The sequence below is a fragment of the Nocardiopsis kunsanensis DSM 44524 genome (assembly GCF_000340965.1).
GTDB classification, from domain to species: domain Bacteria; phylum Actinomycetota; class Actinomycetes; order Streptosporangiales; family Streptosporangiaceae; genus Nocardiopsis; species Nocardiopsis kunsanensis.
On the sequence record NZ_ANAY01000034.1, the window covers coordinates 1 to 57,512 of the forward strand.

Sequence of the window (57,512 nt, forward strand, 5' to 3'; positions counted from 1 at the left end):
GGGGAACTCCTCGTGCTGGTCAACAACAAGTGGCGTCTGCGGGTCATCGAGCGCGACCACCCGGAACTGTTCATGGAGGCGTTGCTCGCCGGCGGCGCCGACGAAGAACACTGACCCCTTCGCCGCCTCTCGTTCTCGGAGGTCGTCAGCTCTGTCCCGGCGAACCCCGTCACGGTCACGCGTGCGCATCGCTCCGCCCCTGCCGCTCCCCGAGGAGTCCGTGCTGTCCACCACCGCACCGCCCGATACCGGCACGTCCCCGACGCCTCGCTCCGTCACCAGGATCGTCACCGCCTCCGCACTGGTTCTGGTGTTGAGCGGTCCGGGCCGGACCGCGGGCATCGCCGTCTTCGCCGATCACGTCATCGCCGACCTGGGGTGAGCCGCTCAGCCGGCTCCCTCGCCTGCATGGTGGGAACCCTGTCCGGCGCGCTCGCGCTCCCTTGGATCGGCCGCGCGGTGGACCGGTTCGGGGTCCGACGAGTCCTGGCGCTGGTGGCGCTCGGCTTCGGTGCCTCCTCCTGTTGGCCTGTGCTCAGGAACTCGTCGGACTGACGGCCGGGTTCGTCGGAGTACGCGCCTCGGGCCAGGGCGGTACGACCATGGTCTCTCCGGGCCTGGGCGCTCTGCTCTACGGAGCCGTGCTGGGTGTGGCAGCCTCCGGCGCCCGAGCCGTGGAGAGCGCCGCTCTGCCCTTCTACTTCGGCACGGCCGGCCTGGGCACCCTGCGGGGACTGACCCAATCGGTCGCGGTCGCCTCCACCGCCGTCGGGCCCATCCTGCTGTCCTTGGCCCGTGGGTGGTCGGGTTCCTATCTGCCCGGGGTCATGGGACTGTCGATGCTGTGCGCCCTCGTGGCGGTCGCGGTGTGCTTCGCCCGCAGACCCGAGCACCGCACCGTCTGATCCCGTGCGCGCCTCTTTCCGAACACATGCGGGACACGCCTGTCCTGTGACAGTCATCTCAGCCGCCGAGAGTGACTCGAACCTTCACGTAAGGGTAGCTTTGCCTCAGGTTGCCTCCCGCAGGAAAGCGCGGGATCACCGCATTCTTCCCGACCTGCTCCCAACGACATGGTCGGGTCCGTAGCGACGGAGCCGCGCCCAGGGCACCACGAGTACCGCACCGGATCCACTGCGTTTGATCGCGTTGCGGCCGCCTGGCCCGGTGCGTGTCCACCCGCGCCGTCGCCGAACTCCTGACCCCGAACACCGCGGTCCTTGCTGTGGACCGCCCGAACCAGATGGGTTCCATGAATCTGCCTGTGAAGACCCCTCGGTCTTTGATGCCCAAGATCCCCGCCGCAGCGCAGCTGCGCGCCGACGTCCTGGCCGGGCTCGTGGTGGCCCTGGCGCTGATTCCCGAGGCCATCGCGTTCTCGCTCATCGCCGGCGTCGACCCCCGGGTGGGCCTGTACGCCTCCTTCGTCATGGCCGTGTCCATCGCTTTCCTGGGCGGACGCCCGGCGATGATCTCCGCCGCCACCGGCGCCATGGCCCTGGTCGCGGCGCCCTTGTCCACCGAATACGGCGTCGATTACCTCATCGCCGCCACCGTCCTGGCCGGACTCGTACAGATCGCCTTGGGCCTGCTCGGGGTGGCCAAACTGATGCGGTTCGTGCCGCCCAGCGTCATGACCGGGTTCATCAACGCCCTGGCCATCCTCATCTTCTTGTCGCAGGTTCCGTACCTGACCGACGGAGACGTACCGGTCTACGTCATGGTCGCCATCGGCCTGGGCATCATCTTCGGCCTGCCGTACCTGACCAAGCTGGTCCCCGCCCCGCTGGTGGCCATCGTCGTACTCACCGTCGCCGCGGTGGCCATGGGCATCTCCACCCGTACCGTGGGCGACGAGGGCGAACTGCCCGAAACAGTTCCCGTGCCGCTGATCCCGGACGTGCCCTTCACCTGGGACACGCTGACCCTCATCGCGCCCTACGCCCTGACCCTGGCCCTGGTCGGGCTGATGGAGTCGCTGATGACCGCCAAGGTCGTCGACGACCGCACCGAGACCACCTCGAACCACGGCCGCGAGGCCCGTGGACAGGGCATCGCCAACGTCCTCGTCGGCTTCTTCGGCGGCATGGCCGGGTGCGCGATGATCGGCCAGACCATGATCAACGTCTCCTCCGGTGCCCGCACCCGGGTCTCGACCTTCCTGGCCGGTGCGTTCCTGCTCGTCCTGTGCGTGGGCCTGGGTGACATCGTCGGCATGATCCCCATGGCCGCTCTGGTCGCGGTGATGATCTTCGTCTCGATCGTGACCTTCGACTGGCACAGCATCGCACCAGCCACCCTGAGGCGCATGCCCTGGAGCGAGACCCTGGTCATGGTCGTCACCGTCGCCGTGGTCGTGGCCACCCACAACCTCGCCATCGGCGTGGTCGTGGGCGTGCTGGTGTCGATGGTCTCCTTCGCCCGTCGGGCCGCCACGCAGGCCGACGTGACCAGCGTCCTGGACCCTGATGGCGGCACCCGGGTGTACTCGGTCAACGGCGAGCTCTTCTTCGCCTCCACCGGTGAACTGGTCAACCGGTTCGACTACACCGAGCAGGGCCTGGACCGGGTCGTGATCGACATGTCCGACGCACATGTGTGGGATTCCTCCGCGGTCGCGGCCCTGGACCAGATCAGCGAACACTTCCGCAGGCACGGCGTGAAGATGGAGATCACCGGACTGAACGAACCCAGCCAGAAGCTGCACGAGGAACTGTCCGGAACCCTGACCGGCGGCCACTGACCGCAGCAGGGCCCAAGGCGGGGCCGCCAGGACCACTCCAGGCGGCCCCGCCTCTGTATGGGTCCACCGACCACGGGTTACACCGGAACTGGGCCGGAACGGAGCGCTGCGAGCTGGGAAACAGCCCTGCTCCTTACATGCGGGAGTGTTTCTTTCATTCGGGCAGAACAACTCACGGCGCCACTTTCTGCACGGGCGTTCCACTGATCACAAAAGAACGGCATGCGGTCACGGTTCCTTTCCCGTCGCGGACCAGGTCGGAGGGCACGAGCAGGTCACGTCGCTCCGGGTGGGCCGACCCCACGACCGAGGAGACGATGAACCACGTACCCTCACACGGTTCGGGCAGGTCGGCGCGCACGCGTTCCTCGGTCAGCAGCGGCACTCCCTCGGGTACACCTGCCGCCCGGGTCACCCGCACACGCACCGCCTCGACCCGGGCCGGACTGTCGGCTCGGGGCCAGCGCTGGATCACACGTGAGCGCTCGTCGACGACCGTCACCATGTGCGGGGTCAGGTTGACCACCGGCATCCGAGGCCTCCGTTCTGTGCTGCGCGCGGCCGTCCGGGTCCGTGCGGCGGTGTCCGCGCCCGTGCTCTCATCGCAAGTCTCTCGGACACCGTCGGCACGCCTGCGCAGGCACGTCTGAGGAGGTGGGGGCGGGCGCGTCCGGAGCGTGGGAGGCCTTTCGCGGTGCGGGCGGTGCGGTTGCCGCCTGCATTCCCGGCATCCGGCAATTGACAGCAGCAACGCGACGGATCTAATTTGTTCTCAGACCTTCCGTTGACTCGGGAGTGTCGGAAATAGCCTCACGTCTCTTCACACACGCTTTTCCGCGGGGCTGGGAAAGCGACCCGGCCCGGGTCCACCCGGGGAGAAGAGTTCGTGAGCACGCACCACTGTTCCGCATGGGAACTGTTCCGTTCGACCACGTTCCTGCGCGTCTTCACACGCGTGGTGGGCTGCGGCCCGTGTTCGGGCGACGGAACCGCACAGAGCTGCCCGGGCCACTCCGAGCAGTTCTACAACTACGTCAACCTGTGTGCCGAGCACTGCCCGTGCGCGGAACACCGGGGCGACGCCGAGAGTGTGATCGCGGTGCGCATGCGGCGCGCCGCGCCGGTCCGTGCCCCGGACACCGGACCCGGGTGCGGCCCCCTCCTCGTGCGCGGGCGCGAGCATGTCGACCGCAGCGCCGCGCACCGGTTGCGCGACGCCCTGGACGACGTGCGCCGCGACCGCTCCTACAAAAACCTGCGGCGCGTCTACCCCCAGTACACCGTCGGCGGCTCGGTACGGTGCGCGTTCTCCGAACGTCCCCGGCGCTGGGCCCAGCGCCGCGACGTGTCCCGGGTGGCCTCCGACCTGGTCGACCAGGAAGCGCTGGCGATGCTCGTGCTCACCGCCGGCTGGGGCAACCCGGCCGCCGACCTGCCCGAGGACATCGCCCCCGGCGAGCACGTCTCCTTCACCGAGGACGGCAGCGCGGTGCCCGTGTCCGACCTGCACGGACGTTCGGTGAGTGAGGAGCGCGACCCGCCGCTGGTCTCCACCGCCACCGGCGACTACCTGCTGCGCAAGCTCACCGAGCTGGCGGCCGGACGCGACGCCGACCTCGGCCGCACCCCCGACCAGCGCCGCCGGTTGGTGTTGCGCCGGTTACTGCCCGACCTGAGCGGTGAGGACCTGGCCCGGCGCCTGACCGGGGTGCTCGGGCGTATGGCCGTGGACATGCCCTCCCACTTCCGTCTGGTGCAGCAGGCCCGCGGGAGGGCCCGCAGCGCCCCTTACACACCGGTGCCCGACCCCGACGAGGTACCGGAGGGGTTCGCCGAGCGGCCCAGACGCCAGGTCCTGAGCGAGCAGGAGCTCACCTGGCTGTCCGGGGCCGCCTCACGGCTGGCGGAGGAGGCCCAGAGCGACCGCGCCGCTTTCGACTCCGACCCCCGAGGCGCACTGGACACCCTGGTCTGCGCACTGTTGGCCGAGGACGGCACGGCGCCCGTCCGGTGGCGTCCGGCCCTGGAGGACCCCGACGTGCGCGCCGACCTGCTGGAGGCCCTCGCCGAGTCCGCCGAGACCCTCGAGACCGCCGGGGACCGAGACTCCGCACCCTGACGGGACGACCGCGCCGCCTTCCCCCTTGCCGCGCGGAACCCGCTCCGGTGTGCGGGCCCCGGACCCGTTCCCCCGGGTCCGGGGCATTTCTGTGTGTACGCCCCCGGGGCGTGCCGTTCCTGTCCGGTGCGCGCCCCGAAGAGGATCAGCGCCGCCACCGGCCCGTCGGAAGAGCCTCCCGGCCTCAGGCAGGCGGCCCCCGACCGGAGAACCGGCGGACCAGCGGGGGCAGGACGGGATACTCGGCGAACTCGCGCAGACTCATCACGGCCGTCTCCTCCAGAGGCAGGCGGTGGCGCCAGCGTGCGGCCAGGCACAGGTCCCGGGCCTGGGCGACCTGTCTCCAACGGGCAGGGTCGGCGCCGTCGGGCAGTCGGCGGGCGGTCAGGGCGGTGCCGAAGGCGTCCAGGAAACGGCGGACCTCGCCCGCCCCGGCCCGGCGCACCCCGGCCGCAGGGTCCAGGGACAGGGCCCGCGCACCCCGGTTCACCAGGTACAGCTCCGGTCTCAGGTGCACACTCCCGAGGCCGAGGGCCTTTCCCATCCCGAGCTTGTGGGCGTACTCGGGGTCGCGTGCGTCTCCACCGTCGACGGGGTTGTCCAGGAGCAGGGCCCGTAGCAGCGCTCCGAGTTCGGCGCTGGTCAGGTTGGTGAAGGTGAGGCGGGAGCGAAAAGTGAGCCCGCCCCGCAGAGGAACGACGTCGCGCTGGGTCTCACGGGGCGGGCCGTCACCGTGAGTGGGCAGACCGAACCCCAGGGCCTCCTGCGCAGCGCGGTCGTAGCGCTCCGGGGTCCCCACCCCCTCCGGATGGCGGTGCAGGTAGACCTTGTACCCGCCCAGGCGCACCCGCCCCTCGTGCGACCAGGTCACCAGGTCGGGCCGCTCGCCCACCTCGGTCTCGGGCCCCTGCAGCAGATAGTTGGCGAAACAGCCGCGCTGGGGGGAGAGCAACCGTACACGCAGGGGTCCGTCCGGCAGGTCCGCGTCGGTCCGGTCGCAGACGGCGTCACCGACCTGGACCCTGCCCCGGGTCGCGCCGCCGGGGCCGGCGAAGGTGTCGAGGTCGCCGAAGAGGGCCCGGGGAACGTCGACGGGGCGTCCGGCCCGTTCGTCGCGGTCGGGGTCCTCGTGTTGGGGGCCCAGGACCCTCGGTGGCACGGCACGCCGGATCGGGTTCTCCTCACTGACGGCGATGCGGTACCCGCCGGAACGGCCGAAGGAGACCACCGCACCGGAGAGGTCCTGGTCGAACCAGACCGGCTCCACCCCGGACCGGGGCAGTCCCCCTCCCCCGGCCCCGGCCACGGGCGGGCGTTCGGGGTCGCCGGGGCCGGCACCGAGGTGGTCGGGGAAGGCCAGGCGCTGGTAATCGGTGATCTGCTCGGCGGACTCGAAGAGTTCCACCAAGGCTTCGGGGACGGGCAGGCGTCCGGTGCGCATGTCGTGCGGGCGGGGGAAGAGGAAGGCGTTGCGGCGCTCGGCGGAAGCCTGTCCGGTGAGCACGATCAGGGCCGGGACGACGGTTCCCCCGTCGGTGCCGTGGGCGTGCAGGTGGTCCAGGGCCTGGGCCCGAGTGGGGGCGACCGCGACCACCCCCTTGGTCCCGGGGACGTGGAGTGCGTGTACCCACCGGTGCTGGAGCATCCCGTGCTGCGGGTGGAGCGTGGGTACGTAGCCGGTACCGCGCGGCGGGTCGGGGAAGGTGTCGACACCGAAGTCCCAGGTACGCAGGCTACGGCGCAGGGTCTCGAAGGGGAGCTTGAGGGCCTGGCCGGGTTCGGGGGTCCAGGGGGTGGGCGCCACCTCCACCACGTACCAGCGGTCCTCGGGACCGTCGTGCTGGAGGAACCCCTGGCGGGTGCGTAGCCCGGCGCGGCGTTTGCGGTAGTGGGCGTGGCGGTGGGCCATGACCTGGCGGGTGCGGGCGGGCAGGGTGCTGTCACCGCTGTCGGGGTCGATACGTACGGGAGCGCGGAAGTAGAGCATGGGGGTGTTGACCGGTCCGGTCTCGCCTCCGGTGAGGATGCGGACGGTGTTGCGGATCAGGCCCCGCAGGCTGGAGCCGGGCAGGACCGGCAGTCCCGGGCCGTCCGGATCGGGCAGGCGCAGGGAACGGCCGACGCGTCCACGGTCGGGGCTCCGGCCGACATAGGTGGGGGTGAGAGTGGTGGCGGTCAGTTCGATCCAGCCCGTGTGGGTGCCGGGAACGGTGCGGTCGTGCGAGCGCAGCAGATCGGCGGTCCGGTGTCCTGGGTGCAGGTCGGCAGCGGGCAGGGGTGTGTCGGCGAGCGGGACGGAACCGTAGGGGGCGGTGGCGGTGTGGCGGACCCGGGTGCCGGACGTGACGGGGCCGGGTCCGGTGGGGCCCTCTTCGGTACCGTCCTGGTCCTCGCCGGGGCCCTGATCTCCCCCGCCGTGTCCGCAGGTTCCCTCCCCGCGCCCGGTGGAGCGGGCGGCCAGGTCACGGGGGTCGGGCATCACACCTCCTCGACCGGGTCACCGGTGCCGGGATCGGGCCCGGGGCCGGCGGGGTCGGGGCCGGTGTGCAGCCCGGTGAGGCGGTGGAAGGCCACACCGACCGCGCCGGTCGCGGGATCCTCGGCCCAGTACTCGCGCACGGTGAGCCACATCCCGACGGTGCGGGCGAGGGTGCTCCCGTCATCGAGGGGGCGGGTAGTGCCGCTGGTGTCTACGGGATCGAGGGGAAGGACCGCACGGGTTCCGTCGGGTTCGGAGGCGAGGGTCAGCGGGGGCGGTTCCTGCGGACCGTGGTCGGGGTCCCGGTGGCCGGGCGCGGAACGGACCGGCCGACGGTACTCGGGTCCGTTGTGCCCACGCAGCAGGAACGCGCGGTCGCGGGGGCGCAGCGGGGCGGGCAGCGGCTCGGGCGCGTCGGCGCTGAGCCAGCCGTGTTCGCCGCCCTCCCCCAGCCGTATCTGGGCGTGCGGTGTGAACACGAGCACCTCCAGGATCCGCCACCGGTCCCCCGGCCCGGGGACGGACGCGGAGGACGCGGCGGCCCCGAGGTCGGAAAGGCGCCACCGTTCGTGCGGGCAAGCACCGGTGACACGCCCGTCCCCGAGTTCGGCCAGGAGCCACTGGGGCTCGCCGGCACGAGCGGGGAAGCCGGACGGTGGGTGGTCGAGCAGGCCGCAGCGCACACCCCGGGTGAAGACCTGCTCCAGCACGGCCTCGATCTGGCCGGGGGTGAGTTCGTGCCGCAGGAGCCCTGCGGGCGGGGGCGGGTCGAGGTTCACCGGTCCCCCTCCGCCACGGGTCGGGGACGCAGACGTGCGTGCCAGCGCGAGACCCAGGCGCGTGCGGTACGGGCCTCGGCGCTGTCGGGCTCACGCACGGCGGTGAGGAGGTCCACGGTCCGGGCGGGTGCGTCGTGGCCGGGGTGCAGGGTGAGCGTTGCGGCGGTGGCGGTGACACGTCCGTGCCCGTTCCCGGCACCCGAACCGAGGGTGTGGAGGGGCACGGTCGCCAGTTCACGGACCAGGAGAGCGATCAGGCCCCGGACGGCGTCGTCGGGTTCGTGCACGTCCAGGACGGCCTCGGCGCTGCCCCCGCAGTACATGTCATCGGTGGACAGGTGCCCGTCGACGGCGTCGCCGAAGAGGGAGTCCACGGTCAGGCGTGTGGTCGTCAAGGGCGCACCACCTGTCAGGACGGGGGTGCGGCGCAACCGGACGCGGGAGGGCCGGGGCAGGGCGGTGGCCGGGTCGGTGTCGCCGCCCCACCAGTGGGCGTGCCAGTGCCGCCACAGGTCCTCGTGCCCGCCCAGGGCCTCACAGGCGTCGCGGGCCAGCCGGGCAGCGATGCGTTTGAGGAGGGCATGGAGCGCGGTGTCGCCCAGGACCGGCTCGTTCCCGGGGCTCTGCAACGCGGGCCCGGAGGCCGCGGACGGGTTCTGCGCCTCCTCGGGCCTGCTGACGGAGGGCCCCGGCCCCCGGTACGCCGGGGTGGGTCCCTCGGCGGGCGGGGCGGGACGGGCGGGAGGGCGGTGCCGGTGGACACGGTCGACGGCCCCCGCCCGGTCGGGCGGGGGGTGGTCCGTGATCATGAGCAGCCCGGGACGGACCCGTCCGGGGACCGACGGCCGGTCCGGTTCGCCCACGGCCAGGGTCAGGCGGAGCTCGTCGCGGCGGCGCCGGTCCGTGGTCCCGGCCGGCAGGTCGCAGGCGAGGTCGGGCAGGCCCTCGGTGTGCAGGACCCGGGCCAACGCCTCGGTCAGGGTGGCCGGGCCGTCGGCGAGGGTGTGTTCACCGTCCTGGTGCCGTCGGTCCCAGGTACGGGCGTGGTGGGCGAACCATCCCTCGGCGGTGGTGAGGTCGTGGCGCCGGGCTCCCCAGGCGGTGGCGGCGACGGCTCCGTGCCCGCGCCCGGTGCGTGCGCCCACGTGGAGCCCGGGTCCCGGGCCGGGGGCCGGGGCGCGGGCCTGCTCGGGCGCGGGCGCGTGCAACCCGGCGACGGCCTCGACGAGCAGACCGAGCAGCCGCCCCTCGTCCCCGGGTTCGTGCACGTGCAAGCGCAGATGGGCGGTGAGGACGGTCCCGGCGGGTAGGATCTCCCGGCTCCACAGGTGTCCGGGCAACGCCGTACCGGAGGCAGGGTCCACCCGGTTCCCGGATCTGGGGACCACGGGGGCGGGAACCCGGCCCTGGGCATCGTCCAGGTCCAGCGCGCCGGGGTACCCGTTCCCGTCGGGGTCCTCGGCCGCGGCGGTACCGAACAGGGTGGCGGCGGCCTCGGCGTCACCGGTACGGGCAGTGAGGTCGTGGCGCAGCAGCCCGGCCAGGGTGGTGGCACGCAGGCGGGGCAGACCGGTGTCCGGGGCACGGTCCACGGGCAGGTCGGTCCCGGTCTCGTCGGCGCGGCGGTGGGCCGGGTCGGCGGACCCGACATGGGTGTCGGACCACAGCACCAGGCGGACGGTGATCTCCCAGAGCACGGACGTCGGGGTCTTGCTCACGAGTGCACACCCCCGCGGGCCCGCAGCAGGCGGGCGGCCTCCGTCATCCAGGCCACCAGGTGGGCACGGGCCAGGCGGGCAGCAGCACGGCGTTCCCATTCGCGGGCGCGCGGGGACAGTTCACCGGGTGCGGGCGGACGCCCGTCGGCCAGGTCGAGGTCGACGGCGGCCAGGGCCGCGGCGTAGTCGGGGTCGGCGCCGGATGCGGGGCGGTGGTCGGTCCACCAGGCGGCCACGGCGCCGGGGTCGCCGGGCAGGGTGAGCCATGCACGTGCGGTGACCGGAGCGGGGCGCTCGGCGCCGGTGGGGCGTGCGTGTTCCAGGGCACGCACGGCCTTGGCCGAGAGCACCCCGTCGCCCCCGGCCACGGCACGGGCCAGATCGGCCAGGCAACCGTGCGGGGTGCGGTCCGGGCGAGTGAGGACGGCGCGCAGACGGTCCAGGAGTCCGGGGGTCAGAGGAGGGAGCCGGTGTTCGCAGGCGCGGGCACGGGCCCGGGCGTGGGCGCGTACGACGGGTCGGGCGGCGTCCCACAGCAGGGCGTCCTGGAGTCGGCCCGGAGGCCCGCCCCAATACTCGGCCCCGGGAGGGTCCGTGCCGTCCTGCCCGGGCCGGCCTGGTGAAGGGTCGTGCCCGTCGGCACGGGGGAGGCGGGGGGCGGACGCGGGGCCGCCACCCGCCCGCCCGGGGGCCGGGGATGCGGCGGGAACGGCCGTGTGGGCCCCGGACGGAGCCGAAGAGGTCCGGGCCGCCACGGGCTCTGCTCTCGGGGGCAGGGGTACGGGAGTCTCCGGTGGCGGCGGGAGCAGCGTGAACTGTCCGTACCCCTCCACGGCACGTTCTCCCACCTGGTGGGTCTCCAGCTCGCGGACCTGCTCGGTCGACAGGCCCGCGCGGGTGAACAGGCGCACAACGGCCCCGGGGGCGGCCGCCCAGCGTTGGGCCATGGGTCCGTGGTAACCGCGGTGGTAGGCGCCCACGAGCACCGGCTCCACGTGTGCGGTACCGACCTCGATCCCGGCCCCGGGCAGGACCCTCCCGCACAGGTCGGCGACCTCGGCGACCAGGGAGCGGGGGGAGGCTCCCCCGTGCGCCCCCACGACCAGGGCCGGGGCGAGCAGGAGCAGGTCGAGGGTCCCCCCGGGCGGTACGGAACGTTCCGTCCACGGGAGACGGACACGGTCCGGGGAGAGAGGACGGTCGGGGTCGGCCGGTCCCACCCGTACGCCCCCGTGGGCGCGGGTTCCCCCCGAACCCAGGGTGAGGGAGCCGCCGGCCCGGTCCAGGGTGTCGAGGATGTCGTGGGCCAGGTTCTGCAGGGCCCGCGTGTGCGGCGCGCGCAGATGCCAGCGGGCCTCGAAGACCTGGTCGGCGTCGAGAGCGGTGGTGTGGAAGGGGCCGCCCGGCGTGTGCCGGCCCGGTCGGGACAGGAACCGTTCGGTGGTGGTCCGGACACGGGCGCGCAGCACACGGTCCGGGGTGAGGGGCTCACGGACCGCCTTGTAGGGCACGGACGGGTCGGTGGGGCCGAAGACGTCCACCAGGGTGGTTCCGTCCTTTCCGGGCGTGTAGAGGTTGGCCGGCGCAGGACAGGCCACACGCACTGTTGCGGGGTCGGGGTGGGGCGTGCCGTCCTCGACACAGCCCGGCTCGAGGCGTGGATGGGCGGTGGCGAAACACACCTGCCGGCCGCGGGCCACCCAGTCGTGCAGGGCCCCCTCCCGGCCCGCGTGTCGCAGCACGGCGGCGAGCATGCCGCGCTGGGCCCGCCCGGGCACGGTCAGGTCGGTGGCCACTTGCAAGGGGTCTCGCCGGGTGCGCACGGCCACTGTGTCGGTGAGCACGTAGCGGAGAGGCAGGTAGGCGCTCACCGGGAGGTCGGAGGATCTCACGTCTACACCTCTTCCCCGTCGGGACCGGTTCCTCTCCCTGGGTCCGCCTCCTTCCCCGGTGGTGCGGCGAGGGCGAGGGTGAGGGCGTCGGGGTCGGTGGTGCCCGGGGCGGCCAGGCGGACCTCGACCCTGCCGCGTCCCCGGCGGGTGCGGGCGCCGATGCGGTCGGTGGCCAGGCAGGCACGGGCAAGGACGAGCCAGTGGTCCGGGGACGGGGTACGGGCCCAGGTCAGTGCGGCGGTCAGGGTCGTCCCCGGCAGGAGGGCGCGGTGGGTGCGCAGGTGCCCGGGCTCGGGGGCGCCGTCCGTGCCCACGGCGGTGCTCGTCTCCACGACGGTGCGGACCCGGGTCAGGGCACGGCGCAAGGTGCTGTGTTCCGGTTCGGCGCGTCCGGCGAGCGCACGTGCCACGACCGCTCGGGTCTGCTGGTCGGCGCCGGCGTGGCCGAGCCGGAGGATTCGGTCGGGGCCGTGGGAGCCCGGCCGTCCGAAGAGCTCGTCGGCGACCCCGGCCAGGTGCGGTGTGAGCACGAGTGCGGCCTCGGCCCCGGTCCGCAGGCATGCGGCGAGGCGGTGGCGGGGAAGGTGGGGCAGGCCGTGCTCGTCGGTGGCCGCGTCGGTCGCTCCGCCGGACCCGGTGAACAGGGCCGGGGAGGCCAGACGGACCAGCACGCGGTCCGGTGCGCTCACCCGAGGCCTTCCCGGAGCGGGTGGTGGCGGCGTACACGTGCGGGGTTCCCCGTACGGGCCGGCCCGTGCGGGCGGTCGGGACGGCTCGGCAGGAAGAGCCGCCGGGCACCGTGGGCGGACGATGTCACGGCATCGGCCCTCCCTCTGCCGGAAGGACTGGGCCACCGGCCCCGGTCCGCCCCTGTGGTTGGGGCCGGTGGGGTTCGAGCGCCGCGGCGAGACCGGGGTCCAGGTACAGGTCCATGACCTCCACGGCGTCCAGGAGCCCGCCGGGGGTCCAGCCCCGGGGCAGCTCGGCGGGACGCCCGGTCGCGTGCTCGCGGCGTAGGAGTTCGGAGGCCGGGTCGGCCCCTGCTTCCAGGAGGGGAAGGAGGGTGGAGTGCAGCCAGCTCCTCTCGCGCGGGGCACCGTCGGGCAGCAGTGACCCGGGGGCCCGAGCGTCGAGATGGGTGTCCAGGAACGTGCGCAGACCGTGCCCGGTCAGCGGCAGGGTAGCGCGTTCGTCGAGGCGGTGCAGGGCACGTTCGATGCCGTCGGCACCGGTGGTCCAGGCGACGACATGGTCGTCCTCCTCACCGTCGGGGCGCGCGGTCCGCCGTGCTTTCGCCCGGGAGCACAGTGCCTCGCACACGTCGTACCCGAGCGCCAGGGGCGCGCCCACGGACTGCACCGCCACGCCCACACCCACCGTGGGCACACACGTGGTGTGGCCCGGCCGTGTACCGGGGGCGGTACGCCCCCCGGCCCCGTCCGCCGGCGGCACGGTGCGCCGGGGGCCGCGGCCATCGTGGTCGAGGGCGCGGTGGAGAGCCACGCGTGGGTCGGCCGGGTCGGCGATCCGCACGGGGTCGGCGTCCAACCAGTCCAGCGCGTACCGCACCAGAGGCAGGGCCAGGCGGGCATCACACACGATCGTGAGGTCGTCCCCGGCCACCACGATCGGCCGCACCGGGACACTCACCGTCCCCTCGGCGTCGCGGTGCAGGGTGACCGCTCCCCCGGGGCCCACACCGGGCACGACGGGGTGGGACCCGGGTTCGGTACGCACGGTCGCGGCCACCGCCCGTACCAGCGCGCGGGCCAACCCCTCGATCAGACCGGCGATCCGGCGGGAGAGCTCGCGCTGGGCGAGCGCGCCCGAACCGGGCACCCCGGGGTCGGCCGCACGCTCGCGGTACTCGCCCAACAGCGTCCCGAGCCCGTTGACGTCGATGTGGGCGACGGCGGCCCGGCTCACCTGCCCGTGTTCGCGTCCGAGGTGGTCGGTCTCCTTGGGCAGGGCCAGGTGCGGCCCGGGCAGCCAGGCGTGTTCCTGTTCCCGGTGCCAGCGCCGCCCCACCCCTCGGGCACGGGCCACGTCGGCCGAGACCCGCTCGGGTACGCCGCCCTGCGAGCGCCGGGTGCGGCTGGTGTCCACGACCTCCGCGGGCGCACCGCTGACCGCGCACTCGGCGGTGATCCCGTATCCGTGAGCGGGCACGTGCAGTGCGGACATGTGCTGCCGGGCCTCACGCAACCGTCGGGGCAGCAGGGCCAGGGCCCCGTCCACACCGATCGTGCAGGAGGTCCCCTGCGCGGGGCCGTAAGGCACGTGCGCGACCACGGGCGTCAGCCCTCCGGCGCGTTCCCGGAGGTGGCGGGTGTAGCGGGAGGTGAACAGCCGCGCGGACCCGCGGTCCGCGAAGACCCCGGTGAAAGCGCCTCCGGCGTCACGCAGCACCAGGCAGTCGCCGGGCACCAGGGAGGCGATCCCGCGCTCTGGATCGCCGGTGTCGGTCAGCTCGGCGACCAGGGCAGCACGCCCCACGGCGTCCAGGATGCGGCGCCCCTGGTAGACGAAGGCCTGGATCCCGCGCAGGTCCACGCCCACGACCACCCCCGAGGCCGGTGGGGCCCAGGAGGGTCCGTCCGCACCTGTGGCAGGCCGTTGCGGCGAAAAGCAGGTCACCGGAAGTGAGCTCCTCCTCGGCGGGGACAGGGCGGGAAGACGAGGGCCTGCGTCCGTGGCAGACCGTCCCGGTCCTCTCTCTCGGACAGAACGCCACACGACCGGTAACCGTAACCAATCGGCCTCCGCACGGATCCCCGCGGGGGACGGGAAAGCAGCGCCGGACGGCGGTCCGGACAGCGGCCCCGCGGGCGCCGCTGTCCGAGAGAGCTGGGTGCACAGCCCCCGCCAGGAAGGCCCACGCATGTCCGCCTCGCCTCCCCCACGCATGACAGCGGCCCGCCCCCCGTCCCCCGTAGGCACGACCCCCCGCGAGCCGCCCCTGCACCCACCGGATCTGGCCCCGCACCTGCGCGGCCTGGCCAGGTCGCTGCGGTCCCGGTCCCGGCCCCGACCCGCCCCGACCCCGCGGAGCTGAACACACGCGTGGGCCGGCCGGCCCCGTACCTGTGCCCGGGAACCGACCGGCCGCGCCCCGGCCCGCGCTCGCCGTCCCCGAGCGGGACCGGTGGTCGTCGGGGCCTGCTCGCCCAGCGGCCCCTAGTCGAAGAGCGCACCTCCGAACTCACCGGCCTCGGCCACAGCGGGTCGACGCGGTTCGTGCACACGGTGCGGGGTGCGGCGCGCCGTGCCCCGGCCCTGGCGTCCGGAACGCCGGGCTGCGGCCCGCGTATCCGGCTCCGGGGCGGTGACGGTGTCCACACGCACCGACCCGAACCCCTGCGCGGTGTACTTTCCGACCCCGGCCAGTTCCACCAGTTCCAGCAGCGAGGCGAAGGCACGGACGTGCCGGGGATCGCCGCCGACGAGTTCGAGCCGCATACCGCCCTGCCAGGCGAGAACGGAACGGTTGTCCGCGTGGTGGTGTTCACCCAGCCGGATCTCCTCCCCGGGAAGGGGTGTGCGCCGCAGCTTCGCCATACCGCCCAACACCAGGTCGAGCCAGGGCTCGGCCAGTTCGGGCGGGGCGAACCGGGCGACCGCGCCGACAGCACCGCTGCCGCCGACGATGCCGCCCCCGGAGCGGTGGACGGCGCCGAAGAGCCTGCGGGGGTCGGGCCACACGTGCGGGATACGGTCACCGGTGGCGTCGCGTGTGGTGGTGACCACGGGGGTGTGGCTGCGGAGCTCTGCCGTGCGCGGGGCGTGCGTGCGGTGCTCGCCGGAGAGCAGGGTGGCGTAGCCGGTGTCGAAGGTGCGGGTGACCGACAACGGTTCCATGAGGTGGTCACCGATGCGCTGGGCACGGCCCACGAGTTCGGAGGGGTCCAGCGGGGGCGGCACGTCGTCGAGCCAGGTGAGGGTCCAGTGGTGCAGCCGGTCCCCCAGAGGTACGGGCCAGCCGTTCATCGCCCACTTCTTCGCACCGGTGTGTTCCCCGCAGGGCTGGGGCCACCAGGTGTTGAGCAGGCCGTGACAGTCCTCGGGCCGCACGGGCCGGGCAGTCTCGGCCCGCTCACGCAGGATCAGGGTCCACCGTCGGGGCACGGTCACCACTTCCTCGTCACGCGGTCGTGACGGCGGGATCGCCGCCGTCCTCGGTCCACCGAGGATTCCTCTCGGACACTCGCATACACCCGCGCGCCGTGGTGTTCCTCCTCTCTCCCGGGGCGGGGGCACCGCACCGGGCACGGTCGCGGCCCGGCGGGCGCCGCTAATGTGGTGGCGGCGGTGCGCCCCACCGCCGTGCCCGGAGCCGATCGACCGGAGGGCCGATGCCCCGCCTGAGCCACACCCTCGACATCACCCCCGTGGACCGCGCGGTTCTGGCCGACACCGTGGCCGCGCTCCACGAGATGGCCCGCGCCTGCCGCTTCGACGGGCGGGGCTGGCTCGCCCTGCCCGACCGCGCCACCGTCGCGGATCTGCGCGCCGAGGCCGATGATCTGGGTCTGATCGACGCCGATCAGGCCCGCCGCCTGCGCGAGGAGCAACGCGAGGCGGCCGAGCGCAGCGCTCGGGCCGGGGCCGAGGGTGACACCGCGACCGCCGAGGAGGAGGCCGTGGCCGCCTCACGGTTGGCACTGCAGCTGAAGAACGGCCGCCACCTGGCCCCGCGTTCGCGCTATCTCCTTGCCGAGCTCTCCCCCGCCGGGGTGCCGCTGGAACCGGCCGAGGAGGACAAGGGCTGGAGCGGCACGGGGCTGACCGTGACCTCCTGGGACGAGCACGGAAAATCCGCGGTCTCCTACGACATGCCCGACACCTCCGGGGGAGAGCCCGCGGTGACTTGGGGCGACGTGGAGCACGACGGGGATCGCGAACACCTGCGCGCCACCACCGAGGTCCAGATCCCCGGCCGCGGCGCCTGGCTTCGGCGAGCCCGTGCCGACCTGGCCTTCGACACCGGCGCCTGGTACGAGGCCGCCGCCGGCCGCGGCGACCCCGAGTCCCCGCCGGCCCTGGTGGTGGCCGAGCACCGGCTGGTGCGGGTCCGCGCGTGGGTGGCGCCCTCCCCCGGCGAGAACGGGTACTGGTCGGTGGAGGCTGTCCTCGACGTGCGTGGCCGGGGGTTGTTCCGTCCCATGGTCGCGTTGATGTTCTGGGCGATCCGGGCTTCGACCCGCCGTGAGGAACGAGGCAAGGTCGGCCGGGGCGAACGCACCCTCCGCGAGCAGCTGGCCGAGGACGCCGTCCGTTACGACCGCATCGCGCGCAACGCCCCGCGCATCCCGGGGTTCCTGCGCCGGGTGCGCGACGCCATGGCCGGCGCCCGCGACGCCCCGCCCGAAACCCCGTGAGCCTCCCGTGTCAGGGTCCCTCCCGTTCGGCGGCCCAGCCGGTGAGTGAGCGCACGCGCAGTTCGGCGTAGCGGGCGGCGTTGCGTTCGTCCGAGAGCAGGCTGCCCACGATCGCGCACAGGAACCCGAGGGGCACCGCCACGAGCGCGGGGTTCTCCAGGGGCACGAACTGGATGTCGACGGAGGCGGGCAGCACCGACAGGTTCTCGCCGGTGACGGGGTCGGTCCTGCCCGACATCACCGGGGAGAACAGCATGAGCAGCATGGTCGCCGCGAGCCCGCCGTAGATGCCCCACTCCACGCCGCGGGTGTTGAACCGCCGCCAGAACAGGGTCAGGACGATGACGGGCAGGTTGGCGGCCGCGGCCATGGAGAACGCCAGTCCGACGAGAGCGGCGACGTTCTGTTCCTGGACCTGGATCGCCAGCACGATGGCCAGCCCGCCGATGACACACGCCGAGAGGCGGGCCACCACGACCTCCTGCGACTCCCGCGGGCGTCCCCACATGAGCACGTGTCCGAACAGATCGTGGGCGATGGAGGAGGACGAAGCCAGGGTCAGGCCGGCGACAACGGCGAGGATCGTGGCCAGGGCGATGGCGCAGACCAGGGCGAGCAGCACGGCGGCGCCGGCCGGTCCCGCGGTGAGCCGGCCCAGTTCCTCGGCGAGCAGGGGCACGGCTGTGTTCCCGGAGGGGTCCAGGGCCGCGATGCGTTCGGAACCGACCAGGGCGGCCGCGCCGAAACCGAGCGCGAGCGTCATGAGGTAGAAGGTGCCGACCATGAACACCGCGCGATTGGCCGAGGACCGCGCCGCGCGACCGTCGGGCACCGTGTAGAAGCGGATGAGGATGTGCGGCAGAGCGACGGTCCCCAGTACCAGTGCCAGGCCGAGACTGATCATGTCGAGCTTGTTGTACAGGGTCGCGGCGGCGTCGCCGGGAACTTCGCGTCCGAGCCCGAGTCCGGGTTCGAGGAAGGCCGTTCCGTGTCCGCTCGCCTCGGCGGCCCCGCCGAGCAGGGCGCGGGGGTCGAAGGAGAAGACGGCCAGCACCAGGACGGTGAGCAGCCCGGTCACGCCCAACAGTGCGACGGCCTTGATGATCTGCAGCCAGGTGGCGGCCTTCATCCCGCCGTACATGACGTAGACGATCATGAGCACGCCCACGAGCACGATGGCTCCGGTGCGGGCCTGGGAATCGGTGAGCCCCAGGAAGGGCCCGTCGTGCAGACCGAGCAGGACCGAGAAGAGGGCTCCGGCACCGACCATCTGCGCGACGAGGTAGAACACGCAGACGGTGACGGTGGAGACGGTGCAGGCCAGGCGTACGCGCATGCGGCGCATCCGGAAGGCGGGCAGGTCGGCCATGGTGAAGCGGCCGGTGTTGCGCATGAGTTGGGCCATGGGCAGCACGAGCAGCCAGGCCACGAGGAATCCGATGGAGTACAGGAACCCGTCGTAGCCCTGCAGGGCGATCATCCCGGCGATGCCGAGGAAGGAGGCGGCCGACAGGTAGTCCCCGGTCAGGGCGAGGCCGTTCTGGGTGCCGGAGAAACCGCGGCCGCCGGCGTAGAAGTCGACGGCGTCTCGGGTGGTGCGGCGGGCCCGGACCGTGATGGCCAGGGTGAACAGGACGAAGAGGGCGCACAGGCCGACGGTCCACACGTGCGCGGCGCCCAGTTGTCCTGCCAGGACTCCATCGGCGAGCTGTCGGGCGGGCGCGGCGGTCACGGTCGCACCGCCCCGGTGCCGTGCTCGGCCTCCATGCGGGAGCGCACGCGGTCGGCGAGCGGATCGACCCACCGGCGGGCACAGCTGCCGAAGGCCCAGGTGAGGACGGACACGAGCAGGAACTGGCCCAGACCGGAGACCAACGCGACATTGACCGGTCCGGTGAGGGCGATACTCATGAAATCGCGGGCGTAGGCGCTCAACAACAGATGTGTGAGGTATCCGCTCAGGAACAGAGTGATGAGAATGCCGGACAACAGGGCATATCTTCGCCGCAACCGCACGAAATCGGGGTCGATCCACAGGCGTTCGCAGGCGTGGGCGATATCGACCTCCTCGGCCCTGCTCGCGCTGCGGCGCTGCGGCCCTGCGGGTCCGCCGCTGCGGCCGCGGGGGGCCGCCTCCATGTATTCGACGTGCTCGACCATGATCCTCCCCCTGGATGATCTGCGTGGATGCGCATGTGCGGCCCGAGCGGCCGCGCGCGGCCGCTCCCCTCGTGCCCGGCCGCACTCCGGGATCGGCTCGCACCCTGCGGGCGGATTCGTCCCGGTTGGGGATTCACCCTAGCCAGGCCGCTGCGCGCGTTGTGGCCGAATTCCGAAATCCATCCTGGACCCGAGACCACAAGAAAAGGAAAAAGCGGACGAACGATTCACCGAGGCATTTTCCATCCGTTTCCGAGGTCCGGCGGAGCCACCGCGGACGGTCGGCCGGACCCAGCGGCCGGGGCACGCGTGGCCACGGTGACCTCCGGTCTTCGCTAGGCTTCCAGGGCGACCCCGGTTCCGTTACGGCTGCCCTGAGTCCATCCTCCTCGGCCTTCGTACACGTGTATGATTACTGGGGTCCGCCCGTTCACGCGATACCGAAGGGAAATCCCCGCCGTGGTCACCGAGGTCTTCACGCGCAAGTACTGCGATTCCCACGCCGTCCGCGAGGAGAAGGTCGAGGCGACTGAGGTCATCCAGTTCGCCTGGGAGGGCACGGTCCGCGAGGTCGACGCGTGCACCGAGTGCTTCGAGGAGCACCAGGAACGCTTCGAGCCCCTCGTCGACTTCTCCCGTCCGGTGAAGAAGCGCCGCAAGAAGGCTGCCGCGCAGAGCTCCACCGAGAAGACGGACAGCGAGAAGAGCGACTCCGAGGAGCCCGCGCCCGCGGGCGCCGACGCGGACGCCTGAGCCGAACGGCCGTGATCGTGCGGGGTCCGTCGCCCACAGGGGCGGCGGGCCCCGCGCGTGTTCGTGGCCAACCCAGCGCCACCCCTCGTGCGCGAGAGGCCCAGCGCTGACCGGTGGGAAGAACGGTCTTCGGTCCCGGACCCTGGTCGGGCTCGATTGAAGCCCGGACCTCTTCCATCTGTGGCCGGTATGTGACCCCAGATCGGCCCCGAAGGCTCTTGCTGTGGTCAGACCCGGTGCTCACCCCTCGCATCGACAGTGAGTCGGCACTCGGTCGGGGACGGACGCCCCGGGTCTGCCACCACTCCCGGGGGATCAGCATGTACGCCCACCGAGCCGACCAGAACCGCCCTGACCAGCTGACGGTTCGCATGCAGTCATGGGACCGGTGGGACTGGTGCACCGTCCCGTCCAGGAACTGGTACGCCCCCGTGCAGCCGAACGCGTTCAACTCCCCGGCCCGGCTGTCTTCGATGGTCTCACTGGACTGCTCGCCGTAGGGGCTGTAGTCGTAGACCGCCTCCGGGGACTCGGCCTCGCTGTCTTCGGCCGTGAGCGCCAGAACCGTGTTCTGCCCGTCCAGGGTGTAATGGAAGCGCTCATCGCCCTCCCAGTCGACCATCGAGATCAGCTCACCCTCAGGGTCCCGGACGAAGCTCGTCCGGTCACCCTCGGAGGCGATGTTGGTGACACCCAGCGCGGTGTTGGACAGCTGCCGGTCCACACGCTCGTCGCCGTCCACATCCGTGATCCCGCGCATCTGGGTCTGGTCGGAGGTGTCATAGCTCAGACTCGTGGACAGGTCCCCGTCGCCGTCGTCGGAGCGCAGCATCTGGTTGGTGGGGCTGTACTCATAGGAGTTGCCGCCGCGCTCGACCATGTTGCCGGCCTCGTCGTGGGCCACGTCCTCGCCGCGGGCCGAGGTGGTCTGGTCGGCGTCGTCGTAGGCGAAGCTCTCGTCGCCGGCCTCGACCATGTTTCCGGCGTCGTCGTAGGTGTAGTCCCTCTCGCCGTTGCTGGTCAGACGCTGCAGCCCGTCGTAGGTGAAGGACTCGGTCTCACCGTTCACGGTGCGGGCCTGCATCTGGTCGCTGTCGGCACCCTCGTTGTCGTAGGAGTAGGACGCCGACAGCAGCTCCTGGCCCTCGGCCCCGGTCGTGGTAATGCCGGTCAGCCGGGCCGAGTCGTCGTAGGAGCGGCTCTCCTCGGCCCCGTCGGGGTGGGTGATCGACGTGCGCTGGTTGTTGCCGTCGTTGTCGAAGGTGGTCTCCGCACCGGTGTGGTCGGTCAGCGAAGTGAGCCGGAACGCGTCGTCGTAGGCGTAAGTGGTGGTCTGGCCGTGCTCGGTCAGCTCGGTCAGGTTGCCGGCCGCGTCGTAGGCGTAGGCGGTGGTCTCCGTGCCGCTCGAGTCCGTGCGCTCGGACTCGAGCAGGTCGCCGCGCCCGTTGTAGGCCATCTCGGTGGTGGCCTGGTCGGTGTGGGTGGCGACCTGGCGGCCGTTGCCGTCGTAGTCGATGGACTCGACGACCTCGCCGTCGTGGCTGATGGAGACGATGCGGTCGAGCCGGTCATAGCCGTACTCGATCGTGGTGCCGTTGCCGTCGGTCACCTCAGTGACTCGGGAGAGCGAGTCGTAGCCGAACTCCGTGGTGCCCACGGGCCCGGGTTCGGACATCGCGGTCATGTTCCCGGCACCGTCATAGGAGTATTCGGTGGTGTTGCCGTTGGCATCGGTGGAAGAGGAGACCAACCCCTGGCCGGTGTAGCTCATGTCGGCCACGGTGATGTCCATGTCGTCCTGGCTCGCGGAGGTCATGTTGCCCGCGTCGTCGTAGGACATGGACAGTTCGTCGCCGTCGGGCGTGGTCACGCTGGTCGGCTTGGCGGGGTTGGCGGTGTCGGTGAACCCGACCGAGGTCGACGCGCCGGTGGGCAGCTCGGTGCCGATGAGGTTGTTGAAGTCGTCGTGCTCGTAGGTCACCGAAGCTTCGAGCGCGTCGGTGGTGGTGGCGACGTCGGAGTTGGCCGTCCAGGTCTGCGAACGCGTGTTGTCGACCTGGTCGCTGGCCTCGGTCTGACGACCCTGATCGTCGAAGACGAACGTCGACTCACCCCCGTTCGGGTCTTCGACGGCGGTCTCGCTGCCCTCCTCGGGGCTGTCGTCGTAGGAGTAGGACGTGGTCGCCCCGCCCTCGGAGCCGTTCGGCGCGCTCAGGGACGAGACCTGGTCGTCGTCGTTGTAGGCCACGCTCCACGTGGCACCGGTGGCGTCGGTGACCGAGGACAGCAGCCCGCCGTCGGTGTAGGAGAACTCCAGGTCCTGGCCGGCCCGGTCGGTCAGCTCGGTCAGGTTCCCCTCATCGTCGTAGGAGAAGGCCGAGGCGGTTTCACCGATGGGGTCGGTGATGGAACCGGGCTGGTACCACTCCTCCCAGTCGAAGGAGGTGACGCGGTCCTGGGTGTCCACGACCGAGGCCAGGTCGCCCTCGGAGTCGTAACGCATCCGGTGGGTGTTGCCGTTGCGGTCGGCCTGGGAGTACAGCCAGCCCTGGGCGGTGAAGGTCCAGACCTGGTCGGCGTACTCGCCCCGGTGGAAGGTGAGCGCGTAGTGGCCGTTGTCGAGCTCGACCAGGTCACCGTTGATGCCGGCCGGGGAGGTGAAGGAGCCGTCGTCCTCGACGTCGAAGCGTTCGCAGTAGCCGGAGGGGCCCTGGAAGATGATGGAGTTGCTGAAGACCTGCAGGCCCACGTCGCGCCCGTGGGAGAGGGTCCAGCCGTCCTGGCCGTCGGTGGAGTTGTAGAAGCTGGAGACCGACAGGTCCAGCCCGGTGCCGGCCATGGTCAGGTCGCGATGCTGGAGGACGAGTTTCCGGTAGCGGTATTGACCGCCAGTTCCAGACGGTCGCTGACCTGGTGGCGCTCCAGCGGATACCAGTCCTGGATGCCGCCGTTGCCCCAGTTGGCGCAAGTGTCCGCCTGGGGTTCGCTGTCGGAGGGTTCCGGGTCACCCCCGGCTGGGGCCCAGGGTTCATCGGGCGGGTCGCCGCCTTCGGGGTCGGTGTTGGCCTCACCCGGTTCCCAGGTCTCAGGGACCGGAACGGTGCGATCCGCCGGGGAATGGGGATCATCGTCGGCCCAGGCCGGGGGTGCGTACAGCAGGCCGCTGACGAGTGTGGCCGCGGCGACCGAGGCCACAGCGACGCGGGGGAATCGGCGTCTCACGGGGGGTCGCTCCAAACAGAGGCGGGGGATGGGGGATCGGAGCGTCGATCGAGCGGGGTGAGAGCGGGTGACCACCGCGGGTGCGCTGACGCCTCGAAGAGATTAGGTTCTGGAAAGCGACCATGTAAAGCACAGATAAAGACCCCCTCATGGTCATCTGTGGGATCCACCTGTGTGAGGTCTCATCAGCGAGATGGGGGCGAAGCGGTCTACATTGCGTGCCACCTGAGCAGATCCCCTCAGCCCGCGCCACACGAAGCCGAGGGATTCTCTGACGCCTTGATGACTTGGGCACCTGCGATGGCCAGCTGTGGCCACGGGGCACCGCTTGATCACCTCAGGTGGGTTTTCGTCCGGAGAGCGGGCCCATCTGTTCTTCGAAGAGCGGCGTCGCCCGAGCTCGAGCGACCCGCGGTGGAACTCAGCGGGGAGAGGGTGCGCGAGTAATCGTTGCTTGCTACAGCCCACAGGGGTGGCACCCCCGCCCACAGATCCTGCGGCGTCTGATCTGTGGGTGAACCTCAGGTCAGGGGTCCGGACCTTCGTCAACGGGGGTGAGCAAGGCCGCGTGGATCAGTCGCACCCGGCCGCGATCACGGCCGGTCGCCACCTGGTAGGCCACGGTCGCTCGGGAACGCCCCAGCTTGGTGATCACCCCGGTCCGCGGGTGTCCGCCCAACCGGAACGCGACCTGCTGTCCCACGCGCATCCCCTGGATCACTTTCCGGGACTCGGCCAGCATGGCACGGTGCTCGCAACGTTGCTGCTCTTTTTCGTCCTCCCACATCAGGCGGTCTTGTTCCGCCTCGAGGTCCTGCTCGGCGCGACGAGTGATCTGACGCCGGCATTCCTGGGCCAGCCGGGGGAAAGCTTGTGCGATCGCCTCGCAGGCGGCCCGGTGGCGGTGACTGCTCTGGTCGAGGTCGTAGTCGGTGCACACGTGGCGCAGGTAGTTGACGACCAAGCGGTCGAGCGGGGTCCGGGAACTGTCACCTCCGTATTCGAGATCCAGCAGTTGAGCGTGTTCTCGGGCGAGGCGTTCCAACCGGGCCGGAGTGGGCTTGGCAGGGAAGAAGGTCGTGACCATCGCAGCTCACATGGGATGGGGGTGAGTGGACCTCCAGTGTGAGCTGTGGTCGCGGATCCTGCAGAGGCCCTGTGGACAGAGCACGTTCAGGCTCTGGATCGGCTGCGCCGTTCGAGAGGTCGGCGCCCTGGCCCGTGTGGGGCAGGACGCCGAAGGATCGAGGGTGGGTGGTCGGGGCTACGAACGACCGGTGCGGGCGGAGGTGAGGAAGGCCGTCCACTCGTCGGAGGAGAAGGGGAGATGACCCTTCGCGGGGTTCTTGGAGTCCCGGAGGGCTGCGCCACAGGGGAGGTCAGCGACCTCCACGCAGTCCGGGCCTTGCCCGCTGTAGCTACTCTTTCGGAAGCTGGTGGGGATGTGGGCGACTTCAACGCAGTTTGGCTCTTGGCCGCTGTAGCTGCTCTTGTGGAAAACCAGCTCGTTGATCATCAGTCGCTTTCTAGAGAGGTGAGCACGTCGGCGATGAACCGTGCGCTCTGTGTGGTGCTCAGGGCAGTCCCCTGGATGTCGCCGAACGTGGCACTGTAGCGAGCGACATCCTTGGGCTGCTCGAAGAATACTGAATCGGTCACCGTGCCCACATGGACGATAGGCAGATCCATCTGCTCAGGGAACTCCAAGATGCTGAACGGGGCGACCAACGCAGCGTGGGAGCCTTCAGCGAACGGAAGCACTTGCACATCAATGTGGGGCATCTTCGCCATGTGAAGCAAGTGCTTGAGCTGTTCACCCATGATCGATGAGGTGCCGATCATGCGCCGTAGCGCGGCCTCGTCCATGACGACCCGCAGGTGAACCGGATTGAAGCGTGTCAGGATCTCCCGTCGCGCCATACGAGCTTCCACACGGTGGGCGATGTCGTTGGCGTCGGTGTAACGCCCTCCCTGGAAGAGGGCTTCGGCATAGTTCGGGGTCTGCAACAGCCCCGGAATCACGAGTCCTTCGAAGCTGCGGATGACGGAGGCTTCGGCCTCGAAGTCCGGTAGTGCTTGGTCTCCGAAGACCTCCTTGTAGGAGGACCACCAGCCACGTTTCTTGGCATCCTTCGCCAGCGCGTGCATGGCTTGCCGCTTGGCAGGGTCCTCGATCTTGTACAGGTCCATCATCTTGTCGAGGTCGCTCGTGACGATGCGACGTGTCTGCCCAGTCTCGAGCTTGCTGATCTTGGATGATGTCCACCCCAAAGCTTTGCCTGCCTGAGAGACGGTCAACTCGGACCTTTCGCGCCCTTGCTTGAGCTGAGCAGCGAGGCGGCGGAAGCGGAGGGTAGGGCTGTGCGGCTCATGCATGGGGACAGCCTAGAGCAAGCCATTAGACATTGTCGAAGAAAATCAGTTGACTCTCGCCAATGTCGAGTTAAGGTATTGAGTGTAGTCAGTGATCAGGCACTCACACTGAGTCGCAGATGGCCAGGCTACGCCGTGCCCCTCCCGTCGACCGGGAAACGCGAAGGCCACACCCCTGCGGGCACGCCGACCCCCAGTTCAACTCCCATGCGCGAAGGAGCTCGTTCGTCATGCCCGTAACCGCAGCCGCACCCTTGGCCGACCTGCCCGAAGTGACCGTCCCGCTCGGGGAGCTGGTCCCACCCCGTTGCCGCCACTACTTCACCGGGCGCTCCGACCGCGCCCACTTCCGTGTCCGCCGCTACGACTTCGGCGGCTCTACCCGCTACATGCCGCTCGTTCGCGCCTTCCTGAACACCTGCGCGGCCGAGCGCGACGAGGACTTCCGCTACCTGTTCACCCTGCTGGGCAGCGAACTCGCGAACAATGCGCTCGAACACTCACGCTCGGGCCGGCCCTTCGGCGTCTACAGCCTCACCTGCGAGCGCGCACGCGACGGGCTCCGCCTGACCTGTCGGGACCAGGGCTCCCGCGATGGCGCGACGGCGCCCTTCGGAAAGCGCGCACACCTGAAGGCCGCTCCGAACGCACTGGACCTCTCCGCGGAGTCCGGGCGCGGGCTGGCATTGATCGACGCCCTGGCCACCACGTGGGGCGACAACGGCATCCCCGACCGGCGCCAGGTGTGGTTCTTCCTCGCCCACGACCTGACCGGCAGCCTCTGGAACACCGACCACGAGCCCGCTCACGGCTCCGACCTCTAGGAACACCTCACGCCCCTGGACGTGAAACGGGCCCAGGAGAGCGCGCCAACGCCTCCCGGGCCCCAATCCCGAAATCCGACCACTTCCACATGAACAGAAAGCAGGATCGATGACGCATCCTATCCCGCAGCCCCGCCCGTCCAGCGACCCGCTGCACCGTTCGTTCCCGACGCTGCCCCGGCGCGGTCCGCTCGTCGGCCCCTCCTGCCTCTCTTGCGAACACCGCTCCTGCCGGCGGCGCCGGGCCCAGGGCCTGCCCCGCTTGGGCGGGCACCGGTCCGAGTACGCCGCTGAACACTCCGAAGCAGCCGCCGCGCAGGGACGGCATCCGCACCTGATCATCTGGTTCGGCGAATCCACGGGATCGTTCTGGGTCGCTTCTTCCACCGGCCTGGCCGAGATCCCCGACGCCCGGACACTGGCCCGCGTCCTGGAACCCGTACCGGCCTGACCCGGGTCCAAACTGAACCTTCCAAAAGGTACAGTTTGGTCCATGTCTCAGCTCAGCGCCCGGCAGGAACGCATGTCCCCGGCGCGTCGGTGGTTGCTCCTGGCCACCGTCGCCTCGGGGCTCTTCCTGATCACCCTGGACAACACCATCCTCTACACGGCTTTGCCGACGCTTACCGAGGAGCTGGGGGCCACCGGATCGCAGAGCCTGTGGATCATCAACGCCTATCCGGTGGTCATGGCGGGGCTGATCCTGGGCAGCGGCACCTTCGGGGACCGCGCGGGCCACGTGCGCATGTTCCTGCTGGGCCTGGTCGTCTTCGGCCTGGCCTCGCTGGTGGCGGCCTTCTCCCCGACAGCGGGGATCCTCATCGCCACCCGGGTGCTGCTGGCGGTGGGCGCGGCGATCATGATGCCCGCGACGTTGGCGTTGATCCGCATCACCTTCACCCGGGAGCGCGAACGCAACTTCGCGATCGCGATCTGGGGCAGCATCTCGGTCATCGGTATCGCCGTGGGCCCGATCGTGGGCGGCGCCCTCCTGGAGTTCTTCTGGTGGGGTTCGGTCTTCCTGCTCAACGTTCCCATCGTGCTCATCGCACTGGTGGCCACGCTCGTGATCGCGCCGCCCAACCGGCCCGACCCGAGCAAACACTGGGATCTGATCTCCTCGCTGCAAGCCATGGTCGGTCTTGTCGCCGGCGTCCTGGCCATCAAGGAGATCGGGCACGTGCCTCCGAACCCGTGGGTGATCGCTCTGGCGGTGGCCGTGGCCGGCATCGCCTTCACCCTGTTCGTGCGACGCCAGAGGCGCCTGTCCGACCCGCTGCTGGACTTCGCGATCTTCCGCAACCCTGCCTTCTCCGCCGGGGTGCTCACCGCGGCCCTGGCGATGTTCGCCATCGGCGGCATCCAGCTGGTCACCACCCAGCGGTACCAGCTGGTGGCCGGGTTCAGCCCTCTGGAGTCCGGTCTGCTGGTCGCCGCGCTCGCCGTTGGTTCGCTGCCCACGGCGCTGCTGGGCGGGGCCGTCCTGCACCGCACCGGGCTGCTGCCGCTGATCGCCGGTGGCCTGGGTGTGGCCACGGTGGGCGTGGGCACCACGATCGCCGGGTTCCACCTGGCCTTCCCCCTCCTGGTGGCGGGGATGGTCCTGACCGGGGCGGGCCTGGGTGCGGCGATGTCGGTCGCCTCCGTCGCGATCGTGGGCAACGCGCCCGGCAACCGCGCCGGGATGGCCTCGGCGGTGGAGGAGGTCTCCTACGAGTTCGGCAACCTCAGTGCCGTGGCACTGCTGGGCAGCCTGCTCACGTTCGTCTACTCGGCCACCGTGCAGCTGCCCGCCCACGCTCCGGACCGCGCCGGGCTGAGCCTGGCCGACGCGCTGGCCGTGGTCGGGGACGACGCCGGTGTCCTCTCGGCCGCCTACAACGCCTTCGACACCGCGTACCTGGTGGTGATGGCGGCGGTGACCCTGGTGTTGGCGGTGGGCGCGGCCGGCACCGGTCGGATGCTGCGCCGTCACGGCCCCGGAAGCTCCTCCCAGCACTACGTCGACCACTGAGCGGAGCGCACCGTGCGTCAGAGCAAGCGAACACTGATTTTGGACGCAGCCGTCCAGGTGGTCCAGCGTGAGGGCATCGCCGCGGTCACCTTCGATTCGGTGGCGGCACAGGCAGAACTGACCAAGGGCGGTCTGCTCTACCACTTCCGTTCCCGGGAGGCCCTGTTGGAGGCAGTGCACGAACACCTGGCCCACCAGTGGGAGTCCCAGTTGGAGCAGGCCGCCGGGACCACGGCCGACCATGCGGGTCCCCGGGAGAGGTCGGCGGCCTACGCAGCGGTGTGCACCACCAGCGCCACCCGCGCGGAACTGCTGTTGCTGGTCGAGGCCGCCAACGACCCGACCTTGAGCGCCTACTGGGAGGACGTACAGAACCGGTGGGTGCCCTCGCCCGATTCCGCTGAACTGCCACAGGCCGACCTGGAAGACTTCGTGCTGCGGCTGGCCGCGGACGGCCTGTGGCTGCACGAATCCATCGGAGGCCGCCCGCTCGATCCCCGGCTGTGCCGCCAGGTCGCCGAGTATCTCATCGCCGCCTTGACGGGTTCTGACGGCACAGGCCCGGCCGCGGGCTGAGCCGCCGGGCCTCCGGGTTATCTGCTGCCCGAGGTCGGCGTCGACGGACGCCAATACATGGTCCCCGCCGCGAAGACCGCTACGAGGCACGCGAGCGCTGCGAGGGGCCAGATGCTGATCTGCTCGCCCGAGCCGAACAGCGACGGGACGAGCAACATCAACCCGGCAGCAGATATGGACATCCCGGCCAGGCTGATCACGAACATCCACGTCTTTTTCATCGTCAGGACCTCACCCGAAGCAGTTGGTGACGGCGGTGACCGGTGCTCCGCCGACAGTTGCGTATGCGCCGATACAGGCAACATACCGCCTGCCCGTCCAGGGGACCGTGCGCCAACCTGCGCAGGCACTCGCGATGTCCCGTGCCCGCTCCCTCCACCGATAGGACGGGGCACCGGCACAGTTCAGAGCTGCCCGGTGACCAGCTCCCCGTCCTTCCACACCGCCGCCACCTGCGGGACCCCCGGCCGGTAGGCCAGGTAGAGGTGGTTGGGTGCCTCCAGCAGCGTCAGGTCGGCGCGGGCACCGGGGGCGAGGTGTCCCACGTCGTCGCGGCGCAGCGCACGGGCCCCGCCGGCGGTGGCGGCCCACACCGCCTCGTCCGGTGTCAGACCCATGTCGCGCACAGCGATCGCGATACAGAACGCCAGGCTGGAGGTGAAGCAGGAACCCGGGTTGCAGTCGCTGGCCAGCGCCACCGTCGCGCCCGCGTCCACGAGGCGGCGGGCGTCGGGGTAGGGCTGGCGGGTGGAGAAGTCCACGCCGGGAAGCAGCGTCGCCACGGTCGGTTCGGGGCGCCGCGCGGCCTGGGCGAGGGCGTCCACGTCACCGTCGGACAGGTACGTGCAGTGGTCGACCGAGGCCGCCCCGACCTCGACGGCCAGCTGCACCCCGGGGCCCTCCCCCAGCTGGTTGCCGTGCACGCGTGGCAGGAGCCCGTGCTCGACACCCGCCGCCAGGATCCGGCGCGAGGCCTGCTCGTCGAAGGCGCCGCGTTCGCAGAAGACGTCCACCCACCGGGCCAGGGGTGCGCACGCCTGGACCATCGGCCCGGTCACGAGGTCGATGTAGGCCTCGGGGTCGCCGTCGTACTCGGGCGGGACCAGGTGTGCGCCCATGAAGGTGACCTCGTCGGTGACCCGTCCGGCGATGGACAGGACCCGGACCTCGTCCTCGACGGTGAGCCCGTACCCGGACTTGACCTCCAGGGTCGTGGTGCCCTGGGCGCGGGCCTCGCGCGTCAGGTTCCGTGCGGTGGCCAGGAGGTCGGCGTCGGAGGCCTGTCGTGTGGCGGCCACTGTGGTGCGGATGCCCCCTGCGGTGTAGGGGGTGCCGCTCATCCGGGCGGCGAACTCGCGGCTGCGGTCGCCGGCGAAGACGATGTGGGAGTGGCTGTCGACGAACCCGGGGACGACGCAGCGTCCGGCGGCGTCCACACGCGCGTCGGCGGCGGGGGCCTGCGCACGCGGGCCGGCCCAGGCCACACGTCCCTCCTCCAGGACCAGTGCGGCGTGGGGGATCTCCCCGAGCGGGCCACGGCCCAGTGCGGGGTCGTTGGTGATCAGGGTGCCGATGTCGTCGACCAGGATCGTCCCGGGCACGTCGGCGGTCTCGGTCGGGTTCATGGGTCGAGCTCCTTGATGACCGTGTCGAGGTCCTCGGCGGCGTCGGGCAGGTGCATGTGTTCTCCCCCGCGCACGATCCACCTGCCGTCGGCCATGACGTGGCGCACGTGGTCGGCGGTGGCGGCGAAGACGGCGGCGTCGGCTGCGCGTTCGGGCGGCGCTCCGGCCAGGCCGATGCCGTCCAGGGGCACGTTGACCAGGTCGGCCCGCGCTCCCACACGCAGCGCCCCGGCGTCGTCCCAGCCGAGCGAGGCGTGGTGGGTGGCGGCCCGCAACAGGTCGCCGGCACCGAGCGTGCCCCGGCGGTGGGTGCGCAGCCGCTCGTGCAGTTCCACGCCCCGGGCCTCGGCGAACAGGTCGGTGAGGACGTGCTGGTCGGTACCCAGGCTCAGCGGGGCGGGCAGCAGATCGCCGGTGCGGGGCAGCCCGTCGGCCAGGTCGCGTTCGGTGGTCGGGCACAGGCACACGGTCGCACCGCTGGCGCGCACGAGCGCGACGTCGTCGTCGGTCAGGTGGGTGGCGTGCACCAGGCTGGTCCGCGGCCCCAGGAAACCGGCAGTATCCAGGACCTCGACGGGGGTGCGGCCGTGGGCGGCCAGGCTCGCGGTGTTCTCGGCGGGCTGTTCGGACACGTGCACGTGCAGGGGCAGGTCCCGCTCGTGCGCGGTGCGGGCGACCGCGGCCAGGTCATCGGGGGTCAGGGCACGCACCGAGTGGGCGGCCACCCCGGCTCTGGCGTGGTCGCCGTCCAGCTCCAGGTGCCGGATGCGCTCGGCCCAGCTCTGTACGTCGCCGTCGCCGAAGCGCCGTTGCGGTCCGGTGAGCGGCTGGCGGGTGCCGTCGGTGTCCAGGCCGCCGGACAGGTAACACACGTCCAGCAGGGTCAGGCGGATCCCGGCCTGGCTGGCCGCTTCCACCAGGGCCTGCCCCATCGCATTGGGGTCGGGGTAGGCCTCTCCCCCGGGCGTGTGGTGCAGGTAGTGGAACTCCCCCACCGCCGTGATGCCGGCCAGGGCCATCTCCGCGTAGGCGCCCCGGGCCAGGCGCAGGTAGGTGTGCGGGTCCAGGCGGTCGGCGACGCGGTACATGGTCTCGCGCCAGGTCCAGAACGATCCCCCGCCGGTGTGGGTGCGCCCGCGCAGGGCGCGGTGGAAGGCGTGGGAGTGGGCGTTGGCCAGCCCCGGCAGGGTGAGGCCGCGCAGTGCCTCGGCGCCTGCGGGCGGGTCCGGGGGGCGGGTCAGGTCGGTGATGCGCCCGTTCTCCACGGTCAGCAGGATCCCGTGCTCGACCCCGCCGTCGGCGGCCCCGGTCCAGGCCCACTCGGCCCAGTGGCGCGACCTCACGGGGCCACCTCCCCCGTCGGGCCCTCCAGGAAGTCCTGGAGCACGTCGGCCAGGGCGAACACACCGGCGTGGCAGTCCTCGGGGTCGGCCCGCTCCTGCGGTGAGTGCGAGATGCCGGTGGGGTTGCGTACGTACAGCATGGCGGTGGGCACGTGCGCGGAGAGCACGGCGGCGTCGTGGCCGGCCCCGGTCGGGAGCACGGGCACTTCCGGCTCGGGGGCGCGGCGGGCCAGGACCTCGGCGACCCGGTCGCGCAGGGCGCGGGGGAAGTCGACGAGCGGGGTGTGGGACTCCTGCGCCATCCGCAGCTGCACGCCGTGTTCGTCGGCCCCGCGTTCGGCCTCGGCCCGCACCCCGGCGACGACCGCCTCCAGGGTGGTCTGGTCGGCGGCGCGGGCGTCCAGCCAGGCGCTCACCCGGGAGGCGATGGCGTTGGTTCCGTTGGGCACGGCCCGGACCTTGCCGACGGTGGCGCGGGCGTCGTGGGCAGCGGCGCTCTCCCGGGCGGCCAGCACGGCGCGGGCGAAGGGCAGCATGGGGTCGGCACGGTCCTGCAGGAGGGTGGTGCCGGCGTGGTCGGCGCGGCCGGTCAGGTCCAGGCGCCAGCGTCCGTGCGGCCACACCGAGCTCGCGGCGGCGACCGGGTGCGGGGTGCCGGCGAGGTGGCGGCCCTGTTCCACGTGCAGTTCCACGAACGCGTCGAGCTGGCGGAGCAGGTGCGGGTCGGGGCCCAGCGCTTCGGGGTCGAGCCCGGCGTCGGCCATGGCTTCGTCCCAGGTGATCCCGTCGGCGTCGGTGAGGGCGCGGACTCGGTCGGGATCGATCTCCCCGGCGGTGAGGCGGCTGCCCAGGCACGGCACACCGAAACGGCCGCCCTCCTCCTCGACGAAGACGACCACGGCCAGGGGACGCTCGGGCCTCAGGCCGCGTTCGCGCAGGATGTCGACGGCTGCCAGGGCGGAGACCACCCCGAGGGGACCGTCGAAGGCACCGCCCTCGGGGACCGAGTCCAGGTGCGAGCCGGTCGCCACGGCGCCGGGTGCGGGTGTGCCCCACCAGGCCCACAGGTTGCCGTTGCGGTCGGTGCGCACGTCCAGGTCACGGGCGCGGGCGGCGTCGGTGAACCAGGCACGGGCCCGGGCGTCGGCGGCGTTCCAGGCGTGCCGGTGGTACCCGCCGGTGGCGGGGTCGCGGCCGATGGGTACGAGGTCGGCCCACAAGCGGTCGAAGCCCATTCATTCCCCCTCGTGGGACGGGACACGGATGCCGTGGGTGTGCGCGACGCGTTCGGCCTCGGGGTAACCGGCGTCGACGTGGCGCAGCACCCCGGTGGCCGGGTCGTTGGTCAGGACCCGGGCGAGTTTGGCGGCGGCCAGGTCGGTGCCGTCGGCGACGCTGACCTGCCCGGCGTGCAGGGAACGGCCCATCCCGACGCCGCCGCCGTGGTGGATCGACACCCAGGAGGCGCCGGAGGAGGTGTTGACCAGGGCGTTGAGCAGCGGCCAGTCGGCGATGGCGTCGGAGCCGTCGCGCATGCCCTCGGTCTCGCGGTAGGGCGAAGCCACCGACCCGGTGTCGAGGTGGTCGCGGCCGATGGCCAGGGGTGCGCTGATCTCACCGGCGGCGACCAGTTCGTTGAAGCGCTGCCCGGCGGCGGCGCGTTCGCCCTGGCCGAGCCAGCAGATCCGGGCGGGCAGGCCCTGGAAGGCCACCCGTTCGCCGGCCATGCGGATCCACCGCGCGAGGTGGTCGTTGTCGGGGAACAGGTCGAGGATCGCGCGGTCGGTGCGGGCGATGTCGGCGGGGTCGCCGGAGAGCGCGGCCCAACGGAAGGGGCCCTTGCCCTCGCAGAACAGCGGCCGGATGTAGGCGGGCACGAACCCGGGGAAGTCGAAGGCGCGGGCGAAACCGCCGGTGCGGGCCTCGTCCCGGATCGAGTTGCCGTAGTCGAAGACCTCCGCGCCCGCGTCCATGAAGCCGACCATGGCCTGCACGTGTGCGGCCATGGACTCGCGGGCGCGGGTGGTGAACTCCTCGGGTCTTGCGGCGGCGAGTTCCTTGTGGTCCTCCACCGCCACGCCCAGAGGCAGGTAGGCGAGCGGGTCGTGGGCGGAGGTCTGGTCGGTGACCACGTCGATGTCGGCGCCGCGGGCCAGCAGCTCGGGAAAGACCTCGGCTGCGTTGCCCAGGACACCGATGGAGAGGGGGCGGCGTTCGGCGCGGGCGGTCTCGGCCAGTTCGAGGGCGTGGTCGAGGTCGTCGGCGCACACGTCGAGGTAGCGGGTCCGCAGCCGGCGTTCGATGCGGGTGGGGTCGCACTCCACGACCAGGGCGACCCCGCCGTTCATGGTCACGGCCAGGGGCTGGGCGCCGCCCATGCCGCCCAGGCCTGCGGTGAGGGTGACGGTGCCGGCCAGGGTCCCGCCACTGTGCCTGCCCGAACCGCTCAACTCGGCGGCGACGGCGGCGAAGGTCTCGTAGGTGCCCTGGAGGATGCCCTGCGTACCGATGTAGGTCCAGGACCCGGCGGTCATCTGCCCGTACATGGTCAGGCCCTGGGCCTCCAGGCGGCGGAACTCGGGCCAGTTGGCCCAGTCCCCCACGAGGTTGCTGTTGGCGATGAGCACGCGCGGCGCCCACTCGTGTGTGCGCAGGATCCCCACGGGTCTGCCGGACTGCACCAGGAGGGTCTCGTCGCCCTCCAGGTCGCGCAGGGACGCGGTGATGCGGTCGAAGCTGCGCCAGTCGCGGGCGGCCCGGCCGGTGCCGCCGTAGACCACGAGGTCCTCGGGGTGCTCGGCGACCTCGGGGTCGAGGTTGTTGTGGAACATGCGCAGGGCGCCCTCCTGGGGCCAGCCCTTGGCCGACAGGGTGGTGCCGCGTGCGGCGCGGACGGTGCGTGGAGCGCTCAACGTCGGGTGTCCTTTCGCTGGATCAGGCGAGGGGGGTCACGGACTCGGCGGCCGCCACGACGGTGCCGTCGGTGATGAGATCGGCCGCGGCGGCGATCTCCGGGGCCAGGTGCCGGTCGGGCCCGGGGCCGGGCACGTGTTCGCGCAGGGCACGCACGACCGCGCCGGTGGCCGGTCCGGGTTCCAGGGGCGAGCGCAGGTCGAGGGCGCGGGCGGCGGTGAGCAGCTCCACGGCCAGGACGGTGGTGAGGCCGTCGACGGCGCGGCGGAGTTTGCGGGCGGCCGACCAGCCCATGGACACGTGGTCCTCCTGCATGGCCGAGCTGGGGATGGAGTCGACACTGGCGGGTGCGGCCAGGCGCTTGAGTTCGGAGACGACGGCGGCCTGGGTGTACTGGGCGATCATGTGCCCGGAGTCCACACCGGGGTCGTCGGCGAGGAAGGCCGGCAGACCGTGCGAACGGGCCACGTCGAGCATGCGGTCGGTGCGGCGTTCGGCGATGGAGGCGGTGTCGGCGACGGCGACGGCCAGGAAGTCGAGCACGTAGGCGACCGGTGCGCCGTGGAAGTTGCCGTTGGACTCCACGCGCCCGTCCTCGAGGACGACGGGGTTGTCGATGATGCTGTCGAGTTCGCGCTCGGCCACGGTGCGGGCGTGGGCGAGGGTGTCGCGGGCGGCACCGGCGACCTGGGGTGCGCAGCGCAGGGAGTAGGCGTCCTGTACACGGTCGCAGTCGGGACCCTGGTGGGAGGCGACCACGGGGGAACCGGCCAGGAGGGCGCGCAGGTTCGACGCGGAGGCAGCCTGACCGGGATGCGGGCGCAGACGCTGGAGCTCGTCGGCGAAGACACGGTCGCTGCCCAGCAGCGCCTCGACGCTCATGGCCGCGGTGATGTCGGCGACGGTGAGCAGCCGGCCCAGGTCCTGGCAGGCCAGGGCGAGCATGCCCAGCATCCCGTCGGTGCCGTTGATCAGGGCCAGGCCCTCCTTGGCACCCAGTTCGACGGGGTCGAGACCGGCAGCGGCGAGCGCCTCGCCGGCGGGGCGGCGTTCACCGGAGGCGTCGCGGACCTCACCTTCCCCCATGAGGGCGAGCGCGACGTGCGACAGGGGCGCCAGGTCGCCGGAGCAGCCCAGGCTGCCGTACTCGTGCACGATCGGGGTGATCCCGGCGTTGAGCAGGCCCGCGAGCGTTTCGACGGTGACGGCCTGAACGCCGGTGCGGCCGGAGCACAGGGTGCGCAGGCGCAGGAGCATGAGCCCGCGCACGACCTCGCGTTCGACCTCGGGGCCGGCGCCGGCGGCGTGGGAGCGGATGAGTGAACGTTGCAGGTCGGCGCGCAGGTCGGGGGCGATGTGGCGGGTGGCCAGCGCCCCGAAACCGGTGCTGACACCGTAGGCGGGCTGCTCCCCGGCGGCCAGGGCCTCCACGCGTTCGCGCCCGTGGCGGACGGCCTTGCGGGTGTCCTCGGCCAGGACGACACGGGCGCCATTGCGGGCCACGTCCAGGACCTGGGCGGGTGTGAGCGGCGTACCGCCGATGGTGAGGGAAGGAACTGCTGTGGACATGGTCCCATTCGATCCCCCGCGGAGGCTCGCGTGAAGTGCCCACACGTGAGTTCTGTCCGAGATATCAGACAGCCGGCCGCGGCCCGCGCGTGTGGCAGCATCGGGGGCATGAGCCACGTTCCGGCCGCCACACGGGCGCTGCGGTTGCTGCGGTTCCTGGCCACCCGGCCCGGGCCGGTCTCGGCCTCGGCCATCGCCGACGGGATCGGGGTGCCCCGGTCGAGCGTGTACCAGCTCCTGGAGGCCATGGCCGAGGAAGGTTTCGTCACCCACCTTCCCGAGGAGCGCCGGTGGGGGCTGGGGGTGGCGGCCTTCGAGATCGGATCGGCCTACCTGCGCCACGACGGTGTGGAGCGGCTCGCGCGTCCTCTGCTGCGCCGGCTCACCGAGTCCACCGGCGCGACCGCGCAACTGGGGATCCTGCACGGTTCCGACACCCTGTACCTGCTCAAGGAGCAGCCCCCGCACGCGCCCACGCTCATCACCGGCGTGGGCGTGCGCCTGCCCGCGCACCTGACCGCGTCGGGCCGGGCGATGCTGGCGCTGCTGCCGCGTGCGCAGGTACGGGCGCTCTACCCGGGCACCGGCTCCTTCACCGACCGCACGGGCCGGGGCCCGGCCACCCCGGGGGAACTGCGCCAGGTCCTGGCCGAGGAACGCCGACAGGGATGGTCCTCGGAGGAGGGCCAGGTCACCGAAGGGTTCCTCTCGGTGGCCTCGGCCGCCACCGACCACAACGGACATCCGGTCGCCGCGATCGCCCTGACCGTGCCCAGCGCACGCCCCATCACCCGGGCAGCGCTGACCGCACGGGTGCGCGACGCCGCCTCGGAGCTCACGCGCCGCCTCGCCGGCCGTGCGAGCCCTGCGTAGGGGGCCGGTCGGGCCCCGGGTCAGCCCGCGAGGGGATCGCGTTGGACGACGGAGGGCAGGGGCGAGGTGCGCTCGATCATGCGCAGGATCTTCTCGCCGTGGTCGCGGGGCACCTGCACGTAGAACTGGGTGGTCGCGTCCGGTTCGGCCGGTTCCAGTCCCAGCCCCTCGGCGGTCTCGGCCCAGTTCGGGAGTTCGGCCCCCGAGCGGTGGGTCTCCAGCACGAACTCGATGAATTCGTGGCGCCGCGCCCCCGTGGTGACCTCGCGGACACGCCGGATCTCGGACCAGGCGATGAAGGTGCCCTCCCCGGGGAACCACCACTTGCGTTCCTGCAGCACCGTGACCCCGTCGCTGTCGGCGCTGATGCCCTGGCGCGTGATGCGCTGGGGCAGGCCGCGGAGCACGATGACGTTGCTCCCGGGGCCAATGAAGGCCATCACGACGGCGGCCGAACCCCACAGTGACACAGATCCGGCGGTGGCCTCCCCCGTGAACACCTCCCGCCCCAGGGAAACGGCCACGAGGAGGAAACCCACGGTCAGCACCAGCGAGAAGTAGGTCACGGCCATCCACATGCGCGCGTTGGGCCCGCGCAGGCTCACATAACGCCGCAGGTGGGAAACGCTGTTGGGTCCTCCGCTCAGGTCCGAGGGGGTTCCCTGGGGTGCGGCGGGCGCCTCTTCGGAAGCGTCCGTGGGGTCGGGGGTCACGTCCGTGGGGTCGGGGGCATCCATGTCCCCATTCTTCCAATTCCCACGCGTGGTCGGGCCCGTGCGCCGGGGCGGACTTTCCCGGAAGTCCGATCCGTCCCGGCTCCGCCGCGTTAGAGTTGCCGTCCATGAGGCCCAAGACGCACGAGTACGACACGGAACTGCACGTCGACGGGCAGGTCCTCGTCCTGGACGGGATCTCCTACCGGGGACGCACCGTGCTACGGGAGGGTCCCGACCAGTTCCAGCCCTTGGAACGCTGGGCCAAGGGGGTGGCCGAGGCCGTGGGTGAACCTGTCACGTGGCGGGCATCGGACCGGGGTGAACTGGCCGCGCGGGGCACGGTGCGTCCGGGGGAGGTTACTCAGAACCGCCGAGCGCTCTGAGCCCCGCACTTGGCGCACTGGAACTTCCGGTCGTTGCCGAGGACCCAGTCGTGGTCGCCTCCGGTCGGGCACGAGGACATCGACACCATCTCCTCCAGGTGGGGGCATCCGGGATGTGTGGCTCACTGTATTTCTCACCAGCCACACCAGTCCCAGGAATGAGAACTTCGGGCCGGTCCCTCATGTTCGGCCCCGGCCGGTGCCCGGAACGCGCCCGCACCGCCCACCACGGTCCCGCACACGCGTCGGGGCCCGTCCGGACTCGGACGGACCCCGACGGCGGAAGTCCCGCTCGCGCGCAGGCGCGGGCGTCAGTTCTTCGAGGCCTTGATGTGGGCCTCCACCGCGGCACGGTCGGCACGCAGCTTTGCGAGCGCCTCGTCGAGGATGAGCTTGCCCTCCTCCTCGCTGCGCCGCTCCTTCACGTAGGCCAGGTGGGTCTTGTACGGCTCGGTACGCGGGGGCGCAGGGGGGTTGGCCCGGTCCTTGCCCGCGGGGAACCCGCACCGGGGGCAGTCCCACTCCTCGGGGACCGCGGCCTCGCTGGCGAAGCTCGGCACGACCCGGTGCATGTTGGCGCAATAGAACGGAACGCGCACACGCGGCGCGGACTCACCCCGTTCCATCTCGCCCATGGGGCCGGCTCCGACCCGGCTGCCACGAATGGCACTGCCACTACCCATACCCACGAGAAACTCCTTCGGCGGACCCACCGGCGGCTCCGGCGGGTGTGACGGTGAACGGGGCGCCTGCCGACCGGGCCGTGGGAGACCCGTACGTCTCGGGCGATGAGCGCCCCGGGACCCGGTCGTCCAACCCGACTCGGCCCCAGGGGATGACCGACGTCCCGCAGGCCCTGGCTTCGGTGCCGCGGCGGTGCGCCGGGATGGGAGGAAAGCCCGTGCGGGGCCTACATGGCTCCCCGGCTCAGCAACAGGCCCAGAACCACGATGGAGATGATCCACGCGGCGGCGATCCCGACCGTCATACGGTCGAGGTTGCGCTCGACCACGGACGATCCGCCCAGCGAGGACGTGACGCCGCCGCCGAACATGTCGGACAGGCCACCGCCCTTGCCCTTGTGCATGAGCACCAGGAAGATCAGCAGCACGCTGAGAAGCATCACGAAGATGGACAGACCGAGGATCACACGCTCACCCGCAGCTCGACCCCGCAGTGGGGGAAAGATGGACACCATGGCCCCTCGACACCACTCACAGGTTTCGACGCGGGTTGCACGGGCCGATCGGCGAGCGGGGCGCTGAGGAGGCCGGGACATTTTCGGATTTTACCGTGCCCATGGTGACACGGAGGGAGCACCGCGAGGTACGGAAGAACCCCACAACGAAGTGTAGCCCGGACCCGGGCTGTTCGTGTCCGCACGGGCCAGCCGGTCCCGCCGCGGATCGCGGCGGGAGCGGCGGGCCTCGCGTGCGGTGGCTCCGCGCGGCCTACTTGGCGTCGCCGAAGCGGATGATCTTGACGAAGTCGTCGGCCTTGAGGCTGGCACCGCCGACCAGGGCGCCGTCGACGTCGTCCTGGCCCATGATGCTGGCGGCGTTGTCGCCCTTGACCGAACCGCCGTAGAGCAGACGCACGGCCCCGGCGACCTCGGGCGAGTAGAGCTCGGCCAGGCGGGTGCGGATCGCCGAGCAGACCTCCTGGGCGTCCTCGGGGGTGGCCACCTCGCCGGTACCGATGGCCCAGACGGGCTCGTAGGCGATGACGAGCTTCTCGGCCTGCTCGGCAGTGATGTCCTTCAACGCACCGTCGACCTGGCCCAGGACGTGCTCGACCTGGTTGCCGGCCTTACGCACCTGAAGACCCTCGCCCACGCACACGATCGGCACGACGCCGTTGCCGAAGGCGGCCTTGGCCTTGGTGTTGACCAGGGCGTCGTCCTCGGCGTGGTGCTCACGGCGCTCGGAGTGGCCCACGAGCACGTAGGAGCACTCCAGCTTGGCCAGCATCGAACCGGAGACCTCACCGGTGTGGGCGCCCTTCTCGTGGGCGGAGAGGTCCTGGGCGCCGTAGCCGATACGCAGCTTGTCGCCGTCCACGAGCGTCTGGACGCTGCGCAGGTCGGTGAAGGGCGGCAGGACGACGACCTCGGCGTTGTCGTAGTCCTTGTCCTCCAGGGCGAACGCCAACTTCTGGACGAGCGCGATGGCTTCCAGGTGGTTGTTGTTCATCTTCCAGTTGCCGGCGATGAGCGGCAGGCGGTTGGACATGGTCGGTGTATCCCTACTGGTGAAGGTCCGGTCCGAAGGACCAGGGTCTGTGTGCTGCGTTGTCTCGGCCCGAGGAGGTGTTGGTTCCGAGCGGTCCCGGCAGGTTCCTGCCACAGGAGCGCACCCGATGAGCGCCGCACCGCCGCGCGTCAGCCGAGGGCGGTGGCGGGCGACGGGCGGGCCCCTGCCGGAACGGGCCCGGGAGCACAGCCTAAGCCAGGGCGTCGATGCCGGGCAGATCCTTGCCCTCGAGGTACTCCAGGCTGGCGCCGCCGCCGGTGGAGATGTGGCCGAAAGCGGCCTCGTCGAAGCCCAGGGAACGCACGGCCGCCGCGGAGTCGCCCCCGCCGACCACGGTGAAGGCCCCGGAGTCGATGAGGGCCCGGGCCAGGGCGCGCGTACCGCCGGCGTAGGGCTCCATCTCGAACACACCCATGGGACCGTTCCAGAAGACCGTGCGGGCGTCGGCGAGCTTCTCGGCGAACAGGGCGCGGCTCCTGGGGCCGATGTCCAGCCCCATCCGGTCCGCGGGGATGTTCTCGACGTCGGCGGGGCCGTGCGCGGCGTCGGCGGCGAACTTCTCGGCGGCGACCACGTCCACGGGCAGGACGATCTCCACGCCTTCGCGCTCGGCACGCTCCAGGTAGGCCTTGACCGTGTCGATCTGCTCGGCCTCCAGGATGCTGGAGCCGATCTCGTACCCCTTGGCCTTGAGGAAGGTGAAGACCATGCCGCCGCCGATGATCAGACGGTCGGCGGTGCCCAGGAGGTTGTCGATGACGCCGAGCTTGTCGGAGACCTTCGAGCCGCCGAGCACGACCGCGTAGGGGCGCTGGGGGTGGCTCGTGAGCTTCTTCAGGACCTCGATCTCGGTCAGGACCAGGCCCCCGACGGAGTTCGGGAGACGTGCGGGCAGGTCGTAGACGCTGGCGTGCTTGCGGTGCACGGCCCCGAAGGCGTCCCCCACGTAGAGGTCGGCGAGCTGGGCGAAACGGTCGGCCAGTTCACCGCGCTCGGCGTCGTCCTTGCTGGTCTCACCGGGTTCGAAACGCACGTTCTCCAGGAGCGCGACCCGGCCGTCGGTCAGGGCCTCGCTGACGGCGTGCGCGGACTTCCCGGCGGTGTCGGTGGCGAAGGCCACGTCGGTGCCGAGCAGCTCACCCAGACGGGCGGCGACGGGACGCAGGGAGTAACGGGTGTCGGGTTCGCCCTTGGGGCGGCCCAGGTGGGCGGCGACGATGACACGTGCGCCGCGCTCGCTGAGCGCGCGGATGGTCGGCAGGGCGGCACGGATACGACCGTCGTCGCTGATCCGGTCACCGTCCAGGGGCACGTTGAGGTCGGCCCGGACGAACACGCGCTTGCCGGAGACGTCGAGGTCGTCGATCGTCCGCATGCTGGTTCTCCTCGGTGGTCGGCCCGGCCGCGGCGGCCGGGCTCTGTCTGTCGGTCCGGTGGGCGGGGCGTGGGCGCGCCGTGCCCGGGGCGCGCCCACGGCGGCATCCCCTCGCCGCGTGCGAGGGGATGCCGACCGCGACTCGGGCGCCCTGGGGCCTCGGCCTCACCTACTGGCGGGTGCCGACCAGCTTGGCCAGGTCGACCAGGCGGCTGGAGTAGCCCCACTCGTTGTCGTACCAACCGATGATCTTGACCTGGTTGCCCGAGGCCATGGTCATCTGGGAGTCGAAGGTGCAGGAGGGCGAGGTCCCGACGATGTCGGAGGAGACGATCTCGTCCTCGGTGTAGACCAGCACGTCCTTGAGCGCGCCCTCGGAAGCGGACTTGAACGCGGCGTTGACCTCGTCGCGGGTGACCTCGCGGTCGAGCTCCACGACCAGGTCGGTGACCGAACCGTCGGGCACGGGCACACGCATGGCGATGCCGTCGAGCTTGCCCTCGAGCTCGGGGATGGCCAGAGCGGTGGCCTTGGCGGCACCGGTGGTGGTCGGGATGATGTTCTCCGCGGCGGCGCGGGCACGACGCAGGTCCTTGTGCGGGAAGTCCAGGGTGACCTGGTCGTTGGTGTAGGCGTGGACCGTGGTCATCAGACCCCGGGTGATTCCGAAGGCGTCGTTGAGGACCTTGGCCATCGGCGCCACGCAGTTGGTGGTGCAGGAGGCGTTGGAGATGATGTCGTGCGTGGCCGGGTCGTACTTGTCGTCGTTGACGCCCAGGACCATGGTGATGTCCTCGCCCTTGGCGGGGGCGGAGATGACGACCTTCTTGGCACCGGCCTCGATGTGCTTCCTGGCGTCCTCCGCCTTGGTGAAGATGCCGGTGGACTCGATGACCACGTCGACGCCCAGGTCGCCCCAGGGAAGCTTGGCAGGGTCGCGCTCGGCCAGGACCTTGACCGTCTTGTCGCCGATGCGGATCTGGCCTTCGCCGACCTCGAGCTCACCCTCGAGCTTGCCGAGCACGGTGTCGTACTTGAGCAGGTGCGCGAGCGTCTTGGTGTCGGTGAGGTCGTTGACCGCGACGATTTCGATGTCGCTGCCGCCGGCCGCGGCCGCGCGCCAGAAATTGCGGCCGATCCGTCCGAAGCCGTTGACGCCTACACGGATAGTCACGGAACTGTTCTCCTCATGTGTCGCACATCACTGTCGACCCGCGCGCTCAGGAACCCCGGCGCGATGCCCGGTACGGAGCCGACCGGCCGTGTTGGGCAGCGTGAACGCGTATCAGGTCTTCACAGAGAGCCTAGCGGAGCACCGGCGGGAAACCGTTCTCAGCTCGCCCCCGCCGAACGGCTCCACTCTCGTGAATCCACTTCCATCCTGGCACTGCGACGCAAAGAGGTCTAGACCATTATGCGAAGTTATCGGGGTGTTTTCGCAGTTAACAAAGCTGAACACTCTGAGCGGAGCTGAGCCCTCATTCGTCACATCGTCGAACATTCCCCGACCGCGGATCAGGGCACGAGCATGTCCGGAGTGAGGTTCGCCTCGGTGCCTTCGATACCCAGATCGCCCGCACGCTTGTCGGCCATGGCCAACAGCCTGCGGATCCGCCCGGCGATGGCGTCCTTGGTCAGCGGGGGGACGGAGAGCTGGCCGAGCTCCTCCAACGAGGCCTGCTTGTGCGCCAGGCGCAGCTTGCCGGCCGCGACCAGGTGCTCGGGGGCCTCCTCACCCAGGATCTCCAGTGCCCGTTCCACACGCGCGCCCGCAGCGACCGCGGCCCTGGCGCTGCGGCGCAGGTTGGCGTCGTCGAAGTTGGCCAGGCGGTTGGCGGTCGCACGCACCTCACGGCGCATACGGCGCTCCTCCCAGGCCAGGACGCTCTGGTGGGCGCCCAGGAGGGTCAGCAATGCACCGATGGAGTCCCCGTCACGCACCACCACACGGTCCACACCGCGCACTTCACGGGCCTTGGCGTGCACCTTCAGGCGCCGGGCCGAGCCCACCAGGGCCAGCGCCGCCTCGGGGCCGGGGCAGGTGACCTCCAGCGACATGGACCGGCCCGGCTCGGTGAGCGAACCGTGCGCGATGAAAGCACCCCTCCACGCCGACTCGGCATCACACGCACCGCCGGCGACCACGTGCCGGGGCAGACCCCGCACGGGACGGCCGTTGTTGTCGACCAGACCGGTCTGGCGCGCCAGGGACTCCCCGTCCTTGATCACACGTACCACGTACCGGTTGCCCTTGCGCAGCCCGCTCGGGGAGAGCACGACCACCTCGGACTCGTGCCCGAAGACCTCGGAGATGTCCTTGCGCAGGCGCCGTGCGGCCGCTCCGGTGTCCAGCTCGGCCTCGATGACGATACGTCCACCCACCAGGTGCAGTCCCCCGGTGAACCGGAGAATGGTCGAAACCTCTGCTTTGCGGCAGCATGGCTTCAGAATGGCCAGACGGCTCAACTCGTCCTTCACCACGCCGGTCATCGCCATCGCCGCGATCCTCCCCTTGAACTGGACCGTCCCGGTACCTCACACACGACACCGGGCTCCCGTGACCCGTGACCTCCTCACGGGCCACCGTCTCCGAGGCAGACTACGCGACGAGGTGCCGACGGCCGACCCCTGAACAGCGTGTTGCCCATCCCCGACCGGCGCTTGACCTGCACCATGTCGGGCTTCGTGCGGGTGTGCCTCAAATGCCCCCGCCCCCGCCGGCCGACCGCTCGGCCAGGTACTCGCGCAGGACCACAGCATGGTTGTGTTCGGTGTCCTTAGCCGCGTACAGCAGGGTGACCGGGCCACGACCGGCCGCGGACAGGAGCGGGTCGAGGGCCTCGGGGTTCGACTCCAGCTCGGTCCGGTACCGCTCGGAGAACTCCGCGAAACGGTCCGGATCATGCCCGAACCAGGTCCGCAGCTCTGCGCTGGGAGCGACTGCCCTGAGCCAAGTGACACCCTCCATGGCGGTCTTGCTCACACCGCGGGGCCACATGCGGTCCACCAGAAAACGCTCACCGGGCGGCGGTTCCGGCCCCTCCTCCGGACGCTCGCGAGCACGGAGCTCGTCGTGGACACGTTCCAGGAAAACCTCGTCACCAGCCATGGTGCGAGGCGTTCCCCGGCACCGGCCGCCGCCAACCCCTCACTTCGACAGGATCCGTTCGAAGGCAGCGGCCAGACGTTCGGTGTCGTGGCGCGGCGTGCCGTCGACACGGCTGAGATCGTCCAGTTCGAGGACCCCGCCCAGATCGCGCACCACCCGGTCCAGCAGCGTGGCCTCCTCCACGGCCTCATGGTCGGCCAACACCACGTCGACCCCGAGTTTCGGTGCGTGCTCGCGCAGCACCTCGAGATAGGTCTCGGGCCTGAAGTGGTCGGTCTCCCCGAGCTGCGGGGACAGGTTGAGGGTGACCAACCGCCGGGCGCGCGTGGAGACCAGGGCCTCGGCCAACTCGGGCACCAGCAGGTGCGGGAGCACACTGGTGAACCACGATCCGGGACCGAAGACCACCCAGTCGGCCTCACGGACCGCTTTGAGCGCCTGTGTGCTCGCCGGCGGGGATTCCGGGACCAGGGAGATCGAACGCACGGAACCGCCCGTACTGGCACAGGCGACCTGCCCGCGTACCGTGCGCATCTCCTGGGGCCGCTCGGGGTCGGAGCCCTGCACCTCGGCGACGATCTCCAACGGCACCGACGACATCGGCAGGACCCGCCCGTGCGCACCCAGCAACTGGCCGACCCAGTCCAGGCCGGCCACGGAGTCGCCCAGCAGCTCCCACAGGGCGACGATGAGCAGGTTGCCGACCGCGTGCCCGTGCAGGTCCCCCTCGCTGCGGAAACGGTGCTGGAGCACCTCGCTCCAGGTGTGGCCCCACTCGTCGTCACCGCACAGGGCCGCCAGGGCCATACGCAGGTCGCCGGGCGGCAGCACACCGAGCTCCTGACGCAGGCGCCCGCTGGAACCGCCGTCGTCGGCGACCGTGACGATCGCCGTGACGTCGGTGGTGACCTGTCTCAGTGCGGACAGGGAGGCATGCAAGCCGTGCCCTCCCCCGAGCGCGACCACCCGTGGTGGGCGCTCGTCGTCGCCGCCGTCCACCGCGGTGTTGCTGGACATCGTCGAGGCCTGCCCCCTCGTCCCCGTGCTGCACTCGGACGTGCGACCGTGTCCGCCCTGGGCGGTGGGCCGCCGGTCGTACCACGCCCCGGACCGTGCCGGCCCTCCGCCGCAGCGGGCACCGACACCGGGATCCTACTCCCGGCCCACGTCCCTGTGGACCACGTTGACCTCCACCCCCTGGTCACGGAGGCGCCCGGCGAACTGCTCGGCCATTGCCACACTGCGGTGCTTACCGCCCGTGCACCCCACCGCCAAGGTCATGTAGTGCTTACCCTCACGCTGGTAACCGGCGGTCGTGAGCTTGAGGACCTCGCCGTAGGCCTCCAGCATGTCCTTGGCCCCGTCCTGGGACAGCACGTAGTCGCGCACCGGCTCGTCGCGCCCGTTCAGGGCTCTGAGCTCGGGGACCCAGTGGGGGTTGGGCAGGAAACGGCAGTCGAGCACCAGATCCGCATCGACGGGCAGACCGTGCTTGAAACCGAAGGAGACGACGTTGGCACGCGGCCGGGACTCGTCGCTCTCCCCGAAGAAACCGATCACCCGCGCCTTGAGCTGGTGCACGTTGAGCTGGGAGGTGTCGATGACCAGGTCGGCCTCACCACGTACCGCGCGCAGGGTCTCCCGTTCGCGGGCGATGCCCTCGGTCAGGCGTCCGTCGCCCTGCAGGGGGTGAGGACGGCGCACGCCCTCGAAGCGCCGCACCAGCGCCTCGTCACCGGCCTCCAAGTAGAGCACACGGGCGACGATGTCGCGCTTGCGCAGTTCCTCCACCGTGGAGAGCAGATCCTCGGTGAAGGCCAGTGAACGCACGTCCACGACCACGGCCACACGCGGGACGGCCCCGTGTGTACGCCCGGCCAGCTCGATCATCGTGGGCAGCAGTCCGGGGGGAAGGTTGTCCACCACGAACCAGTCCAGGTCCTCCAGGGCACGTGCCGCGGTGCTGCGCCCGGCCCCGGACATACCGGTGACGACCACCACCTCTGGTGGCAGGTCCCCACCCAGTTCGACCGTCATGCGTCTCCTCCCCCGTCGTTGTTCTCGTCGGCCTTCGTCCTGCCGTCACTTCCACCCGACAGGTGTGCGTGCACAGTCTCCGCCAGTTTGGGCCCGATCCCCGGAACTTTCGCGATCTCCTCGGGGGTGGCCCCGGAGAGTTTGCGCACCGAACCGAACCCCTTGATCAGAGCGGCCCGGCGCGAGGGCCCCAGCCCCTCGATCTCGTCCAGAGCGCTGCCCGTGAGCGCCTTGGCCCGTTTCTGCCGGTGGTAGCGGATCGCGAACCGGTGTGCCTCGTCACGGACCCGCTGCAGCATGTAGAGCCCCTCCCCGGCCCGCGGCAGGATCACCGGGTCCTCGTCGTCGGGCAACCAGACCTCCTCCAGCCGTTTGGCCAGACCGCACACCGCGACGTCCTCCACACCGAGCTCGTCCAGGGCGCGCCGGGCCGCCTCGGCCTGGGGACGGGCCCCGTCGACCACCACGAGGTTGGGCGGGTAGGCGAACTTGCCCGGCGCCGCGTCCTCCCCCTCACGGCGCTCCCCGTGGTCGCCGGACCGGCCCATGTTCGCGACCTCGCCGCTGCGGGAACTCTCCTCCAGGTAGCGGCGGAACCGGCGGGTGATGACCTCGTGCATGGCAGCGACGTCGTTCTGTCCCCCGCCGCGCACCTGGAAACGCCGGTACTCGGACTTGCGGGCCAGACCGTCCTCGAAGACCACCATGGAGGCGACCACGTGCTCGCCCTGGAGGTTGGAGATGTCGTAGCACTCGATGCGCAGCGGCGCCTCGGGCAGGTCCAGTGCCTCCTGGAGCTCGTTGAGCGCACTGCTGCGGGTGCTCAGGTCGCCGGCGCGATGGGTCTTGTGCCGGGCCAGGGCCTCACGGGCGTTCTTCTGCACGGTCTCCATCAGCGACTTCTTGTCACCGCGCTGGGGAACCCTGAGGTCGACGTTGGAGCCGCGCCGCTGCGAGAGCCACTCGGCGACGGCGCGCGTGTCGCCGGGGGCGTGGGAGACCAGGACCTCGCGCGGGACGACGGTGGCCGACTCCTCCCGGTCCTGCTCGTCCTCGTCTCCCCCACCGTCGCCGTAGAGCTGGCCCAGGAGGGTCTGCACGAGTTCGTCCGTGTCGGCGTCGGTGACCCGGTCGACGACGTAACCGCGCCGGCCGCGGATACGTCCGCCGCGTACGTAGAAGATCTGCACGGCCGCCTCGAGCTGGTCCTCGGCCATGGCGATGACGTCGCAGTCGGTGGAGTCGGGCAGCACGACCGCCTGCTTCTCCAGGGCGGAGCGCAGGGCCGCGATGTCGTCGCGCAGCCGGGCCGCGCGTTCGTACTCCATCTCCTGGGCGGCCTCGCCCATCCGCCCCTCGAGTTCACGGAGGAAGCGCCCGGTGTCCCCTGCCAGGAAGGAACAGAAGTCGTCGACGAGCCTGCGGTGCTCCTCCGCGCTGACCCGGTCCACACAAGGGGCCACACACTTGCCGATGTAGCCCAACAGGCAGGGCCGACCGCTGCTCCGCGCGCTGCGGTAGACCCCGGCCGAACACGTACGCACCGGAAAGACCCGAAGCAACAGGTCGACGGTCTCGCGGATGGCCCAGGCGTGGGAGTAGGGCCCGAAATAGCGCACACCCTTGCGTTTGGCACCGCGCATGACCTGCACTCGGGGGATCTCCTCGCCGAGGGTCACCGCGAGGTAGGGGTAGCTCTTGTCGTCGCGGTACTTGATGTTGAACCGGGGATCGTACTGCTTGATCCAGGAGTACTCGAGCTGGAGCGCCTCGACCTCGGTACCGACGATGGTCCAGTCGACGTCGGCGGCCGTGGAGACCATCTGCTGCGTGCGCGGGTGCAGCCCGGCGAAGTCGCGGAAGTAGGAGGACAGCCGCGAGCGCAGGTTCTTCGCCTTGCCCACGTAGATGACGTGGTCGGACGCGTCCTTGAACCTGTAGACCCCCGGGGAGGTCGGGATGCTTCCGGGCGCGGGACGCAGGTGAGGAGTCGCAGCCATGCCCCCATTCTGGTCGCTCCCTGGGACATACGGCCACCGGCGCCGCACACTTCACACTGCCGTGGCCGGTCCGGGGCGTTTTCCACGGCCACCGCCCGGGTCCGGAAGCCGCGCTCCACCCTGGACCCGACGCTCTCACCCCAGAGCAGGTAGCACAAACGTCACAATTGAGTATCTGGATACTCTAGTTTGGTCGGGTACACAGAACAGCCCGACATGAACGACACAAGGGGGCCATTTCACCGTGGAACCGAAGCACTGGATCACGCTCGGCATAGCCGTCGGGATCGCCGTTCTCCTGGTGGCGGCCGCGCACTGGGTGCTCCGGCACCATCTCGCCAAACAATGGAACCTGGCGGAGTTCATCGTCAACCGGACGAAGGTCAGCGCCTACACCGCCGCGGCCGTGGTCGGCGCCAACCTGGCCCTTCCCAAACGCGAGGACGTGGACTCGGCCACCTACTCGACCATCAACCACGTGATGGTCATCCTGATGATCGCCACGCTCACCGCGTTCGGCATCGCTGTGGCCTACGCGGCCACCGACACGATCCTGGCCCGCCTGAACCAGACCAACACCGACGCCGACCGCCGTGCGCGCCGGTTGAAGACCCAGGTGCGGCTGCTGCGCCGGGTCATCACCTCCATCATCGTCACCCTGGCCGTGGCCGCCATCCTCTTCACCTTCGACGAGATCCAGGCGCTCGGGGCAGGGCTCCTGGCTTCGGCCGGTGTACTCGGCATCGTCGCCGGTGTGGCCGCCCAGTCCACGCTCGGCAACCTGTTCGCCGGACTCCAGCTCGCCTTCAGCGACGCCCTGCGCCTGGGCGACGTGGTCGTGGTCGAGGGGGAATGGGGCCGGGTCGAGGAACTCAGCCTGGTCAACGTCACCATCAAGATCTGGGACGAGCGCCACCTCGTGGTACCGGTCTCCAACTTCACCACCACCAGTTTCGAGAACTGGACCAAGCAGGGCACCAACATCACCGCCAAGGTGGTCTTCCCGCTGGACTGGCAGGTGCCGGTCCAGGAGATGCGCGAGGAAGCCGGCCGGATCATCACCTCCAGCGAACACTGGGACGGCCGGCAGTGGTCCTGCCAGGTCGTGGACATCGCCGAGACCGGCGAGGTCATGGTGCGTGTGGTCGCCTCCGCTTCCCACACCGACAGCCAGTGGTTCATCTCCTGCGAGATCCGGGAGCACCTGGTCGCTTGGCTGGCCGAGAACTACCCCGAGTCCCTGCCGCGCAAGCGCACCGAGTTCGTCGCAGACTCCTCCGAGGAGAGCGAGTACGCCTCGCAGTACCCCACCTCGGCCTTCCGCCGTGTCGGGGCCGGTGCAGCGGCGGTCGCGGGCGAGAAGAACGGTATGGCCGGGGGCGATCCCGGAGAGGCCTGACCCCTCCGCCCCTCCCTCAGCAGTCCCCCACACGTACGGGGCGCACGGAACCGGGAGTTCCGTGCGCCCCGTTCGTTCGTCTACTCCTCGTCGAGCACGATGTCGGTACCCTGGACGGTCACCGTGAACGCCGCCAACGGCTCCTGCGCGGGACCGGTCACCGGCTCACCGGTGGCGTAGTCGAACTTGCTGCCGTGGCACAGGCAATGGATGAGCTCCTCCTGGATCTCCTGCACCGTGCACCCGCCATGGGTGCAGGAGGCGCTGAAGGCCTTGTACTCACCCTTCTCCGGCTGGGTCACCACGAGCTTGCTCTGATCGAAGACCGCTCCCCCGCCCTCGGGTACGTCGTCGGTACTGCCCACGACCTGCCCGCGGCGGATGTCCTGCGGCGCGGGCGGTTCTCCCCCGCACGCACTCACGGCCCCCACCGCGGCGACCGTCCCCGCAGCGCCGAACAGGCTGCGCCTGCCCATCGCGCACCCGCACGTCCTCTCACCGGCCACGTCAGAACGCTCCTCACCTGCGCCGAAAACTTCAACTACAAACCGTAGTACGTCCGTCGGACCGGTTCGACTCGGGTACGCGGTCTGCGACGCGTCCTCAGCCAGACCCTCAGCCCGGTGCCCGTTCCTCGTTCCGAGCGCAGTGCGGCGGCACCAGGGCGTCGCGGACCCGGCGCCAGTCCACCCCGGACAGGCCCAGCGCACCGAGATCCTCCACGACCGCACGGATGGACCTCAGGTCCGACTCGTCGGTGATCTCGGTCCCGTCGTCGCGGTGGCCGGAGACCAGATCGGTGACGTAGCGACGCAGAGGCTCGAGCCCGTTCTGAGCGGCGGACCGTGCGCGCGTGTGCCAGCGTGCGTCGTGCGGGATCCAACCGGTGATGACCTCGGTCGGCTCGGGCGTGTCCATGCAGGGACATTAACAGGGCGCAGGCACCGCGATGCCCTGTGCACAAGGATTCCCGCCCCGCGGCCGCAGCCGTCGGGGCGGGCCGGGCTCAGAGCATCTTGGTGAGGTACTGCCCGGTGTAGGAGTCGGCCACGGCCGCGACCTCCTCCGGGGTGCCCTCGGCGATGACCTCGCCGCCACCGGACCCGCCCTCGGGCCCCATGTCGATGATGTGGTCGGCCGTCTTGACGACGTCGAGGTTGTGCTCGATGACGACGACGGTGTTCCCGCTGTCGGCGAGCCGGTTCAGCACGCTCAGGAGCTTGCGGATGTCCTCGAAGTGCAGCCCCGTGGTCGGCTCGTCCAACACGTAGACGGTCTTGCCCGTCGAACGGCGCTGCAGCTCGGCAGCCAGCTTCACCCGCTGGGCCTCACCGCCGGACAGGGTGGTGGCCGGCTGACCCAGGCGCACGTAGCCCAGCCCGACGTCCTCCAGTGTCTGCAGGTGGCGGCGGATCGCACCGATGTGCTCGAAGAACTCCAGCGCCTCGGTGATGGGCATCTCCAGCACCTCGGAGATGTTCTTGCCCTTGTAACGCACCTCGAGGGTCTCGCGGTTGTACCGCGCCCCCTGACAGACCTCGCAGGGCACGTACACGTCGGGCAGGAACTGCATCTCGATCTTGAGCGTGCCGTCACCGGAGCAGGACTCGCAGCGCCCGCCCTTGACGTTGAAGGAGAACCGCCCGGGCTGGTACCCGCGGGTCTTCGCGTCCGTGGTCTCGGCGAAGAGCTTGCGGATGTGGTCGAACACCCCCGAGTAGGTGGCCGGGTTGGAGCGCGGCGTGCGCCCGATGGGGCTCTGGTCCACGTGCACGACCTTGTCGACCTTGCCGGTGCCGTTGACCCGCAGGTGGCGCCCGGGCACGTTCCGCGCTCCCTGGAGCTCCTTGGCCAGGGCCTTGTAGAGGATCTCGTTGACCAGGGTGGACTTGCCCGAACCGGACACACCGGTCACGGCGGTGACCACACCCAGGGGGAAGGCGACGTCGATGCCCTCGAGGTTGTGTTCCCGGGCCCCCTTGACCACGAGCTCGTGGCCGCTGGTGGGCGAACGCCGCTCCTTCGGCACCTCGATGACGCGCCGCCCGGTGAGGTAGTCGCCGGTCAGTGACTCGGGTGTCTCCAGAAGCTCGGAGACCTCCCCCGAGACCACGACGTGGCCGCCGTGCTCGCCCGCGCCCGGCCCGATGTCGACGACCCAGTCGGAGGAACGGATGGTGTCCTCGTCGTGTTCGACGACGATCAGGGTGTTACCGATGTCGCGCAACCGCTGCAGCGTCTCCAGCAACCGGTGGTTGTCGCGCTGGTGCAGTCCGATGGAGGGTTCGTCGAGCACGTAGAGCACCCCGACCAGCCCCGACCCGATCTGGGTGGCCAGACGGATGCGCTGGGCCTCACCGCCCGAGAGCGATCCGGCCCCGCGGGCCAGGTCGAGGTAGTCCAGGCCGACGTCGAGCAGGAACCCGAGCCGGGCGTTGATCTCCTTGAGCACCTGGGAGGCGATGACCATGTCCCGCTCGGACAGCTCCAGCTCACGCAGGAACTTCGCGCTCTCGGCCAGCGGCATCCGGGCGACCTCGGCGATGGACCTGCCGCCCACGGTCACCGCGAGCACGACCGGTTTCAGCCGAGTGCCCTCGCAGGTGGGGCAGGGCACGACCCGCATGTACCCCTCGAGGCGTTCCCGGCTGAACTCGCTCTCGGTCTCGGAGTGGCGGCGCCGCACCCACGGGATCACACCCTCGTAGTCGGTGTAGTAGGAGCGGGTACGCCCGTACCGGTTGCGGTAGTTGACGTGCACCTGCGTGTGATGGCCTTCCAGCAGCGCCTTGCGGGCCTTGCGGGGGAGGTCCTGCCACGGGGTGTCCATGGTGATGGCGAGCGCATCGGCCACGGCCTGCAGGATACGTTCCCAGTAGCCCGTGTTGGGTCCACTCGACCACGGAGCGATGGCGCCCTCGGCCAGGGACCTGGCCGGGTCGGGCACCAGCAGGTCCGGATCGACCTCCATGCGTGTGCCCAGGCCGGAGCAGTCGGGGCAGGCCCCGTAGGGGGCGTTGAAGGAGAACGAGCGCGGTTCCAGCTGCTCGAAGGACAGGTCGTCGTAGGGGCAGTACAGGTGCTCGGAGAAGACCTTCTCGCGTTCGGGTGTGTCGGCGGGCAGGTCCACGAAATCGAGGACGATGGTGCCGCCGGCGAGCTTGAGTGCGGTCTCCACCGAGTCGTTGAGCCGTCCGCGCGAGGACGGCTTGACCGCGAGGCGGTCCACGACCACGGAGATGTCGTGCTTGTCGTAGCGGCCGAGTTCGGGTGCCTCGTCAAGCCGCACGGCCTGTCCGTCCACGACGGCACGGGTGAACCCCTTGGACTGCAGGTCCTTGAACAGTTCGACGTACTCGCCCTTGCGGCCGCGCACGACCGGGGCCAGGACCTGGAAACGGGTGCCCTCGGTCATGTCCAGGACACGGTCGACGATCTGTTGGGGGCTCTGCCGGGCGATCTCGCGCCGGCACACGGGACAGTGCGGGATCCCCACACGCGACCACAACAGGCGCAGGTAGTCGTAGACCTCGGTGATGGTGCCCACGGTCGAGCGGGGGTTGCGGCTGGTCGACTTCTGGTCGATGGAGACCGCCGGTGACAGCCCCTCGATGAAATCGACGTCGGGCTTGTCCATCTGGCCCAGGAACTGCCGGGCGTAGGCCGACAGGGACTCGACGTAACGCCGTTGCCCTTCGGCGAAGATCGTGTCGAAGGCCAGGGAGGACTTGCCCGAACCGGACAGGCCGGTGAACACGATCATGGAGTCGCGCGGCAGCTCCAGCGACACGTTCTTGAGGTTGTGCTCGCGGGCTCCCTGGACAACCAGGTTTTGTTCGACCATCGAGTGAGACATCCTTCGGCTTGAGCGCACAGGAGGCGGGCTCGCCGCGGCGACGGCCGGCCCGAGTAGCGTGGCGGCACGGCGGTCGAACTGCTCCCTGACGTACCCGCGCGACCGTGCGTAGGGACCGGTCGCCGTTCGGGCGGATGGAGGGTGACGCGCCTGTGGGTCCGTCCGCCCAGCCTAACGACGGGTGGGGACACTTTCTTCCCGGGCGGGAAGAGACAACACAGCCTTCCCACGCGCGAAGGGGCCGCATCCCCGGACGGGAAGTGGCGGCACCCCGTCCGCGTCACCGCGAGGAGTACCGCCACTATAGACGAACACCCGTTCGAGTTCAGCCGTTCCGGGTGGAACACCGCGAAGTATCCGCGGCCTCCCGGGCGCTCAGGAGCGGTCGGAGGCCGGGCGGGAGCGCTCCAGCTCCTCCGCACGGCGCTTGTCGATACCGCTCTTGACGAGGCTGCCGGCCACGGTGATGCCCATGACCCCGAGGATGACCGTCAGCGAGAGGCCGATACCGACCTCGGGCACCGCCACCCCGTTCTCGTGCAGGGCGTGCAGGATCATCTTGGCGCCGATGAACAGCATGATCGCCGACAGGCCCCAGCTGATGTAGGCCAGGCGGTCCATCAGCCCGGCCAGCAGGAAGTAGAGCTGGCGCAGCCCCATCAGGGCGAAGGCGTTGGCGGTGAAGACGATGTAGGCGTCCTGGGTCAGGCCGAAGATCGCCGGGATCGAGTCCACCGCGAAGACCAGGTCGATCACACCGATCGCGACGATGACCAGCAGCATCGGCGTGATGTAGCGGATCCCGTCGAGCTTCACGGTCATCTTGGCACCGTGGTAGTCCTCGGTGACCGGCCAGAAACGCTTGATGAAGCGCACGACGGCGTTCTGCGAGAAGTCCTTCTCGTCCTCGTCGCCCTTCACGTGGTCGCGCACGATCTTGTACGCGGTCCAGATGAGGAAGGCACCGAAGAGGTAGAAGACCTCACTCCAGGCGTTGATGACCTGAGCACCCAGGACGATGAAGACACCGCGCATCACGATGGCGATGACGATGCCCACGAGCAGAACCTCGTGCTGGTACCTGTGCGGCACGGCGAAAGCGCTGATCAACAGGTAGAACACGAACAGGTTGTCGATGCTCAAGCTCTTCTCGGTCACGAACCCGGCGAAGTACTCCGCGCCGGCGGTCGTCCCGCCGAAGTACATGAGGCCGAAACCGAACACCACTGCGAGGGCGATGTAGAAGACCGCCCACCACGCGGCCTGACGCATCCCGAATTCGCTCGGGCCCTTCGTCTTGCTCCACGGGCGGTCGACGATGACGAGGTCCAGTGCCAAGACGGCGACCATCGCGCCGATGGTCACGGCCCAGACCCACAAGGGAACGTTCACGGGTGTCTACTCCTCCGGTGTGAGTGCGCGCGAGCGTTGTGCACGCACGACGAACAACCGGAGGTCTCTCCCGCCCGTGCCCCGGGGGCTCGGACCGACGGAACCGGGAACACGTCCTTGTGCTCCGTGATGACGGCGCCGCCGCGGTAGGGATACTCCCCTCGCGTACTGAATTGCGGCCACGACCGCCGTACCGGCAGTCGTGGACCGGCTCCAAGCATGCCATCAAATCGTGTTCCGAGGAAGTCGGTCCGCAGTGGCATCGGTCGCGCCGCACGGCCACCCTCGGATCACCATGCCGCAACACCCGTGTAGGCCTTCAACGCCGCCTCGACGGCGTCCTCCTCCGTGGGCAGCGCCTCGGCGGCCTCACGCGAGCGTCTGCGCAGGTCGTCGGCGAGACCGGCATCGTCCAGGACCCGGCCCACCGCGGCCGCGAGCGCCTCCGGATCGCCCGGGGGCACCAGCACCGCAGTACCCGAGTACAGCTCGGGGATACCGCCCACCCGGGTGGAGACCACGGGAAGACCTGCCCGGAGCGCCTCCATGACGACCAGGGAGGAGCCCTCCCACCGGCTGGTGAGACAGAACACGTCGGCGGCGGCGAGCAGGTCGGCCACGTCGGTGCGGTGTCCGAGCATGCGCACGTCGGCGTCGAGCTCGGCAGCGGTGTCGTGCAGACTCCCCCACAGCGGGCCGTCCCCGGCGATGGCGATGACGGGCTCGGGACGGCGGTCGGCGATGGCGGGAACGGCGGCCAGGAGGGTGTCCAGACCCTTCCGCTCGACGAGGCGTCCGATGGTCAGCACCAGCGGCCGCTCGGGCAGTACCGCGAGGTCGGTGCGGGTGTGCTCTCGCCCGTTGAGGGCCGGACCGAGGTCGGGGGCGGCCACCACCGCCAGGCGCGTGTCGCGTGCCCCGGCCGCGCCCAGGCGTTCGACCAGGTCGCCGGAGACACCGAGGCACAGGTCGGCACGGCGGGCCACGACCTTCTCCAGGAACGAGTGGGCCACCGCGCGCACCCCGGAGACCTCGGTCGGAGCGTTGTGCACGGTCACCACGAGGGGCCCGACCCCGGCCAGCGCACACAGACCCCCGGCCCGGACCCCGTGCGCATGGACGACGTCGGCGCTGCGCAGCAAGGCGCGCAGCCGTAGCACGGTCCCGGCGTCACCCGGCTCGGGGTCGGCACCGATGGGGACCGGGGAAAAACGCAACCCAGCTTCGGTGAAGCCGACCTCCCGCTCGGTCTCGGCCGGGCCGACCACCACCACCCGATGGCCCCGGGCCGCCAGGCCCGTCCCGAGCGAGCGCACGTGCCTGTCCGACCCCCCACCGCTGGTTCCCACCACCAGCGCGATCCTGGCGTTCACCGTTCCCCCTCCGTGTTCGCTCTCGTCCCCAGTGCCTCCGGCAGCGGGTCGGGCAGGAACCCCTCGGTGCCCTCACCGATACCGAAGGAACCGCCCCGGCCCTGGGCGTGGGCCGACAGTGCCAGCACGGTGACCACATCGCCGACGGTGCGTCCGGCCACGTCCACGGTGCTGTAAGCAGACCGCCCCTCGCGGGCCTGTGCGAGTACACGGCCCTGCTCCGCGGAGGAGGGCCCGCCCGCGAGCACGGTCGGGCCCACGGATGCG

General features: G+C 70.8%; 50 protein-coding genes (1 of these 50 running past the window's edge). 13 read left to right on the forward strand and 37 right to left on the reverse strand.

Annotation, left to right across the window (positions count from 1 at the left end):
• Nucleotides 1–181 precede the first annotated feature (181 nt).
• From D456_RS27945 to D456_RS0118745, 3 genes are all read left to right on the forward strand, one after another.
• Nucleotides 182–382 (forward strand): hypothetical protein, encoded by a 201-nt coding sequence (locus D456_RS27945; protein ID WP_017577717.1) that lies wholly within the window; start codon nt 182–184, stop codon nt 380–382.
• A 142-nt stretch (nt 383–524) separates the two neighbouring features.
• Nucleotides 525–905: a hypothetical protein gene (locus D456_RS27950; protein WP_017577718.1), complete on the forward strand. Its 381-nt coding sequence runs from the start codon at nt 525–527 to the stop codon at nt 903–905.
• A 338-nt stretch (nt 906–1,243) separates the two neighbouring features.
• A complete protein-coding gene (locus D456_RS0118745) occupies nt 1,244–2,743 on the forward strand; it encodes a SulP family inorganic anion transporter (RefSeq protein WP_026116014.1) in 1,500 nt (499 codons plus the stop codon).
• Between the two features lie 172 nt (nt 2,744–2,915).
• Here the strand turns inward: D456_RS0118745 and D456_RS0118750 are convergent, their stop codons facing one another.
• A complete protein-coding gene (locus D456_RS0118750) occupies nt 2,916–3,275 on the reverse strand; it encodes a hypothetical protein (protein ID WP_017577720.1) in 360 nt (119 codons plus the stop codon).
• 354 nt (nt 3,276–3,629) lie between these two features.
• On the opposite strand from D456_RS0118750, the gene D456_RS0118755 reads away from it, so the two are divergent.
• Nucleotides 3,630–4,862 carry a hypothetical protein gene (locus D456_RS0118755; RefSeq protein ID WP_017577721.1) on the forward strand — a complete coding sequence of 411 codons (1,233 nt, stop codon included), beginning with the start codon at nt 3,630–3,632 and terminating at the stop codon, nt 4,860–4,862.
• Nucleotides 4,863–5,046: 184 nt separating this feature from the next.
• Here D456_RS0118755 and D456_RS0118760 read toward each other — a convergent pair whose 3' ends face one another.
• The 7 genes from D456_RS0118760 to cas6 all read right to left on the reverse strand — a co-directional run bounded on the left by D456_RS0118760 (nt 5,047) and on the right by cas6 (nt 15,861).
• The gene (locus tag D456_RS0118760; RefSeq protein WP_017577722.1) at nt 5,047–7,341 is read right to left on the reverse strand and encodes a TIGR03986 family type III CRISPR-associated RAMP protein; all 2,295 of its coding nucleotides are present in this window, start codon (nt 7,339–7,341) and stop codon (nt 5,047–5,049) included.
• Nucleotides 7,341–8,120, reverse strand: a complete 780-nt coding sequence (locus D456_RS0118765; protein ID WP_017577723.1) for a hypothetical protein — start codon at nt 8,118–8,120, stop codon at nt 7,341–7,343. Before D456_RS0118765 ends, D456_RS0118760 begins: the two co-directional genes overlap by 1 nt.
• Complete coding sequence (locus D456_RS0118770; protein WP_017577724.1) at nt 8,117–9,838, reverse strand: RAMP superfamily CRISPR-associated protein; 1,722 nt, start codon at nt 9,836–9,838, stop codon at nt 8,117–8,119. Before D456_RS0118770 ends, D456_RS0118765 begins: the two co-directional genes overlap by 4 nt.
• Nucleotides 9,835–11,730: a hypothetical protein gene (locus D456_RS0118775; protein WP_026116015.1), complete on the reverse strand. Its 1,896-nt coding sequence runs from the start codon at nt 11,728–11,730 to the stop codon at nt 9,835–9,837. The genes D456_RS0118770 and D456_RS0118775 overlap by 4 nt, the downstream gene beginning before the upstream one ends.
• A gap of 2 nt (nt 11,731–11,732) precedes the next feature.
• Entirely contained in the window at nt 11,733–12,419 is a 687-nt protein-coding gene (locus D456_RS0118780; protein WP_017577725.1) for a hypothetical protein, read from the reverse strand.
• Between the two features lie 124 nt (nt 12,420–12,543).
• Nucleotides 12,544–14,367: a hypothetical protein gene (locus tag D456_RS0118785; RefSeq protein ID WP_026116016.1), complete on the reverse strand. Its 1,824-nt coding sequence runs from the start codon at nt 14,365–14,367 to the stop codon at nt 12,544–12,546.
• A gap of 540 nt (nt 14,368–14,907) precedes the next feature.
• A complete protein-coding gene (gene cas6 / locus D456_RS0118790; protein ID WP_017577727.1) occupies nt 14,908–15,861 on the reverse strand; it encodes a CRISPR system precrRNA processing endoribonuclease RAMP protein Cas6 in 954 nt (317 codons plus the stop codon).
• A gap of 221 nt (nt 15,862–16,082) precedes the next feature.
• Between cas6 and D456_RS0118795 the strand changes: the two genes are divergently transcribed.
• Entirely contained in the window at nt 16,083–17,108 is a 1,026-nt protein-coding gene (locus tag D456_RS0118795; RefSeq protein WP_017577728.1) for a hypothetical protein, read from the forward strand.
• Between the two features lie 10 nt (nt 17,109–17,118).
• Here D456_RS0118795 and D456_RS0118800 read toward each other — a convergent pair whose 3' ends face one another.
• Together D456_RS0118800 and D456_RS0118805 are read right to left on the reverse strand one after the other, a co-directional pair.
• A complete protein-coding gene (locus tag D456_RS0118800) occupies nt 17,119–18,840 on the reverse strand; it encodes a solute symporter family protein (RefSeq protein ID WP_017577729.1) in 1,722 nt (573 codons plus the stop codon).
• A complete protein-coding gene (locus D456_RS0118805) occupies nt 18,837–19,268 on the reverse strand; it encodes a DUF485 domain-containing protein (protein ID WP_017577730.1) in 432 nt (143 codons plus the stop codon). Before D456_RS0118805 ends, D456_RS0118800 begins: the two co-directional genes overlap by 4 nt.
• 459 nt (nt 19,269–19,727) lie before the next feature.
• Here D456_RS0118805 and D456_RS26010 point away from each other — a divergent pair, with 459 nt between their 5' ends.
• Complete coding sequence (locus D456_RS26010) at nt 19,728–20,021, forward strand: Lsr2 family protein (protein WP_083904627.1); 294 nt, start codon at nt 19,728–19,730, stop codon at nt 20,019–20,021.
• Between the two features lie 2,841 nt (nt 20,022–22,862).
• On the opposite strand, the gene D456_RS27595 is transcribed toward D456_RS26010, so the two are convergent.
• The 4 genes from D456_RS27595 to D456_RS24520 all read right to left on the reverse strand — a co-directional run bounded on the left by D456_RS27595 (nt 22,863) and on the right by D456_RS24520 (nt 25,619).
• Nucleotides 22,863–23,243: a hypothetical protein gene (locus tag D456_RS27595; protein ID WP_230480280.1), complete on the reverse strand. Its 381-nt coding sequence runs from the start codon at nt 23,241–23,243 to the stop codon at nt 22,863–22,865.
• Nucleotides 23,244–23,769: 526 nt separating this feature from the next.
• Nucleotides 23,770–24,330, reverse strand: a complete 561-nt coding sequence (locus D456_RS0118815; RefSeq protein WP_017577732.1) for a hypothetical protein — start codon at nt 24,328–24,330, stop codon at nt 23,770–23,772.
• Between the two features lie 177 nt (nt 24,331–24,507).
• Complete coding sequence (locus D456_RS0118820; RefSeq protein WP_017577733.1) at nt 24,508–24,759, reverse strand: DUF397 domain-containing protein; 252 nt, start codon at nt 24,757–24,759, stop codon at nt 24,508–24,510.
• A complete protein-coding gene (locus tag D456_RS24520) occupies nt 24,759–25,619 on the reverse strand; it encodes a helix-turn-helix domain-containing protein (RefSeq protein ID WP_040699659.1) in 861 nt (286 codons plus the stop codon). Before D456_RS24520 ends, D456_RS0118820 begins: the two co-directional genes overlap by 1 nt.
• A 227-nt stretch (nt 25,620–25,846) precedes the next feature.
• On the opposite strand from D456_RS24520, the gene D456_RS0118835 reads away from it, so the two are divergent.
• The 4 genes from D456_RS0118835 to D456_RS0118850 all read left to right on the forward strand — a co-directional run bounded on the left by D456_RS0118835 (nt 25,847) and on the right by D456_RS0118850 (nt 29,030).
• Nucleotides 25,847–26,440, forward strand: coding sequence for an ATP-binding protein (locus D456_RS0118835; RefSeq protein WP_017577735.1), 594 nt, complete (start codon nt 25,847–25,849; stop codon nt 26,438–26,440).
• A gap of 109 nt (nt 26,441–26,549) precedes the next feature.
• The gene (locus tag D456_RS0118840) at nt 26,550–26,891 is read left to right on the forward strand and encodes a hypothetical protein (protein WP_017577736.1); all 342 of its coding nucleotides are present in this window, start codon (nt 26,550–26,552) and stop codon (nt 26,889–26,891) included.
• A gap of 72 nt (nt 26,892–26,963) precedes the next feature.
• On the forward strand, nt 26,964–28,454 hold the full coding sequence (locus tag D456_RS0118845; RefSeq protein ID WP_017577737.1) for an MFS transporter: 1,491 nt from the start codon (nt 26,964–26,966) through the stop codon (nt 28,452–28,454).
• 12 nt (nt 28,455–28,466) lie between these two features.
• Nucleotides 28,467–29,030 (forward strand): TetR/AcrR family transcriptional regulator, encoded by a 564-nt coding sequence (locus D456_RS0118850; protein ID WP_026116017.1) that lies wholly within the window; start codon nt 28,467–28,469, stop codon nt 29,028–29,030.
• A gap of 17 nt (nt 29,031–29,047) precedes the next feature.
• Here D456_RS0118850 and D456_RS0118855 read toward each other — a convergent pair whose 3' ends face one another.
• From D456_RS0118855 to hutH, 6 genes are all read right to left on the reverse strand, one after another.
• Nucleotides 29,048–29,251, reverse strand: a complete 204-nt coding sequence (locus D456_RS0118855; RefSeq protein ID WP_026116018.1) for a hypothetical protein — start codon at nt 29,249–29,251, stop codon at nt 29,048–29,050.
• 183 nt (nt 29,252–29,434) lie between these two features.
• Nucleotides 29,435–30,655, reverse strand: coding sequence for an imidazolonepropionase (gene hutI, locus D456_RS0118860; protein ID WP_017577740.1), 1,221 nt, complete (start codon nt 30,653–30,655; stop codon nt 29,435–29,437).
• Nucleotides 30,652–31,998 carry a formimidoylglutamate deiminase gene (locus tag D456_RS0118865; protein WP_017577741.1) on the reverse strand — a complete coding sequence of 449 codons (1,347 nt, stop codon included), beginning with the start codon at nt 31,996–31,998 and terminating at the stop codon, nt 30,652–30,654. The genes hutI and D456_RS0118865 overlap by 4 nt, the downstream gene beginning before the upstream one ends.
• On the reverse strand, nt 31,995–33,233 hold the full coding sequence (locus D456_RS0118870; protein WP_017577742.1) for an allantoate amidohydrolase: 1,239 nt from the start codon (nt 33,231–33,233) through the stop codon (nt 31,995–31,997). Before D456_RS0118870 ends, D456_RS0118865 begins: the two co-directional genes overlap by 4 nt.
• Nucleotides 33,234–34,910 carry a urocanate hydratase gene (gene hutU / locus D456_RS0118875; protein WP_017577743.1) on the reverse strand — a complete coding sequence of 559 codons (1,677 nt, stop codon included), beginning with the start codon at nt 34,908–34,910 and terminating at the stop codon, nt 33,234–33,236.
• A 22-nt stretch (nt 34,911–34,932) separates the two neighbouring features.
• The gene (gene hutH, locus D456_RS0118880) at nt 34,933–36,480 is read right to left on the reverse strand and encodes a histidine ammonia-lyase (RefSeq protein ID WP_017577744.1); all 1,548 of its coding nucleotides are present in this window, start codon (nt 36,478–36,480) and stop codon (nt 34,933–34,935) included.
• 108 nt (nt 36,481–36,588) lie between these two features.
• On the opposite strand from hutH, the gene D456_RS0118885 reads away from it, so the two are divergent.
• Complete coding sequence (locus D456_RS0118885; protein WP_026116019.1) at nt 36,589–37,353, forward strand: IclR family transcriptional regulator; 765 nt, start codon at nt 36,589–36,591, stop codon at nt 37,351–37,353.
• Between the two features lie 20 nt (nt 37,354–37,373).
• Here D456_RS0118885 and D456_RS0118890 read toward each other — a convergent pair whose 3' ends face one another.
• Nucleotides 37,374–38,090: a hypothetical protein gene (locus tag D456_RS0118890; protein WP_017577746.1), complete on the reverse strand. Its 717-nt coding sequence runs from the start codon at nt 38,088–38,090 to the stop codon at nt 37,374–37,376.
• Between the two features lie 104 nt (nt 38,091–38,194).
• On the opposite strand from D456_RS0118890, the gene D456_RS0118895 reads away from it, so the two are divergent.
• Entirely contained in the window at nt 38,195–38,452 is a 258-nt protein-coding gene (locus tag D456_RS0118895) for a hypothetical protein (RefSeq protein ID WP_026116020.1), read from the forward strand.
• 311 nt (nt 38,453–38,763) lie between these two features.
• On the opposite strand, the gene D456_RS0118900 is transcribed toward D456_RS0118895, so the two are convergent.
• The 10 genes from D456_RS0118900 to uvrC form a co-directional block, all read right to left on the reverse strand.
• Nucleotides 38,764–39,135, reverse strand: coding sequence for an RNA polymerase-binding protein RbpA (locus tag D456_RS0118900; protein ID WP_083904628.1), 372 nt, complete (start codon nt 39,133–39,135; stop codon nt 38,764–38,766).
• Nucleotides 39,136–39,362: 227 nt separating this feature from the next.
• Nucleotides 39,363–39,602 (reverse strand): preprotein translocase subunit SecG, encoded by a 240-nt coding sequence (gene secG / locus D456_RS0118905; RefSeq protein ID WP_017577749.1) that lies wholly within the window; start codon nt 39,600–39,602, stop codon nt 39,363–39,365.
• Between the two features lie 301 nt (nt 39,603–39,903).
• A complete protein-coding gene (tpiA, locus tag D456_RS0118910) occupies nt 39,904–40,683 on the reverse strand; it encodes a triose-phosphate isomerase (protein ID WP_017577750.1) in 780 nt (259 codons plus the stop codon).
• A 211-nt stretch (nt 40,684–40,894) separates the two neighbouring features.
• The gene (locus D456_RS0118915) at nt 40,895–42,079 is read right to left on the reverse strand and encodes a phosphoglycerate kinase (RefSeq protein WP_017577751.1); all 1,185 of its coding nucleotides are present in this window, start codon (nt 42,077–42,079) and stop codon (nt 40,895–40,897) included.
• A gap of 169 nt (nt 42,080–42,248) precedes the next feature.
• A complete protein-coding gene (gene gap / locus D456_RS0118920; protein ID WP_017577752.1) occupies nt 42,249–43,253 on the reverse strand; it encodes a type I glyceraldehyde-3-phosphate dehydrogenase in 1,005 nt (334 codons plus the stop codon).
• A gap of 341 nt (nt 43,254–43,594) precedes the next feature.
• Nucleotides 43,595–44,575 (reverse strand): DNA-binding protein WhiA, encoded by a 981-nt coding sequence (gene whiA / locus D456_RS0118925; RefSeq protein ID WP_017577753.1) that lies wholly within the window; start codon nt 44,573–44,575, stop codon nt 43,595–43,597.
• A gap of 202 nt (nt 44,576–44,777) precedes the next feature.
• Nucleotides 44,778–45,188, reverse strand: a complete 411-nt coding sequence (locus tag D456_RS0118930) for a DUF488 domain-containing protein (protein ID WP_017577754.1) — start codon at nt 45,186–45,188, stop codon at nt 44,778–44,780.
• A 39-nt stretch (nt 45,189–45,227) separates the two neighbouring features.
• Nucleotides 45,228–46,205: a gluconeogenesis factor YvcK family protein gene (locus D456_RS0118935; protein ID WP_017577755.1), complete on the reverse strand. Its 978-nt coding sequence runs from the start codon at nt 46,203–46,205 to the stop codon at nt 45,228–45,230.
• Nucleotides 46,206–46,340: 135 nt separating this feature from the next.
• The gene (gene rapZ, locus D456_RS0118940; protein ID WP_017577756.1) at nt 46,341–47,225 is read right to left on the reverse strand and encodes an RNase adapter RapZ; all 885 of its coding nucleotides are present in this window, start codon (nt 47,223–47,225) and stop codon (nt 46,341–46,343) included.
• Entirely contained in the window at nt 47,222–49,225 is a 2,004-nt protein-coding gene (gene uvrC, locus D456_RS0118945; RefSeq protein ID WP_017577757.1) for an excinuclease ABC subunit UvrC, read from the reverse strand. Before uvrC ends, rapZ begins: the two co-directional genes overlap by 4 nt.
• 244 nt (nt 49,226–49,469) lie before the next feature.
• Here uvrC and D456_RS0118950 point away from each other — a divergent pair, with 244 nt between their 5' ends.
• Nucleotides 49,470–50,624: a mechanosensitive ion channel family protein gene (locus D456_RS0118950; protein ID WP_017577758.1), complete on the forward strand. Its 1,155-nt coding sequence runs from the start codon at nt 49,470–49,472 to the stop codon at nt 50,622–50,624.
• 80 nt (nt 50,625–50,704) lie between these two features.
• Here D456_RS0118950 and D456_RS0118955 read toward each other — a convergent pair whose 3' ends face one another.
• From D456_RS0118955 to D456_RS0118980, 6 genes are all read right to left on the reverse strand, one after another.
• Nucleotides 50,705–51,100: a Rieske (2Fe-2S) protein gene (locus D456_RS0118955; RefSeq protein WP_017577759.1), complete on the reverse strand. Its 396-nt coding sequence runs from the start codon at nt 51,098–51,100 to the stop codon at nt 50,705–50,707.
• A 139-nt stretch (nt 51,101–51,239) separates the two neighbouring features.
• Nucleotides 51,240–51,542 (reverse strand): hypothetical protein, encoded by a 303-nt coding sequence (locus D456_RS0118960; protein ID WP_017577760.1) that lies wholly within the window; start codon nt 51,540–51,542, stop codon nt 51,240–51,242.
• A gap of 88 nt (nt 51,543–51,630) precedes the next feature.
• Entirely contained in the window at nt 51,631–54,468 is a 2,838-nt protein-coding gene (uvrA, locus tag D456_RS0118965; RefSeq protein WP_017577761.1) for an excinuclease ABC subunit UvrA, read from the reverse strand.
• Nucleotides 54,469–54,855: 387 nt separating this feature from the next.
• Nucleotides 54,856–55,872: a TerC family protein gene (locus D456_RS0118970; RefSeq protein ID WP_017577762.1), complete on the reverse strand. Its 1,017-nt coding sequence runs from the start codon at nt 55,870–55,872 to the stop codon at nt 54,856–54,858.
• A 290-nt stretch (nt 55,873–56,162) separates the two neighbouring features.
• Nucleotides 56,163–57,245, reverse strand: coding sequence for a glycosyltransferase family 4 protein (locus D456_RS0118975; protein WP_017577763.1), 1,083 nt, complete (start codon nt 57,243–57,245; stop codon nt 56,163–56,165).
• Nucleotides 57,242–57,512 carry the end of a copper transporter gene (locus tag D456_RS0118980; protein WP_017577764.1) on the reverse strand. It continues 830 nt past the right edge of the window, so the window shows 271 of its 1,101 coding nt (coding positions 831–1,101); the start codon falls outside the window, past its right edge — the gene reads right to left on this strand; its stop codon occupies nt 57,242–57,244. The genes D456_RS0118975 and D456_RS0118980 overlap by 4 nt, the downstream gene beginning before the upstream one ends.

Excerpts from the sequence above, each read along its gene's own strand:
- D456_RS0118745 (WP_026116014.1), top strand. The coding sequence starts at position 1,244 with ATGGGTTCCATGAATCTGCCTGTGAAGACCCCTCGGTCTTTGATGCCC.
- D456_RS0118750 (WP_017577720.1), bottom strand. The coding sequence starts at position 3,275 with ATGCCGGTGGTCAACCTGACCCCGCACATGGTGACGGTCGTCGACGAG.
- D456_RS0118760 (WP_017577722.1), bottom strand. The coding sequence starts at position 7,341 with ATGCCCGACCCCCGTGACCTGGCCGCCCGCTCCACCGGGCGCGGGGAG.
- D456_RS0118795 (WP_017577728.1), top strand. The coding sequence starts at position 16,083 with ATGCCCCGCCTGAGCCACACCCTCGACATCACCCCCGTGGACCGCGCG.
- D456_RS0118805 (WP_017577730.1), bottom strand. The coding sequence starts at position 19,268 with ATGGTCGAGCACGTCGAATACATGGAGGCGGCCCCCCGCGGCCGCAGC.
- D456_RS0118815 (WP_017577732.1), bottom strand. The coding sequence starts at position 24,330 with ATGGTCACGACCTTCTTCCCTGCCAAGCCCACTCCGGCCCGGTTGGAA.
- D456_RS0118820 (WP_017577733.1), bottom strand. The coding sequence starts at position 24,759 with ATGATCAACGAGCTGGTTTTCCACAAGAGCAGCTACAGCGGCCAAGAG.
- D456_RS24520 (WP_040699659.1), bottom strand. The coding sequence starts at position 25,619 with ATGCATGAGCCGCACAGCCCTACCCTCCGCTTCCGCCGCCTCGCTGCT.
- D456_RS0118835 (WP_017577735.1), top strand. The coding sequence starts at position 25,847 with ATGCCCGTAACCGCAGCCGCACCCTTGGCCGACCTGCCCGAAGTGACC.
- D456_RS0118840 (WP_017577736.1), top strand. The coding sequence starts at position 26,550 with ATGACGCATCCTATCCCGCAGCCCCGCCCGTCCAGCGACCCGCTGCAC.
- D456_RS0118845 (WP_017577737.1), top strand. The coding sequence starts at position 26,964 with ATGTCCCCGGCGCGTCGGTGGTTGCTCCTGGCCACCGTCGCCTCGGGG.
- D456_RS0118855 (WP_026116018.1), bottom strand. The coding sequence starts at position 29,251 with ATGAAAAAGACGTGGATGTTCGTGATCAGCCTGGCCGGGATGTCCATA.
- hutI (WP_017577740.1), bottom strand. The coding sequence starts at position 30,655 with ATGAACCCGACCGAGACCGCCGACGTGCCCGGGACGATCCTGGTCGAC.
- D456_RS0118870 (WP_017577742.1), bottom strand. The coding sequence starts at position 33,233 with ATGGGCTTCGACCGCTTGTGGGCCGACCTCGTACCCATCGGCCGCGAC.
- hutH (WP_017577744.1), bottom strand. The coding sequence starts at position 36,480 with ATGTCCACAGCAGTTCCTTCCCTCACCATCGGCGGTACGCCGCTCACA.
- D456_RS0118885 (WP_026116019.1), top strand. The coding sequence starts at position 36,589 with ATGAGCCACGTTCCGGCCGCCACACGGGCGCTGCGGTTGCTGCGGTTC.
- D456_RS0118890 (WP_017577746.1), bottom strand. The coding sequence starts at position 38,090 with ATGGATGCCCCCGACCCCACGGACGTGACCCCCGACCCCACGGACGCT.
- D456_RS0118895 (WP_026116020.1), top strand. The coding sequence starts at position 38,195 with ATGAGGCCCAAGACGCACGAGTACGACACGGAACTGCACGTCGACGGG.
- D456_RS0118900 (WP_083904628.1), bottom strand. The coding sequence starts at position 39,135 with ATGGGTAGTGGCAGTGCCATTCGTGGCAGCCGGGTCGGAGCCGGCCCC.
- tpiA (WP_017577750.1), bottom strand. The coding sequence starts at position 40,683 with ATGTCCAACCGCCTGCCGCTCATCGCCGGCAACTGGAAGATGAACAAC.
- D456_RS0118915 (WP_017577751.1), bottom strand. The coding sequence starts at position 42,079 with ATGCGGACGATCGACGACCTCGACGTCTCCGGCAAGCGCGTGTTCGTC.
- whiA (WP_017577753.1), bottom strand. The coding sequence starts at position 44,575 with ATGGCGATGACCGGCGTGGTGAAGGACGAGTTGAGCCGTCTGGCCATT.
- D456_RS0118930 (WP_017577754.1), bottom strand. The coding sequence starts at position 45,188 with ATGGCTGGTGACGAGGTTTTCCTGGAACGTGTCCACGACGAGCTCCGT.
- D456_RS0118935 (WP_017577755.1), bottom strand. The coding sequence starts at position 46,205 with ATGTCCAGCAACACCGCGGTGGACGGCGGCGACGACGAGCGCCCACCA.
- rapZ (WP_017577756.1), bottom strand. The coding sequence starts at position 47,225 with ATGACGGTCGAACTGGGTGGGGACCTGCCACCAGAGGTGGTGGTCGTC.
- uvrC (WP_017577757.1), bottom strand. The coding sequence starts at position 49,225 with ATGGCTGCGACTCCTCACCTGCGTCCCGCGCCCGGAAGCATCCCGACC.
- D456_RS0118955 (WP_017577759.1), bottom strand. The coding sequence starts at position 51,100 with ATGGGCAGGCGCAGCCTGTTCGGCGCTGCGGGGACGGTCGCCGCGGTG.
- D456_RS0118960 (WP_017577760.1), bottom strand. The coding sequence starts at position 51,542 with ATGGACACGCCCGAGCCGACCGAGGTCATCACCGGTTGGATCCCGCAC.
- uvrA (WP_017577761.1), bottom strand. The coding sequence starts at position 54,468 with ATGGTCGAACAAAACCTGGTTGTCCAGGGAGCCCGCGAGCACAACCTC.